A 57671-nucleotide genomic window follows, 5' to 3' on the forward strand; every position below is an offset into this window, starting at 1 on the left:
TTATCTATTCGATTCTCTTTCAATTACCCGATGGTTTACAAATTTCGGCAAATGGTATTCTTCGTGGTATGAAAGATACTAAAGTGCCGATGTATTTAGGAATTGCCTCCTATTGGCTCATCGCATTCCCACTCTGTTACTATTTAGGTGTTGTTAAACAACTCGAAGCCCCCGGAGTTTGGATGGGGTTGATTGTTGGTTTAACCTTTGCGGCGATTTTCCTGAATATTCGCTTAGCAATCCTATCAAAACGTCTTCCTAAGTCAGAAGTCAAAACGGCATAATGAAACAGTTGTTCGATATGTAAATGATATTTGGAATTAAAGAGGGTCATTACGATGAGTCGTTGGATTAAAATCTTATCTTCAGAAACAGAAACAGCCAGTTTTGCTGCTGAAATAGCAAAGTGGTTACAAGCGGATAAGGCATTAGCGGATTTTAAGATTTTTTTAAAAGGAAATTTAGGTGCGGGGAAAACTGCTTTTTCTCGTTTCTTTATCCAAGCCTTTGGTATCACGGGGTCTATTAAAAGTCCTACGTATACATTAATAGAGCAGTATGAGTTTGCAGGTGGAGTCATTTTGCATACAGACCTCTATCGATTAGCCTCGCCAATGGAGATTTATGATTTAGGATTGTTGGAAGAAGCAGGTGTTTGGTTAGTTGAGTGGCCAGAGAAAGGCGTAAATGTATTGCCTGAGCCTGATCTTGCACTTGAACTTGAGCGTCAGGGGGAGACATTGACAATGACATTAGAGGCAAAGAGTGGAAATGGCCAGCGCTTGCTTCAAGCGTTGAATGAAGAGTCTTAAGCATTTCACGAATCTAATGTGAATTAGGGCGAATATTTTAAGAGTTTTATGATCATCGGTTAATTTATTGTCTCGGCAATGCTAGAATAGATCGATGTTATCGATTCCAAAGAGGAGACAAGAATGACAATGACAAAAGAGATGGTTGAAGCAGTTATACGTCAATATCAAGACCATTATTTAGAAACAGATCTCATGACGGCAAACTGCGTTAAGTCGATCGAAATTGATCAAAATAGTACGCCACAAGTGAAAGTGGAGATTATTCTTGGATTCTATGGTAAAGCACATATTGAAGAGATAAAAAAAACTTTAGAGTCGATGATTGAGACAGAAACGGGAAGTTCTGTGGTAGTTAATATCTCTACTAAAATTGTTGCGCATAAAGTGCAAGGGCAATTACATGCTTTACCGAATGTGAAAAATATTATTGCTGTCGCATCAGGTAAAGGAGGCGTTGGTAAATCGACAACGGCGGTGAATCTAGCGTTATCGCTCCGTAATGAAGGTGCAAAAGTTGGTATTTTGGATGCGGATATTTATGGTCCTAGTCTTCCGACAATGCTCAATAGCCATGAAAAGCCTGTGTCGGTTGATGGTAAGTCGATGGAACCTGTCGAAACGCAAGGCTTACAAACAAACTCTATTGGTTATCTTATTGCGGATCCTCAAGCGGCAATTTGGCGTGCCCCTATGGCGGTTTCGGCGTTGGCACAAATGCTCAAAGAAACTAATTGGAAAGATCTCGACTATCTGATTGTGGATATGCCACCAGGGACTGGAGATATCCAATTAACACTTGCACAACAAGTCCCCGTATCAGGGAGTGTGATTATTACAACACCTCAGGATATTGCGTTACTCGATGCTCGTAAGGGGATTAATATGTTTGCAACCGTAGGAATTCCAATTCTCGGTATTATTGAGAATATGAGTTACCATATCTGCTCAAACTGTGGTCATGAAGAGGCTATTTTTGGCTCAGATGGTGGTAAGAATCTCGCTGAAGCAGAGGGTGTAAAACTTTTAGGGCGTATGCCACTTGATATTAAAATCCGTGAAGAGGCTGATCGCGGGAAGCCAACGGCAACAACATCTGATGATTTAGCTGCTCGTTATCGTGAAATTGCTATTAAAATGATGGCGGAATTGTCACTTCGTGATCGTGATAAAATGGCCGGTTTTCCTAAAGTAGTTGTACAACAATCTCAAGGCAAAGAACTTAAATAGAGTTTGTGAATAGCACTTTGAAGGGGCACTTAGAAGAATCACTAAGTGCGACCCGACCTTTAGAAGGTAAGATTTTGATTCTAACAAAATTGGTTTTACAGAGAATAATGCATTATTTCAGATCAAACAGAAGGAAGATCTATGTCGATTAAAGCAGATCATTGGATACGGGAACAAGCTGAAAAATATGGAATGATTGAGCCGTTTGAGCCAGGGCAAGTGAGAGAAAATGAGAAAGGGCGAATTATCAGTTATGGTACGTCGAGTTATGGCTACGATGTTCGTTGTAGTAATGAATTTAAAATTTTCACTAATATTAATTCCAGTGTCGTAGATCCTAAAAATTTCGATAAAAATAGTTTTGTCGATGTTGTTTCTGATGTTTGCATTATTCCACCTAACTCATTTGCTCTGGCTAGAACCGTGGAGTATTTCCGTATCCCACGTTCGGTATTGACCATCTGTTTAGGGAAATCAACATATGCGCGTTGTGGTATTATCGTCAATGTAACACCGTTAGAACCAGAGTGGGAAGGGCATGTAACTTTAGAGTTTTCAAATACAACACCGCTTCCCGCAAAAATTTATGCGGGCGAGGGTGTTGCACAGATGCTCTTTTTAGAATCTGATAAGGCCTGTGAAACGTCTTATAAAGATCGTGGCGGTAAGTATCAAGGGCAAACAGGGGTCACACTTCCTCGTACGTAATTGAATCGCAATAATAAATGTGAGCTCCTAATGGAGCTTTCATTTTATGATGAACTTGAAAATTTTCGATACAAAATCCGGTATAATAGTTTTAAAAATATATTATCAATCAGTGGCAATATGCTGTAACAAAGTAAATTGTCGTTAGAAAGAAGGGAATTATATGTCTCAAATTTATATCAAAGATCAACAACAGATCGATGGTATTCGTAAAGCAAATCAAGCCGTCGCAAATCTTTTAAAGCGCATTAAGCCGTATGTAAAAGCAGGAGTGACTACAAAATCGTTAGATGAGTTAATTTATAGTTGGATGCTAGAAGATGGGTTAACATCCGGTAGTTTAAATTACGGTCATCCCCCATTTCCCGGTGCAACGTGTATCTCTTTAAATCATGTTGTTTGTCATGGTATTCCGGGGGAACGGGTATTAAAAGATGGCGATATATTGAATATTGATATTTGTCTTTCAAAAGATGGATATTTTGGTGATAGTAGCCAAATGTTCTGTGTTGGTGAACCTTCAATTTTGGCAAAGCGTCTTGTGGATGTGACATATGAATGCATGATGCTTGGGATCGAAGAAGTAAAACCGGGGGCGCCATTTCGTAATATTGGTCGTGTAATACAGAAACACGCACATGCGCATAATTACTCAGTTGTTCAAGATTTTTGTGGGCATGGCGTTGGATTAGCACTTCATGAAGCTCCGCAAGTATTACATTATGATTCACCGCTTGTTACAGAAATTATGGAGCCTGGAATGATCTTTACCATTGAACCGATGATTAATGTTGGAAAATCAGCGGTAAAAGTACTCAATGATGGTTGGACTGCGGTAACACGTGATCGTTCCTTAACTGCACAATGGGAGCATGCAATCTTGGTAACGAATGAGGGGTATGAAATCCTTAGTCTACCGACGGAATAAGAAAATCTGATTGATTTGGAAGTGTTCTTTATGGGGGCTTCTCTAAGACTATTGAGTGGATAAACTGCATGAAACTTGTGGTGTATCAATATATTCCTGTTGAAGCTCGCATAGAATAGATTCTATGCATTTTGAAAGGTGATAAAAGCATGGCGATAAGAGAGAAACAGATTTTAATTTCCGGTGCAGGGCCTATTGGGCTCTCATTTGCATTAGGATTAAAAGATTCTTCACTGTCGGTTGTTGTTGTGGATCAACATCAGCGGCCGGATCATGTTTTATTGGAAAAAGATACGCGGATGATTGCTTTGTCTCATCGTTCGGTAAAATTTTTAGAGTCTGTTGATGTTTGGCAAGCCATTGAGCCTTTCTCTACGCCGATTCAATCAGTACAAGTTTCTGAAAAAGGTTATGCAACAAAAGTTGAAATGTTCGCTTCTGAACATAATTTGTACGATTTTGGGGCGCTTGTTCCCTTGGGGCGACTTGTTCTTGAAATGCTCAATGAATTAGAAAAATATGCACAGATCACTTATCTTGATGAGACTCGCTTGGTGAATTATACGCTTGAGCCGGAAGTAAGCGCAGGAATTACACGTACAGTTGCTAAAGCAACGTTGGTTTCTAAAGGCGAAAAAGAGGATGTAATTTATGATTGGATTCTTGCCGCTGAGGGAATGAACTCTCATCTTCGAACAATATCCGGTATTGAGACTTATTATCGCGATTACGATCAAATTGCAGTTATCGCACGTGCCCGTTTTGAAAGACCTCATCATAATATGGCCTATGAACGCTTTACCAGTGATGGTCCAATAGCGTTATTGCCCGTTGGTAGTCATGAAATGGCGATTGTGATGATTGCAAAACGTGATGAGCATGATCGTTGGGAAAAGGCATTGGATGAAGTCTTTGCAAATGAAGTGATCTACCGAGTAGGATTAGATCTTGGTGATATTGAATCTGTGACCGATCGCCATATTTGGGGCTTAAGTTTGATGGTTCCTAAAACGGTCTGTAAGCCCTGCTTAACATTGGTAGGGAATAGTGCTCACTCTCTACATCCTATTGCAGGCCAAGGATTAAATTTAGGTTTTAGAGATTGCGAGTTGTTGCTGCCATATTTTAAAAATGGAGCTATCCCAACGATTGAAGATCTTGAGCGTTATCAACGGGAACGGCATTCTGATGTTATAAAGGTTGTTGGTTCGACGGATTTTCTCGTTCGAAGTTTTGGTCTTGATTTACCGGGAGCATCCCATCTTCGTAATATTGCTTTGCGAACAATTAATGCTATTAAGCCGCTTAAAGATCGAATTGCTCGATTTGGAATGGGATATTAAGGGAATCTGTTTTAAACGTGCTGATGAGTTAAGCACATACACGAATCGTTAATCGCTAGATGGAACGAAGAGGAAAAGCGTATGAGTAATCGTTTTGATGTCATTATTAATGGGGCCGGGTTGGTCGGTTCAAGTATTGCGATTGGACTTGCAAAAGCGGGCTTTAAAGTATTAGTGATTGAATTTCATCCTTTAGCTCAACTCTACCCCAAAGATGATTATGGTCTTCGTGTGTCGGCATTTACTCCTTCAAGTAAAAAATGGCTTGAATATGTGGATGCATGGGATGGGTTGTTGCATACTGGTCGAATTACCCCATTTTTACATATGCATGTTTGGGATTCTGGTGGACGCGGGGAGCTAACCTTTGATGCTGAAGGTACTGGTTCAGATGCACTTGGTTGGATTATGGATAATGAGGCGACACAAGGTGTATTGCTTGATAGAGCGCAGCAGCTCGATCTCATTACAATTTTTGATCAAACGAAGCTAGAGTCATTCGAACGTCTCGGTAATGGTGATGTAAAAGTGAAGCTCAATAATGGTGAAGAATATGTATCAGAGCTCATTATTGGTGCAGATGGAGGACGATCATTAGTGCGTGATTGGGCCAATATACCGACGACAGGTTGGAGTTATGGTCAAAAAACTATTGTGGGTCAGGTTCGTCCTGAAAAAAGCCATGAAAATAGTTGTTGGCAACGTTTTTTAGATAATGGTCCTTTAGCATTATTACCGCTGAATGATGGACGTTGTTCATTAGCGTGGCATACAACATATGAAGAAGCGGATGAGCTCTTAGCGCTTTCACCGGACGCGTTTTCAAATCGCCTTTCTGAAGGATTTGAATGGAAGTTTGGTCGTATTGAGATTGCTGGTGAGTTAGGCGCATATCCACTTCGACTGAATCATGCACAAACGTATGTTCGTGAGAATTTTGCGCTTGCAGGAGATGCGGCACATTCTATCCATCCTCTTGCAGGATTAGGAGTGAATATTGGATATTTAGACTCGGCAACATTAGTTGAAGAGTTGATTAATGCGAAAAAAGCAGGTATCCAATTAGGCGACCTAACGATGCTTAAGCGCTATGAAAAGCGTCGTAAGGCTCATAATATGTTAATTATGGGATCGATGGATCTATTTAAACGTAGTTCTACAAGCTCTTCAACGATTATTAAAGGCGTTCGAAATCTTGGACTATCGGCGGCGGATAAATTACCATTTGTAAAAAAACGCCTAGCAAGAATGGCAATGGGTTATTATGGTGATATTCCAGAATTTGTTAAACCGTAACCATAGAGGTTAAAACTGTGTCAGAAACATTAAATACTGCTTTTGAGACGCTTGAACGTAAGATTATTGCGTTAGGAGAAGAGAAAAACCGTTTAGCGACAGCATTGCAAGAGTCGAAAGAACGCTTTGTGTCGTTAGAAGGTGAGTTTAGTGTATATCGTCAGACAAGTGAGCAAGAAAATGCTCGTCTTGCAGCAGATAATGCGCTTTTGTCAGAAAAGTTAAATAAATTGCTCTCACGTGTTGAGTCAATGAAACAGAATATGTAGGAGTAAAAGATGTCAGAAACGGTTGTAGTTCCTGTCCGTATTGCAAATGAAGAATATCCTATCAGTACGCCGGAGTCAGAAGTTGAGGTATTAAAGCAATCGGCTGAGCGTCTTGATAAAGAGATTGCGAAATTACGCGAAAAGGGTCGTTTATCACTGGAAAAAGCTGCGATTATGGCAGGGTTAATTCTTGCAAGTGAACTTGTCCGAGCGGAGAAAGGGATTGAGCTTTCCGAGTATAAGTTGCGTGAAAAACTGATGATTTTAAGCCGTAAGGTCGATGAGTTTTAGATTGTACGCATAAGTTCATCGAATGCGGAATTATTACTGACTGATAATTGTGAGGGTAGAATGAAATTAAATGAAGAGTTGGCGAAAAATAGTCGTTTAGTGACGGATTTACCACTTTGCCAAGTGCGTATTCAGAACGAGGCACGTTTTCCCTGGATCATTTTAGTACCTAAGCGAGAGAATATTGAAGAGATCGTTGATCTTTCAATTGAAGATCAGGAGCAATTATTGAGAGAAGTTCGCATGGCATCATTTGTCATGCAAGAGGCATTTGATGCAGATAAACTCAATATTGGAGCGCTAGGAAATATTGTTCGTCAATTACATATTCATGTGATTGCACGCTATGAAACAGATCTTGCATGGCCGAATCCTGTTTGGGGATATTTTGAGCTCAGTACTCAATATGGAGCGGATGCGCTTGAGCGAAGAATAACGCTGATTAAAGATGCTTTTGAAAAACTTGTATAATTCGTCGATAGATCAGTCACGTGGCTGAGTCCTATAAAAGAAGCCTATGATAAAATCAACAATTATAAAACTAGATCAATGGCTCTGGTCTGAGACCGGAGCATTTCTTTACCTTCGTAAGATAATGCAGTTGCTCTATCGAATTATTCTACAGTATAACGAAGCAAACTTTAAGGAGCGGGCGCAAGCGTTAACTTATACGACGATGCTCTCGATTGTACCATTGCTGGCGATTACATTTTCGATATTAGCAGGTTTTGGTGTGCACAATGAACTTGAGCCATTAATGTTAAAGGGACTTGCTTTTCTAGGTGATAAAAACGCAAATGACTTTGTCGCTATACTCGTTAGCTTTGTAGAGAATACGCGTGGCGTAATTCTTGGGGGTGCGGGTCTTTTAGTGCTCCTTTATACGGCGATTAATCTTATGACCACGATTGAATCTGCCTTTAATCGAATTTGGCGAGTGGCAAGAGGACGTTCACTTCGTGAGCGTCTACTGAACTATGTTGTGGTTGTTTTAATTGGGCCTGTATTAGCGTTTATTGCCTTCTCTTTCTTCTCAAGCTCTATTGTCCTGCGAGTTAGTGGGTTTGTGACTAATCCAGTGATTAATTTTTTATTAGGGCAAGCTTTTACGATTGGTGTTGTCACATTAGCCATTTGGCTTGCTTATATTTTTATTACCTATCGTAAAGTCAATTTATTACCTGCATTGATTGGTGCTTTTATTGCATCGAATGCGTGGTATTTTACTGGAAAATTATTCACGCAATTTGTTGTGATGTCAGGGAAACAATCACAAATATATTCAGGTTTTGCTGGAGTTGTTCTTTTTATTATGTGGATGTATCTCTCTTGGCTGATTATCCTTGTGGGAAGTCAAATCGCTTTTTATTTGCAGTTTAGAGATAAAATTACGCATGATGATGATCTTTCTGAAAAACCAAGTCGTGTAGAAGTCTCGCTTTGTTTAGAGGCAAAAGATATGGATCGTCAAGAGTGGTATGTTAAAGCGTTAGCAAGTCGTGCTGGTTGTACAATTTTAGAAGATCAAAAGGAAGATTCGGAGTCTGTCATTACAGTGACGAAAGCACCGGATGGTAAGGTTTTTGTAGAGAATGAGCTAAAAGTAGCTCCTGAAAATTTGGTAAAGAATTAAAAAGAGGTTAGAGCGTGCGAGATCAGTTTTGGGAGCTTCCATTAACAGCGCTCAACTTGTCTGAGTGGGAAGCATTGTGCGATGGATGTGGCACTTGTTGTTTTAATAAATTGGAAGATGATGAAGGTGAGATTTATCATACCGAAGTTGCATGTGACCTTCTTAATTTAGAAACAGGTAGTTGTAGTTGTTATCCAACGCGTCAAAATTATGTGCCGCTCTGTATTGATTTAACTGTCGATGATATTCCACAGCTTCGTTGGCTTCCAGCTACTTGCGCTTATCGTTTACGCTATGAAAATCAACCTTTGCCACAGTGGCATTATCTTATTTCTGGTGATCGATCGTTAGTTCGTTTGGTCTACCCGCTTGACCAATCATCCTATATTCATGAATCAGAGATGGAAGAAGGGATGACGCTCGAAGATTACATTATTGAAGATTAAGGGAGATTTATGTATGGGAAAGAGTCAATTAACCCATTTGAATGATGCCGGCGAGGCGCATATGGTGGATGTGAGTGATAAATCTGTAACTAAAAGAACAGCGGTTACATCTGGTTTGATTTCAATGAATGAAGCAGCTTTTACTGCATTGCGAGAAGAGAAAGTTTCAAAAGGAAATGTTCTAGGAGTTGCTCGTATTGCGGCGATTCAAGCGGCGAAGAAAACATCAGATCTTATTCCGCTTTGTCATCCACTGCCTTTAACAAAAGTGAATGTTGAATTTGAGCTATTACCTGATCAAAATAGCGTACAGGCCGAGGTTGAAGTCTCTACAAATGGAGTGACTGGTGTTGAGATGGAAGCTTTAACCGCAGTTTCAGTTGCCTTACTGACGATTTATGATATGTTAAAGGCGATTGATAAACGAATGATGATCTCTGATATTGCCCTTTTGAGTAAAAAAGGGGGCAAAAGCGGTGATTTTGTTCGTTAGTACGAACTGATTTATTGCAAAAAATTGTGCGATAGATTAATATGTCCCTCTTTTATTAGAATTGATGGTGTTCTTTGAATTACTCTACATTATCTATATGGCAAGCCATAGACCAAAAGTTTGAGATAGAGAATGATCGTTTACCGAGCAAGCTCTTTCCTCGACTAGAAGCAGCAGTTGAGCAGGTTAATGGTGATATAATTCTGTCATTTACAGCAGGTGTGGATGACAAACAACAAAAGAGCATTATCGGGCGTGCGTCCGTCAATGTTGATGTTGAATGTCAGCGGTGTCTTGAGCCATTTGCGATGGATGTGGAAGCGAACTTTCGTTGGGTTCCTGTTAAAAGCGAATATGAGGCAGAGCTAATTGGGGATGATGCAGATGTCATTGTGGTTGAGGAGGTTGATCCGGTTGATTTCCTCTATCATGTGGAAGATGAACTTCTGATGGCTTTACCAATTATTCCTTATCATGCAGATGATGTGCCGTGTGAAGGACGTGAGTTTTTAAAGAATCAAGAAGTGCCGGAAGAAGGGAAAAAGAAAAATCCTTTTTCAGTTCTGACAGATCTATTGGACTAGGTAGTAGTAACTATCTGCTTAAGAGAATTAGTGTAATTTAGGAGTTGTTAAAATGGCTGTACAAAAATCGAAGGTAACTCGTTCAAAAAGAGGAATGCGTCGTGCGCATGATTTCTTGACTGCGCGTCCTGTAAGTGTTGATAAAACATCAGGTGAGACACATTTACGTCATCACATTACTGCAGACGGTTATTACCGTGGCCGTAAAGTGATCACTAAAAATGAACAAATTGTCGATCAAGAGTAATCCTTAATTATTTTTATTAGGATCGATAGACGTTTATCGAAAAACCTACGCCAAATCTTGATTGAAGATAGCGTAGGTTTTTTATTATTTTTGTCGTAAAAAGATATTAGTTAGGAATTACCAAAGTGATTGAAAGTAATCAGGTATCTGTGAAACTCGCGGTTGATATGATGAGCGGTGATAATGGTGCTCAAGAGTTTTTACCTGCGGTTATTAATGCCTTAAAAATGCACAATAATCTTTCCGTATTGGCCGTTGGTAGAGAAGAAGTATTAGAGCCGCTGTTAAAAAATGAGCCGTTCTATCAAACAGGACGCATTGAATTAGTTCCCGCGTCAGAGGTTGTGGAGATGGACGATGCCCCGCAAAGTGCGTTACGAAATAAAAAAGATTCTTCGATGCGTGTTGCGATTGATTGCGTAAAATCAGGAAAAGCAGATGCGGCGATGTCAGCAGGCAATACCGGGGCGCTTTTAGCAACGGCTAAATTTGTACTTAAAACGCTACCAGGAATTATGCGCCCTGCAATTTGTACTTCGATACCTTCTCTTCGTGAGCGTGGATACGTACATCTTTTAGATCTTGGCGCAAATGTAGATGTTTCTCCTGAGCATCTTTACCAGTTTGCTGTAATGGGATCTTTATTATCATCGGTTGTCAGTAATGACCCGACGCCGAAGGTCTCTTTGATGAATATTGGAACGGAAGCGATGAAAGGGAATGAGTTGATTCGTGGAACCGTTCCATTAATGGAAGCTTCTAATTTGAATTATATTGGTTTTACGGAGCCTGATGGAATTTTCTTTGATGATGTTGATGTCATTGTTTCAGATGGGTTTACTGGCAATATTGCCCTAAAAACATTGGAAGGAACAGTGAAGATGATCGTCAGTCAGCTCTCTTCGTCTTTCCGAAAAAATCTAATGACGAAATGCGCAGCTGTTATCTCAATGCCGGTGATTAATGATCTTAAAAGCAAGCTTGACCCTCGTAAGCATAATGGCGCAAGCCTATTAGGGTTGAGAGGTATTGTTGTAAAATCTCACGGTAACGCAGATAGAATCTCTTTTCAAAATGCTATTGAAATTTCTGTTAAGCTAGTAGAACAGAAAATCATTGAGAAAATGCGTAAACAGTTTGAAACTGCTGAAAATGAGCAGAGCGAAAAATAGGATTGGTAGGATGAATTCAAGAATAATCGGAACAGGGCAATATTTGCCGTCAAATATTGTTACTAATGAAATGTTGTCCAATACGGTTGAAACAAGCCATGAATGGATTGTTGAACGTACTGGGATTTGCCAGCGGCATATTGCAGATGAAGGTGCAACAACCGCAGGGTTAGCTTTTGAAGCGGTGAAGGCTGCTCTGCTTGATGCGAAAGTTGATGCCGATGAAATTGATCTTATCGTTCTTGCAACAACGACACCTGATCAAACATATCCTTCAACAGCGACACTTTTGCAAGATATGCTCGGTAATCATCATGCGGCATCCTTTGATATTAGTGCTGCATGTTCCGGTTTTATTTACGCATTAGCGATCGCAGATAATTTTATTAAAGCAGGATCGGCTAAAAAAGCTATTGTGGTAGGTTCTGAAATTTATTCTCGAATTCTTGATTGGGAAGATCGTACAACGTGTGTATTGTTTGGTGATGGTGCAGCGGCTGTTGTGCTTGAATCGACTGAAGAAGAAGGAATTATCTCGACTCATATTCATGCTGATGGTAGCTATAAAGATCTTCTTTCAGTCAAGAAAAGCGTGATCTCTTCACCGGATGTTTATCCGTATGTACAGATGAAGGGGAATGAGGTTTTTCGTCACGCAGTGACTAAACTCCATGAAATTGTCGAGGAGACGCTTGTAGCAGCAGATTTAACAGGCGAAGATATCGATTGGCTTATACCCCATCAAGCTAATCTCCGCATCATGACGGCGACAGCTAAAAAAGCAGGTATGCCGATAGAGAAGATGATTGTAACGGTTGATAAGCATGCAAACACCTCGGCGGCAAGTATCCCGTTAGCACTTGATGTCGCCCGTAAAGATGGGCGAGTAAAGAAGGGGGATCTTATTTTGATGGAAGCTTTTGGCGGTGGATTTACTTGGGGATCGGCATTGGTCCGTATGTAAATTAGAGATGATTTTGGGTGATTATTCACTAAAAGTGAAGAGATATCAGGCTATTTATAGATAAAAGAGAGTTTTAGTAATGAGTGAAATGAATCGTACATTAGCATTTGTTTTCCCTGGTCAAGGTTCACAGAGTATCGGAATGATCACAGATCTATTAGATCATCCGATTGTTATAGATACATTGCAAGAAGCAGATGATGCTTTAGGTTTTTCACTGTCAGATATTATTCGTGAAGGCGATATTGAACTCCTTGGGAAAACAGAAATTACGCAACCTGCGATCTTGACGGTTAGTGTTGCGCTCTGGCGTGTTTGGTGTTCCGAAAATGGAGCACAGCCAGCATTTTTAGCAGGTCATAGTTTAGGAGAGTACTCAGCGCTTGTTGCCGCGGGTGTCTTTGCATTTAAAGATGCCGTGAAACTCGTTCACCTTCGGGGACAATATATGCAAGAAGCTGTTCCTGCGGGAGTAGGTGCGATGGCGGCAATTTTGGGATTAGATGATGATGTTGTGATTGAAGTTTGTAAAGAGTCAGAATCGGCCGGTATTGTTGCGGCAGTGAATTTTAATTCTCAGGGACAAGTTGTTATTGCGGGTGAAAAAGCTGCGGTTGAAGCTGCATGTGTATTAGCAAAAGAGAAAGGGGCAAAACGCGCGTTATTGTTACCAGTCTCTGTTCCGTCGCATTGTATTTTGATGAAACCCGCAGCAGATCATTTAGCACAGGTGCTTGAAAATTTACTGCTCTCAACCCCAAATCATATTGTAATTCATAATGTTGATGTGAAAGCACATACAGATGTTGAATCAATTAAAGAAGCCTTAGTGAGTCAATTGTACGAACCTGTACGTTGGACTGAAACAATTGAGTTTTTAGCACGCGAAGGCGTGGCAACCGTTGTTGAATGCGGTCCTGGAAAAGTATTAACAGGCTTAATTCGTCGAATTGACAAAAATCTTACCACTTATAATGTGTATGATGGAGCCTCACTTGACACAGTTATCAAAGAAATATAAGCAAATTCCACAAGTTTTATTAGGGATCAGTTCTCTTTTATTCTTAGGCACTTACCTCTTTTTAGGAAGAGATCTAGTTTTAGCAACTAAAGCGTTGGTGATTAGTTCGGCAATTTCATTAGTGATATTGCTGATATTTTATCGTGATACGACTAAACGTAAAGATTGGTTGATTTTAGTTGCAACAGTACTTTTTGGTACACTCACAATTTATTTTAATAATGATGACTTTATTAAATGGCGAACGACGATTGTGAATGTCATTATCGCGCTTGGTTTAATAGGAATGTTTTACCTGAAGAAATCTCCCGTAAAAATGATCTTTGCGAAAGTTTTAGAGCTTGAATTGCCCGAGAGTGAATGGTTACGGACAAATTTATGGTGGGCAGCATATATGCTTGTGATGGCTCTTTTGAATACCATTATTGTCTTATTAGAGCTTCCTAATGATGTTTGGATGACCTTTAAGATGATCGTTAATCCGGCAATTACATTTATTTTATCAATCGTATTGATGGTTTATTTAGTGCGTAAAGATCGTCAGTTAAAAGCGAAAGCTGCTAAGAGAGAGGATGAGTAGTTATTTGTTATAAAAAGTTCATCAGAAATAGGGGGGTATTGAAGCTAAATTGGTTTTCAATAAATATAAATAATATTTAGTTAATATTATTTTACCCATTAAAATAACTACATTAAAAAAGATGAATAAAGAAATTAGATTAGATAAAATTAGAGAGTTGTTAGAGTTATCATTAACACCAACTTATTTAGAAGTTATTGATGATAGCCATCTTCATGTTGGTCATGCTGGCGCAAAAGGCGGTGCGGGACATTTTACAGTGAAGATCGCCTCTCCAAAATTTGCGGGATTAACATTACTTAAGCAACATCGCTTGATTTATCAAGCATTAGATACCATGATGCACAATGATATTCATGCACTGAGTATTCAGATCAAAACTCAATAACCAATGAGGAAAGAGTAAAATGAAAAAATTATTTAAAACAACACTGTTAACTACGGCTTTAATGGGCGCTATGGCACCAATGGCAATGGCGCAAGAAACGCCTGAGGCTGTTGAGGTTGCAGAAACTGCTTATGTTTTCCAAGATCCAGTAGCGAAAGTGGATGGTCGAGAAGTTTCAAAAAGCGAGTTTGAAAACTTTTTGCTCCTTTCTCAAGGTGTTGAAGTAGAGTCAGTTGAAAATGCAGATCTTGCTAAACAATTAGTACTGCTCTTAGGAACACAAGAAGCATTAGCGAAAGAAGCTAAAAAACGTGATCTTGATAAAAATGAAGATTACCAAATGAAAGTTAAATTAATTGGTGATCTATTCCTTTCAGATATGCTTTTCCAAGATATGTTGGCAAAAGGCGAGATATCTGAAAAAGAGATCAAAGAACAATATGAGCAAGCAGTAAGTCAATTGGAGAAACAAGAGTACGAAGCATCACATATTCTTGTTGAGTCAGCAGAAGAAGCGCAAGCGATCATTGATGAGATTAATAAAGCCGATACCGATGATGCAAAAAGAGCTATATTTGCAAAAGCAGCAAAAGAGAAATCGTTAGACACAGCAACGGCTCAACGTGATGGTAGCATCGGTGGTTGGTTCAGACTTTCAATGATGGATCCAAGTTTCGGTGAAGCGTTGAAAGGTATGAAAAAAGGTGAAATGTCACAAAAACCTGTTGAATCAAATTTTGGTTATCATGTAATTATACTCGATGATGTTCGTGATATTGCGATTAAACCATTTGAAGAACTTGATGAAGCAACTAAATTGCAATTAGCTCAGCCTCTTTTCCAAGAGTATGTTAGTAAAGTTCAAGAAAATGTTAAAGTTGACCTTCCTGCTGCTAAGTAATTATCAGTTGCGAAGTTAAAATAGAGAGAGTCTAAAAGCATTTACATCGTTTTTTAGGCTCTATCCTTACGACCTGATTCTCTCTTTAAAAGAATCAGGTTTTTTATCTTTAGGTAAAATTCATCAATGATTTATATTATCGATTTTATTCTTTTCCTCGCTAAAACAGCGACGATTTTAGTTGTATTTATTGCAGCTATTCTTTTCTTAGCATCTTTTCGTTCTAATAATTCTCAAACAGGCGGTAAAATTGAGTTTAAAGATATTGGTGATCGTTTTGAACAGATCAAAGATGGTTTTCGTGAATTTAAAAACAGTGATGAAGATGATTCAGAAACTGATTCTGCAAAGAAAGATGGTGCTACCCATCAATCTACCGATGCGGTGATGCGTCAGGATGATTTACAAAAAACACCTACCGATGATGAACAGATAAATTCTGAGGTTGCCACAGCGAATACTTGCAATGAGATGACGCAAGCAAATAACACAAAAGTTGAAAGTAAAAAATTCTGGCAGTTCTGGAAGAAGAAACCTGAGAAAAAAGAACTTACAAAAGATAAAACGTTATATGTCATCTCATTCGATGGTGATGTCCATGCGGAAGAGGTGAAAAATCTTCGTGAAGAAGTATCGGCACTTATTCAGATTGCTGAACCGAATGACGAAGTATTAGTGCGTATTACCAGTCCTGGTGGTGCTGTAAATAGCTATGGTTTAGCTGCATCACAGTTAGTTCGTATTCGTGACAAAGGACTTAACTTGACAGTGGCAGTAGATGAAGTTGCGGCAAGTGGTGGCTATCTCATGGCATGTGTTGCAAACCGTATTATTGCGGCACCTTTTGCTATTGTAGGTTCGATTGGTGTTGTCGCTGAACTTCCTAATTTTCATAAAGTACTTGAGAAATATAATATTGATTACGAGCAGTTCACCGCCGGAGAATATAAGCGAACCGTTACAATGTTTGGCGAAAATACGGATGATGCAAAGAAAAAATTTACCGAAGAGCTTAATGAAGTTCATTTAATCTTCAAGGACTTTGTGAAGCAATATCGGCCTGATATTGATATTGAAAAAATTGCGACAGGCGAATATTGGTTAGCAGTCAAAGCGATTGAATTTGGTTTAGTAGATGCACTTCAAACAAGTGATGCCTATATTCAAGAAGCGATTGTAGATAAGAATGTTTATGGTATTAAATATGTTGAAAAAACGACAGTCCGTCAAGGCTTATCCCGTTTCTTAACACGTATTATGAAACGGTTACCTTTTTAATAGATTGACGTTCATTTTTTAAAAACCGAATAAAAGCTCAAGTGAGATCTTTGTTCGGTTTTTTATTGCTGAAACTTTTATTGCTGAAACTTTTATTGTTAAAAATTACAATAGAAAATAGGCACGCATATTTTTTAGAAAGAGATGAATATTTTCAAGGAGTAGATACGTATGGCAGAGAAAATGAATGACATCATCATTGAAGTCGCTTTGCCATGTCCATTACATCAAACGTTTGAATATATTGCCGATGATTATCCAGAGATTCAATCTGGTTCGCGTGTACGCGTGACTTTTGGACGGCGAGAAATGATCGGTATTGTCGTTAAGCGCAAAGCTAGTAGTGATTATCCTAAAGCGAAACTGAAAGGGATTATGGCTCTTTTAGATACAGCCCCCATTTTAACGGTTTCATTAATTCGGCTCGCGATTTGGATGGCAAATTATTATCACGCACCTATTGGAGAAGTCATTCAACTCTTTTTGCCGACGGGTTTGCGACAAGGGCGGGAGCTTTTTAGTACAGAATTATTTTATGCTATTACTGAAGCTGGCGAAGTATGGCGTGACGCATCGGAAAATCAACCTGCCAAAGCTAAAGTTGAGATTCTCTACTATTTTGACAGTGGTGAATATTACGCGAAGAGTGCCATTGAGTCGCATTTCAAAAATTTTAAGAATCATCGAAAAGCCTTAGTGGATCTTGGATTGTTGGTTGAAGTTGAAAAGCGTGATCAAGCAATATCACCAGCTCAAATGCCAACTAAAGAAAAACCGCTGATTTTAAGTAGTGCACAACAGAGTGTTGTTGATGGTGTATTAACCGATATTACAGATCAACCATCCTCACCCGTTATCTTTATTGAAGGGGTTACCGGCTCTGGAAAAACCGCTGTATATACCGAGATAGCACGCACAATCCTTGCCGAAGGTAAGCAAGTTTTAATGCTCGTACCAGAGATTGGTTTAACGCCGCAGTTTGTGTCTCGAATTGAAGCAGCTCTAAAGGTACGCGTCGGGATGATTCATTCACAAGTGACAGATGCGGAGCGTCTTAAAACATGGCGCGATGCGATGCTAGGGCGCGTGGATTTAGTGATTGGCACACGCTCTTCGCTCTTTACCCCTTTTGCTAGGCCCGGACTTTTGATTATTGATGAAGCACATGATGGTTCTTATATTCAACGTGATGGTGTCCGTTATTCCGCTGTGAATAGCGCTGTAAAACGAGCCCAATTAGAGAATATCCCCTTAATTTTAGGTAGTGCAACGCCAACATATGAGACTATTCGAAATATAGAAGCGGGACTCTTTAAGTATTATCAATTACCTTATCGGGTTTCAGGAGCGATGCCTACGTGGCAAGTAGTAAATTGTCATATAGAAAAAGTTTATGATGGAATTTCGACAACTGTTTTAGAAGCGATTGAAGCAACTATTGAACGAAAAGAACAGGTTTTACTTTTTCTGAATCGACGAGGATTCTCTCCGGTAATTACCTGTTTAGATTGTGGGACAATGCTTGAATGTGATCATTGCAGTAGTTATCTTAATTTTCACCGTACAACAGGAATGTTACACTGTCATCATTGTGCAACACGTTATCCATATCCTACGGAATGTTCTTCTTGTGGTGGAAATAGCTTTAAAGCGCTAGGGGCTGGTACACAGAAGATTGAAAAAGTATTGGCTGATGCCTTTCCTAATGCTAAAGTTCTTCGTTTTGATCGGGATAATGTGAAAAATAGTCGTGATCTGCATGAGCATTTAACGACAATCAGTGATAATGAAGCGGATATCATTGTCGGCACCCAGATGTTAGCAAAAGGACACGATTTTCCTAATATTACTTTAGTCGTTCTGCTTAATAGTGATGGTCTGTTTTTTGCCAATGATTTTCGAGCAGATGAAAAATTAGCACAGCTCTTAGTGCAAGTTTCAGGACGAGCAGGACGAGGTGAAAAGAAGGGGACGGTGATGGTACAGACGATGTTTCCAGAGCATGCACTTTTTCATGAGTTGCCGGAGATGGGTTACCATCAATATGCTAAAAAAGGCTTGAAGTTACGTGAGTTATTAGAATTACCACCATTTAGCCATCAGATTTTAGTCCAAGTAGAGGCGCGTGATGAGAATGAGGCGACACACTATCTTGAAGGGATTTTAGCACTTTTACCAACAATCCCAGAGGTAGAGATAACACCGGTGATTCCTAACAATCTCAAACGTCGGCAAGATTTTTATCGTGTGCATGTGATTATGCAATCGAAATCTCGTAAGCATCTACATCAGGCTGCATTTCAATTGCAGCGGATATATGAAGCGAATATTCGTCATGGTATTCGTCTTCTCTTGGAAGTGGACCCTGTCGATTTCTCTTAAAGAAAATTTATCCTTAATAAAGGAAAAAGGCTATCTGCTCTTTGGGTGCGGATAGCCTTTAGATTTTTTTTTTGATGTTATGGTTTTAAATTTATAGCGTGAATTATTTTGCTGGCATATGCGCTTTAATAAACGCGACAGCGCTTGCATTTTCAAGAACAATTGCCTCAGAATGTGATGCCCCCTCTACCAAAATAAGTTCAACAGATTTTGAATCAATTTTTTGTAGATGTTCGGCTAGCGCTGTTGTTACTATTGCGGGAACACTAGTATCTTTCTCGCCTTGAATGATTAATAGAGGTTTATCGAGTTTTTTTGTTCCAGGCTGGCTTTCCGTAAAGAACTCCATTAGTACAGGATGATTATGGAATGTCTTGGTATTTAATCCTGGATAGTCGAGTAGTTTTCGATCTGGGTTTGACGCAAGGAATGTTGCAATTGATGTTTTAAAGCCATTGCGAAGACCATCGAGACATTGCCCATCTTCACCGTTACTTCCTTCGGCGGCTTGTGCAAGTGGTTGTGCTGCGGGATAGAAAAGCTCAAGATAGTTAAAATCAGGATCTGATGCTTTAATCCCCACGCCAACTAACGCTGCATATGCTAGGAGCGTCGAGTATGCATGAATGGATTGTCGCTCGGCATATGGAATACTATTGTGATTATCAAGGGCATCGAGCTGTGATAATGCTTTGGGTGCAATATCACGAATAATTGTTTGTAAGTTTGAGGCAGGAGCACCGGCGACGGCTCCTTGAAAGAAGGGATCGTTATTGGCAAATTCAGCAGTTCCTAAAGCAGCTTGCCCACCTTGAGACTGACCAATCACCATCCAATTACCTTGGAAATCATTAGGAAGATGATTTTTTAATGCATTGACTGCATAGATTGCTGCATTTGCTTCACTTTCAAGATGTAAATAGGGGTGAATACCGGGCGTTCCGAGTCCTTCGTAATCCGGTGCGATGATGACATATCCTTCATTGAGTAGACTTTCGGCAAGTACTTTAAAGTTTTCGTTAATAGGATTAAGGCTTGGAGCACAGCGATCAGCAACACCCACAGTCCCGTGAGTCCATACCACAATTCGCCAACCATCTTTGGGTTTATCGCCGTGAGGCATAAAAATTAGTCCTGTCGCATCTGCCATTTTTCCTGAGAGGGAAGGCATTTTATAGCGAAACTGAGTAATATTTTGAGCGTTCTCAAGAGTGTCAAGCGTGTAGGGTGTAGAAGAAAACTCATGACTTACTGGCGTTGTTGGGTTTTTCATATTACTAGTAAATCCTATTAGCGGAGTAGCCATTACTAAACTAGCACTGAAGAGAACTTTGAGCAAAGTTCTATTGTTATCCGTAGTGATTTTTTTCATCGCAAGAATCCTTATTCTATCAGAGCGTGAGATCTTCCTTGTACTGAGCTATTTTGGAAGAAATATCGTTTTTATGAATACAAAATGATAAAAATAATATATGTTTGTGATATTTTAACTAATATTAATTTTTATTTTCAATAAAAATAAAAATAAATCAATTGAATATTATGATATCTATCTGTATTTTTTTAATTTTTTAGCGAAATCTTAGTAGAGTAGGCAATGAGTGAATTGATTACAGTCAGATTCACCACCTTTTTGATCAGAAATGGCGTTTAAACATTTTAGAAGAGAGTAGACTAAAGGGATATTTATCTTTACTATTAAGACGTTTTTAAAAAAGAAGGATTAAAACGATGAAGAAGCTTTCGATTGTTGTATTAGCGGCAGGCTTAGGGTCAAGAATGAAGTCCGTACTTCCAAAGCCGCTCCATAAAATTGGAGGAAAACCAATGTTAGAGCATGTGCTCACTGCAGCTCGAAAGTTAAACCCTGATCGATTAATTGTTGTCTATGGTCATCGTGGTGAAGAGTTGAAATCTGCTTTTATCCATCATGAAGATATCATATGGGCGAAGCAGGAGACTTTTGAAGGAACCGGTGATGCAATGAAATATGCATTACCCTATACGATTGAAGACTCTACTGTTTTAGTTCTTTATGGTGATACGCCGCTTATTCGAAGTAATACGCTTCAAAAGTTGGTTGATAATGCTGAGGAAACAAGGCTTAATTGGCTAATTTCAACAGTTCCGAATCCAACGGGATATGGGCGAATTATTCGTGATCATAATCATCATATGGTTGCGATTATTGAAGAAAAAGATGCCAATGAAACTGAGAAAGAGATTCAAGAAATTAATACAGGAATTTTTGCCATTTGCCAAAATTTTTTAGCCGAGGCACTGCCTCAATTAACTAATCAGAATCAACAGAAAGAGTATTATCTGACGGATGTAGCGAAGTTAGCGGTTGAACATAATATAACGATTCATACATTTAATGAAATGCCTGCTTATATCCAAGGTGTCAATGATCGAGTGCAATTGGCCACATTAGAACGATTTTATCAAAAAGAGATGGCAAAAAACTTGATGCTTAATGGTATCACTATTGATGATCCTGAATCCTTGATTGTTCGAGGTACTGTAAAAAATGATTTAGATTGTCATATTGAACCAAATGTGATTTTAGAAGGGAACATTGTTCTTGGTAAAAATGTGACGATTCGTACAGGCTCGGTGTTAAAAGATGTGGTGATCGGTGATGGCACTACAATTCACCCTTACTCAGTCATAGAAAAAGCCTCCATTGGACGAAATGCCGATGTTGGTCCTTTTGCACGTGTCCGTGAAAATAGTAAATTAGGTGATAATACTCGTATTGGTAATTTTGTTGAAACAAAAAATACTACGGTTGGTAACGGTTCAAAAGCAGGACATTTAACCTATTTAGGTGATACAACAGTCGGTATTGAGAGCAATATCGGGGCAGGTACGATTACCTGTAATTACGATGGAGCGAATAAACATCCAACAACCATCGGCGACTATGTTTTTATCGGTTCAAATAGTTCCCTAGTTGCCCCTGTAAATATTGGTAATCATTCAGCAACTGCCGCGGGTGCAATTGTCCCTAAGGATGTAGCTAAGAATACGTTAGTACGAAACAAACTTGAAGTGATTTTAAAAGAAGGTTGGGAAACGCCTAAGAAAGATAGCCATTAGTTTAAGCTGAGGTAAAAAAGTGTTGAATGAATAAATTGAAGGACGCATCATATCTTTTCAAATACTCATTCTATCTTTTAGTGTTATAATATAAACAAATAACAAATTATTATTGCTGTTTATTAAGAAATAAGGCGCCAAGAGCAGAAATGCGGTTTATCTTCAAGCAGCTAAGCGGTTTAAAAGTACTCATAAAGGAGTTTTATATGAAAAAAATACTATTAATTGCAGCATCATTTGCAGCATTAACAGTGCCCGCATTTGCACAAGTAGATCCAGATCTTGCAAGTGCATCAGGTTGTTTTGCTTGTCATCGTCAAGATCAAAAATTGATTGGTCCAAGTTATGATGATGTTTATGAAAAATATAAAGATGATGCAAACGCAGAGACATATCTTGTAGAGAAAGTAAAAACCGGGGGTTCAGGTGTTTGGGGGCCAATTCCAATGGCGCCAAATCTTCACGTGCCAGAAGAGACTATTCAGCTTTTAGTTGAACAAATTCTTCATAAAAAATAATGCATAAAAACATGATTAACTCAAAAACCAAGTAAAAACTTGGTTTTTTTATGGATATTTATTCAGCGATTAAAGAGGATGCCAGTTGCATAATGAGTTCTTTTTCGTTATCAACAAGAATAATACGATCGATATCTTTCGCTTCAATAAGCTTCCGTTCAAGAAGAATAGTTCTAAGCCATGTGATGAGTGGTGTCCAAAAGGCTTTATTCACAAGAATAACGGGTTTTGCGATCATCTTCTTGGTCTGAATTAGCGTAATCGCTTCAAAGAGTTCATCGAGCGTCCCAAATCCTCCAGGAAGACAGATAAACGCATCAGAATATGCCATGAAACTCGTTTTTCGTGTCAAAAAATGATCAAAGGCGAGTGATAGATCTTGATAGGGATTAGGAAATTGCTCTCGGGGTAATCGGATATTTAAACCAACAGAAAGACCTTTTTCACCTAATCTGCAACCACGATTTGCCGCTTCCATGATGCCAGGACCACCACCAGTAATCACAGAAACGCCATGTTCTGACAGTGTTTTAGCAATGGAAAGTGCTAATTGATAATCGGGATCATCCTCTTTAATGCGTGCAGAGCCAAATATACTCACCGCAACTTTAAGATTCGCTAATTGGGCAACAGCATTTTCAAGTTCAGCTTTGATTAATTCAATATCAAAAAGATGCTCACGAGATTTTAGGTTCGCAAGTGACTCCAGCGCATTGTTTTCATCATTATTCATTAAATCATGATCCTTTTTGCATCTTTTAAAGAAGTGACAGAATACCTGAAGCGCTATGGATACTCAACTTTAGGCTATTTGAGCTGTAAGATAAACATCATAACGAGTATTCGGAGACTCTATTGAATGGTTTGGTGATTGGTCTGCGATGTATTCGGCACCTTTAGGACGTTTTACAACGACTCTTTGAGCGCCGATTTGCAATGCTAATTGTAAAAGTTTTTCACTATCTAAATCATGGCCCACTAAATTACGGATAATTCGTAGTTCCTTTTTAACTAATGCGGATTTTTTCCGTTCTGGATACATCGGATCCATATAGATACAATCAACTATCGGTAAATTGTGTCTGTTTTGAATGAGGGATTGAATAAAAGAGAGGGAGTCTTGAGGAGATAATTGAAAGTCTTGAGAGTATTGATTCACAGGTAGCTTTGAAAGTGCGTAACCGAGCAAAATTTGTAAGATAGGATTTCGTTCAAACATTGTGACATGATTTCCCGCAAAAAAGAGTAACGATGCATCTCTGCCGATACCGGCGGTACAATCCCATATTCTTTGCGGTTGCTGATTTTTCCATCCTATTGCACGTAACAACGGTTCATGTGCTTTATTAATTCGCTGCATTCTATAAAGCGTTTTTTTAGAGAAAAAATCAATCTCTAAATTTCCCGCTTCAAGATCTTTCCAATAGAAGCTTTTTCCATCCCAAACAAATCGATTCTCTTCTTTCTTAAATTCAGGTGTAAGTTGAAGTTGAATGGATTTAGGCAATATTAATGGAGTTTCTTGATTCGATGTTATTTCAAAGGGATATTTCATGTTTCTCTTTTCCTAAATCGCACTCAGCAAGATGGTCGTTAATGATTCCTGCTGCTTGTAAAAAAGCGTAGGCGGTTGTTGAACCGAAAAATTTAAAACCAAACTTTTTAAATTCTTTTGCTATTTGGTCTGAGAGCTTTGATGTCGTGGGGCTAAATTCATCGGCTTTATAGGTATTAAGAATTGGCTGATAATTGACTTTTCCCCAGAAGTACTCGGCAAAAGAATCATTTTCAATTCGAAAATGTTGATAGGTTTTTGCATTATGAATAATTGCTTCAATTTTTAGGCGATTGCGTATGAGTCCTTCATTTTGAAGTAAGTGTTCAACATCTTTTTCACCCATTTTAGCGATTTTATCAACATTAAATTGATGAAATGCTCGCCGATAATTATCGCGTTTAGTTAATACAGTCCACCAACTTAATCCAGCATGCTGAGTCTCTAAAAAAAAGAGCTCTAGGAGCGCGTGCTCATCTTTGTGCGGTTTTCCCCATTCAAGATCATGATACTCTTGATAAAGCGGTTGTTTACCGCACCAACGGCATCGGTGAGAGACTTTCTGTTTTAGCATAGTAGATTACGTCACTATCAGATAGGAAAAATTAAAAGAAGATTTATCATACCTTTTTTAGCCTGTGTATAAAATAGAAGACACAATTTTTAAACTCATTGAGATGCCGATTGATAGCCTCGATCTAAGGTACGAAAAGCAAGACTTTCGGTAAGATGGCGACAATTAATTTGACTGCTACCTTCTAAGTCAGCAATCGTACGGGCAACTCGCAAAATACGATGATAACTTCTAGGAGAAAAGTTTAAGCGTTTTTGTGCAAGTTCTAATAGACGAGCCTCTGCATCGCCAAGTGAACAATCGATCTCTAATTCTCGAACTGAAAGTTGGGCATTTATTTTTTCTCGACGTGCCATCTGCTGTTGACGTGCTTTATCAACACGATTTTGAATCGTTTTTGAGTCTTCAATAGGCGCTTTGTTCTGTAATTCTTCTGTGGAGATTCTCGGCACTTCTACATGAAGATCAATACGATCGAGCATAGGGCCGGAAATGCGGCCACGATAACGGGCAATCGCATAATCGCTACAAGTGCATTCATGATCAGGATCGCCATAAAAACCACAAGGGCAGGGATTCATCGCTGCAATCAATTGGAATTTTGCAGGGAAATCGACTTGTTGCATTGCACGAGAAACATGAATAGTTCCTGATTCTAAGGGTTCGCGTAAAACTTCTAAAACAGTTCGGCTAAATTCAGGAAGTTCATCGAGAAAAAGAATACCATTGTGAGCTAAGGAAATTTCTCCAGGTTTTGGATAAGTACCGCCACCTACAAGGGCGACAGATGAAGAAGTATGATGAGGTGTTCGATAAGGGCGAATACCAAATTGTTCAGCGCTAAATCCTTGTCGGCTAATAGAGGCGATCATCGCACTTTCAATGGCTTCTTCTCTCGTCATAGATGGCATGATCGTTACAAATCGTGCCGCGAGCATTGTTTTGCCAGTACCCGGCGGACCAATGAGAATCACATTATGTCCTCCAGCTGCGGCGATTTCTAAGGCTCTTTTTGCAAAAAATTGTCCTTTTACTTCAGAAAAATCTTGAGGATTTTGTCTCATTTCAGTGGGGATTTCGATTGGTGTTTCAAGAGATTTTTTCTCATCAATAAACGCTACAACGTCTCGAAGATTTTTAGCGACAAAAAATTGAGGATATTGTAAAAAGCCAATTTCTTCAGAACCATTTTGGGGGACAACTAAAATCTCTTTATTTTTCATCACTTGAATGGCTGTTGGTAGTAGACCTGTAATTGGTCGAAGCTCCCCCGTTAACGCTAGCTCTCCGATAAACTGAAAAGGTTTAGGATCTTTTTCGATTTGACCTGAAGCTTCTAATACCGCTAAGGCAATCGGTAGGTCATAACGGCCGCCTTCTTTAGGGAGATCCGCAGGAGATAAATTGATTGTTATTTTGCGATTTGGAAATTCAAAGCCTGAATTTACAATAGCCGCAATCACTCTGTCTTTACTCTCTTTTACGGCAGTTTCGGGCATCCCGACAATTGTAAAGGCGGGTAGTCCATTACTGATATGTACTTCAACACGGACTTCAGGTGCCGAAAGAGCGTGTAATGCGCGAGTATGAATGACAGAGACCATAATGCATCCTTTCTTAATATCAACTATTTGAAATAATGAATAAATAGATATAAAACTAGTCGAATGGAGATTCTTGTGGGAGAAATAGAGCAACGACAAAAGTATAAAGCATGATAAAATAGACAATATTTTGTATCGATCTTTTAGTGTTGTATTAACAATAGAAGGTGATTACATCTCAATTTATCGGATGTTATTCTATGAATAACTTGCAGAAACAGAGGAATAAGTTATGGGATTTTTAAAAGGTAAACGTGCACTGATTGTAGGTTTAGCATCAAACCGTTCTATCGCTTGGGGAATTGCAAAAGCTATGCGTGAGCAAGGCGCAGAACTTGCATTTAGTTTTCATGGCGAACGTCTAGAAGAACGCGTTCGTACAATGGCGGCAGAGTTAGATTCAAATATCGTACTTCCTTGCGATGTCGCTAGCGATATGGAAATTACAACATTAATGTCCGAGCTAAATGTCGTTTGGCCAGAAGGTTTTGATATTGTTATTCATTCCGTGGGATTTGCGCCTAAAGAAGCATTAGAAGGTAACTATCTTGATGCAGTCACACGCGAAAACTTTAAAATTGCTCATGATATCTCTTCTTATAGTTTTGCGGCATTAGGTAAAGCGGCGCGTCCTTTTCTTCGTGAAGGCGCTTCACTTTTAACATTAACTTATCTTGCTAGTGAACGCACGGTACCTAACTACAATGTTATGGGACTTGCAAAAGCTTCATTAGAAGCAAATGTTCGTTATATGGCAGCGGCATTAGGAAGAGAAGGAATCCGTGTCAATGGTATTTCTGCAGGCCCTATTCGTACATTAGCAGCATCTGGTATCGCAAATTTCAAGAGCATGCTTTCAGCATTTGAAGAGACAGCGCCTATCGGTCGTTGTGTCACAATTGAAGAAGTTGGTAATGTTGCGGCATTTCTTTCATCGGATTTAGCTTCAGGCGTAACAGGCGAAATTACATTTGTTGATGGTGGATTTAATACGGTTGTTGGTGGCATGTAATTAAAATTACCTTGAAAAAGCTCCTTTATAAGCGGTATTTGAAAAGTTAGATATAATTTGGAGTGCCGTTTAAAAGGAGCTTTTTTAATACAATTTTTATTAGAGGAAAAGGTGAACGGGGAAAATGCCTAAAACCTTACCGAAGTAGATCGGCAAGGTTATGTGATCAATTAAGAAACAAGAGATTATGGCGATGGTGAACCCCAGTTGAGGCCATTTAATTGGAAGTATTGCTTTTTTATCCATCCAAGTATACAGATAGGGCATTTTTTCTTTTATTTTCATTCTCAACCAATAAACACGGAGTAATGGGAATAGAAAACTAAAGATGAGGATAGGGATTAGCATATGGTTAGCTAATTTCCCCATTGCTTCCCAGAGAGGAAGCGTGCCATCAGGGCGATATAGATCATCATAAAATCCAGGAATTGATGTTGCACTTCCTTGTGCCAGTTTGTCGATTTCATAAGGAAGCAAAGACAAAAGCACAGAAACATTACTATAAAGAATGATGATTGCGAATGTCACGAGTATCCACTTTAAAGATGACCAGTAGCTGATTGCTTTACTAATGCTATCTAGTGACTTATTTGCTATCTCTATATAATTAATTGAAACCGCGCGGTTAAGTTGATTACGCATTTTTTCAAAACTTTGATTATTATCAGCTAAATTAATTAAGTCTTGATTGATTTCTGACTCAGTAAACTTAAGGATAGTAGGTTGGCATCTAGAGAATATATTTGGTTTGAGAAGATGTGAAGTGGTAGCAGTTGCTTCAAGTTCATAGAGATCTTTCGTGAGTAATATTTCAATAACATTGCTAGATTCAAAAATAATGGGAGATTGCCCAAAAATGATCCAGAGAATCTCTCTATCTTGAATCAAGCTTTTAAAATGACCAAAAGGGCAGGTAGCATTGTAATTAAAGAGGAGTGTAGAGTTATCAGTTTGTTGATAATCTGTGTAGTTGACCGAGCCTACTTCATCTAATCGATGTAGACCATAATGATTAAATGCCTCATAGATAAAGTTGGGAGTATCATCTTGATCAAAGATAAGAGTATATTGAGGAATCGCAGTGATAATAACAGTTGTTGTATCGGTAATGTAGCCTTCTCCATCGCAACTTTCACATGTTTTTTTTTCCTGTCCCCAAACAACTCTCACAACGTCTATTTCTTTGCCCATTGCAATAGTGGCAAGTTACGTTGACTGATTCAGTTCTATAACCACGAAGTTCTTTAGGTCCATAGTTGACATCTAAGGTCTTGGTTTCTTGAATAAAGCCATTACCATTACAATAACGACAAGTACATTGCCCTATTCCCATGCAATCATTACACTTTTTTTCTCCGTCCCCATTGCATTTTTTACATTTATGATAATACGAAATTTTTTCGGAGCATATTTTAAGATCTGTGTCCGTATGCAAAATACCAAAAGGATGATCAATAATTTTATTTTTAATTAACGTGAGGTTAGCAGAATTTGTAGTCTCTTTCTCTATCAGTGTTTCCAGAGCTGCGTGATATGCCATTTGACTATTGTAAACAATATTATTGTGAGAACTTGAGAGTTTTCCTAGTCTACTAGTTGTTTCAGTACGAAAAGAGATTCTAATGTTAAGGGATATTTTATAGTTGAGTTCGAAAGTTTCGATGGTCTCAATATTAAATGTAAATTTTTCCAATCGTGTAGAGTTCTTTATAAAATTACCAATGGTATCTTTGCATTTCAGCTGATAGTCTTCAGTGTTAAAAGTCATTTTTATGATCATCCTGAATTTTTGTTTAAGTGGTTGTTATCAATGTATTATTTATGATAATTGAATTGGTGTGATTCTCCGAGTACTTTATGTTTTATGAATTGTATAATTTTTGTGAAAATTAATAAAAATATAACTTATTGATTCGACAATATTTCAAAGAAAATTTAATCAATATATACAATTGCTAAGATAAATTTTTCTATTAATTCGTTAATAAATGATTTTGTTCACATCAAGATGATTCTTGAAACATCCTTATAGGACAGAGATCAAGTTATTTGGATTTTGGATAAAATATTTAAGTTTTTAGAGCGATATATAGTTGACAATCTTATAGTGACAAACTATTATATTCGTGACGTTTGAGCAATCAAACGTTCTCCTCCATATCCTCCTTTGGTGGTTATTTTGCCGAGTCTTTAAAAGCTCGGCTTTTTTTTGTCTAAAGGAAGAGTGTGTTCATGCGTGTGAAAAACTAATCGTTTTTATTTTAAAATGTTGTAATTTGTCATAGAAAAGCGGGTATGAATTTTTCTACCCACATTTTTAACGGCGATATAAGGCCCATTTATGACAATGTTTCTAAGAGATTATTAATCGCATTTAGTCGCATTTCTGCATTTTCTAGTGGAAGAGTGTAGCGCAAGGATTCTTGACCTTGTAATTGATAAAAATGTGGTTTTTCTTGGATTAACTTTATAAGATTTTGAGGGTTAATTCGGGGTGTTTCACCAAAATTTATCCGTACGCCATTCTGATTAGCATCTATTTTCTTTAAATTGAAGGGTTTTGCTTTTAATTTAAGCTCTGCTAATTTAAAGAGTCGTTTGGTGGGATCGGGGAGTAGCCCATATTTATCGATCATCTCAATTTGAATCTGTTCAAGATCATTTATCGTTTTGCAACTTGCAATACGTTTATAGTAGGAGAGGCGAATCGAAACATCGAAGATATAGTCTTCCTGTATCAATGCTGGCGCCCCGATCGTAATCTCTAAACCTTTATTAAAAGGATCCGCAACATCAAGTTTTCCGCCATGCTTCACCATTGCCGCCGCTTCACTTAAAAGCTCCATATAGAGCGAGAAGCCAATAGAATTAATTTCCCCACTTTGCGCATCACCTAAAAGTTCTCCGGCACCACGGATCTCTAAATCATGATTAGCAAGCATAAACCCTGCACCTAAAGTATCGGTCGTGGCAATTGCTTCAATCCGTTTTTTAGCATCTGAGGTCATAGCTTTGGCTTCGGGGATGATAAGATAGCAAAATGCACGATGATGTGATCTGCCTACTCGTCCACGAATTTGATGAAGCTGTGCAAGTCCAAGATGATCTGCATGATTGATAATGACAGTATTCGCATTCGGTACGTCAATCCCCGATTCGATAATGGTGGTGCAGAGGAGAATATTGACGCGGTGATGATAAAAATCGAGCATCACTTTCTCAAGTTCCGTTTCATTCATCTGTCCATGTGCGATGCTGACAGAGATATCAGGCATTAATTCAAGAAGACGCGCTTGCACTGACTCAATAGTCTTGACTTCATTGTGAAGGAAGTAGACTTGCCCGCCCCGTTTAAATTCCCGCATACATGCTTCAACAATCAGCTCATCACTCCATTCATTTACGAATGTTTTAACCGCAATACGATTTTCTGGTGGTGTGGCAATGATCGAGAGTGCTTTGAGGCCTGTTAAACCCATATTAAGTGTTCGGGGAATCGGTGTTGCGGTCATTGCCATAAAATTCACTTCTGCACGAAGTTCTCTTAATCGTTCTTTCTGTTTAACACCAAATCGATGTTCTTCATCGATAATAACCAGGCCAAGTTGTTTAAACTCGGTATCTTTAGAGAGAAGCCGATGAGTCCCGATAACGATATCAATCTCACCTTCTGCAAGTTTTTCGAGAATTTCCCGAGTCTCTTTTGTTTTACGAAAACGTGAGAGTGCTGCAACTTTTAGTGGCCAATCGGCAAATCGATCTTGAAAGGCTGCGGCATGTTGTTCCGCTAGAAGTGTAGTTGGTGCAAGAATGGCAACTTGATAGCCATTCATTGCTGCCATAAAGGCCGCTCGCATTGCAACTTCTGTTTTTCCAAATCCCACATCACCGCAGACAATTCGATCCATTTTCCCTTGTTTAAGATCGGTAATAACATCGTCAATCGCACGTTGTTGATCAGGTGTTGTCTTGTAAGGGAAGCTTTCTGCAAAAAGTATATATTCTTCAGGAAGCGTCATTTGTTTACCACTTTGTGCCTCGCGTCTTGCGTAAATATCAAGCAATTCGGCTGCGGTATCATTGGCTTTTTCTGCAGCTTTCCGGCGTGCCTTATCCCATTGATCCGTTCCAAGTTTATGAAGTGGAGCACTATGTTTCTCGCTACCAGAATATTTTGATAAAAGATCGAGCGATGTAACGGGGACATAGAGTTTGGCATTGTCGCGATATTGAATTACAACTAACTCAGTGTCATCGATAATATCCATTCCTGCATAACGACCAACGCCATGATGAATATGAATAATTGGATCGCCAATCTCTAAGGTATCGAGGTTTGTCAACATCGATTCTATGTCGGCAATTTTACTTTTTGCACGGTATTCTCGGGGTTTAACGCCTAAAAATTCTGCTTCGGTAATGAGTCTAAAGTGCGGTTTTTGGTTGGAAAATCCTTGCGTTAAAGCGCCAGTGATAAGCATTAAACGATCGGGTGCTTGAAAAGCTTCTTGGATATTATCCACCACCTTTGGACGGATATTTTCCGCTGCTAATCTATTGAGTAGATTTTCACGTCGACCAGATGTTTCGGCACATAGAATATATGGTTCTTTACCTGTATTTGCATGTTCTTTGAGCTCACTAAGACTGATAGAGGACTGAAATTTTGTGGTGAACTGTAAAGTAATTTGTGGGAATTGTTCCATTAAACGCTCAACAGCACTGGGTGTAAGGTAGAGCCTAGATGGCGGTAAAAGAGGTTTTTCTTGATTATGCCGATACCGTTCAAAGCGGTGTTCGACTAATTCATGAAACTGTAATCCTTCTCTTTCAAGGTCAGGGTAGAGCAAGAGCGTTGTTTCTTTTGGTAAATAATCAAAAAAGGTTGCGGTCTCTTCAAAAAAGAGCGGAAGATACCCCTCAATACCTGAAGGCAGATTGCCTTTCAATGTTTCTTGATAGATGTATGATTTTTTTAACAGCGCAAGGTCTTGTGTAAAACTGTTCTGATATTTTTGCTTAAAGTTTGCTAAACCTTGTTCACTTGAATCAAATTCCCGAGTTGGAAGAAGTGATAAGGCGTTAAAGGTGGCAATTGTATCATTTGTTTCAGGATCAAAGGTCCGAATTGAATCAATCTCATTATCGAAAAAATCGATACGAATAGGTGTTTTTTCACCCATAGGGAAGAGATCGAACAGTGATCCTCTCGCTGAAAATTCACCTGGCGATAAAACATTATTAACGGCAAGATAGCCTGCTTTCTCTAGATTAGTGCGGAATAGCTCCCGATCAATCTCATCGCCTTTCTTAAAAAGGAGTACATTTGCATCAAAAAATGAGCGAGGCGCTAATCGCTGTAATAATGTTGGAATGGTCACAATCACAATGGATTGATTCCCCATTTTTAATTGGTATAAAACAGCTAAGCGCTGAGATATGATATCAATTTGAGGGGAGAAATTATCATATGGTAAAGTCTCAGTATCAGGGAAAATCGTTGCCGTCCCCCCAAAAAAAGCACAATTTTGAGCAAGATCTTCGGCCTTTCGCATATCGTTGACAATCACTACCAAAGTCCGATTACTGTTTTTGGCAGAGTGAACAAGTTGCATAGCAAAATTCGCAGCATTTTCAATGTCCCATTGTGTATCACGTTTTTGGGTAGGGATTGAAAGTGTTTGGAGAGCAATTTTTTTCATAGTAAAAATCTATTTACGGCTTTTCTTGTTTAGGGAGCTGGATAATTTCTGTGCCAGAAATTCGATCGTGCCAAGCAAGGCGGGTAGGAGATACGAATACCCATAAGAATCCTAATCCAAAAGGAATCCAGCTAATGATTGCAGCAAGTAGACGTATGATTGCTTGGATAGGAGTGATCGGTTTTTCATCTAATTGTTGTATTCGCAAGCGCCAAGCACGCATCCCTGTGGTATGCGCATCTCTCAACCAGAAGAAGAGAAAATAGACAAAAGGCACAAGTGCAAAGAAAGTCTGTTGTAATTTATAGAGAGAATGTTCGTTTGTAATTGCGCCACCACTATTAAAGAGTAAGAAAATGGCAGCGACCATCATCTCTAAAGCAACGATACAGAGAATATCGTAGAGAAGTGCGCCTAATCGGCGGTGTAACTGTGCTCGAGGATATGTTGTCATCCGTTGATCCTAAGAAAATGAGAGATTGCCAAGTATTTTAGCATGGTGCATTTTTTTAGGGGGACTCTTCTTTTGTAATAAGGATACTTGCAATGTATTGTTGATGTTGCAATAGCAATGTATTACGCGGAATTGGTTAAAATATAAATTATAAGTATTGTGTTGATATCGAAATAATTCAATTATTTGAGCTATCAATTCAGTACGATATATTTTATTATTTCGACAATTGGCAAAATAAATGAAATGTGTTTTGAAGGCACTGATTTATGCAATTTTTATGAAGATGTTGAATTAATAGATGGAAAAATAATATGACTGAGAAGAAAAATATGACTGAGAAGAAAAATATGGGTGAAAATATAGAATCTGTAGAAATTATTGAAACAACAGTGGTTAAAGATGATCAAGTAGTTGAAAAAGCAGCAGTAGAGAAAGTGACAACTGCGGATCAACAATCTAAAACAACAGTGATTAATAATTATGTCAGCCAAACACCTGCTTCTAATAATACGATCGGACTAGTAGGATTTATTCTCTCATTAATAGCGCTTTTTGGTAGCTGGATTCCATTTATCGGTGGACTTGCATGGTTAATCGGAACGATTTTATCGATTATTGGGCTCTTCAAAACTCCTAGAGGTTTTGCAATTGCTGGAACAATTATTAGCTTCATTGGACTCATTGTTTTGATTGCGATGGTAGGGCTCTTTGCTGTTGTCGCTGCCGGCAGTGGTTACTAATTTTAAGTAGCAAAATATTTTCTTATTAATAAAAACCTGAGGCATATAACCTCAGGTTTTTTATGGCGTTGAGAAACCTGTTTTATGAATGAATAATTGCGGTCTTGCTATAACCAATCTTGGTTTTAGTAACCTCAATACGTGCCGGCAATGCCTGCTTGAGCTCTTCTACATGGGAAATCACTCCAATCATACGTCCAGAGGCTTGTAGCTCGATGAGAACATCGATTGCCTGCAGAAGGGACTCCTCATCAAGTGCTCCAAATCCTTCATCAATAAAGAGGGTATCGATAGAGACGCCACCTTTATGGGATTGAATCACATCTGCCATCCCCAAAGAGAGACTGAGCGAAGCTTTAAATTTCTCTCCGCCGGATAGGGTCTTAACATCGCGATTTTCTCCGGTATAAGCATCATAAATATTGAGATCAAGCCCACTTTGAACATTGCGCGCAGCAATATCTTCGGAACGAATAAATTGAAATTGACCATGACTCATCTGATAGAGTCGGAGATTTGCCGCATGAATAATCATTTCAAAATATTCGATGAGAATAAAGCGTTCGAGCGAGATTCGGCTACTATTTTGTCCGCGGACAAGATCATAAACCTCAACGGTTTTTTCATGACGCGCACGTGCCGCTTCTAAAGCGCTACTGACCTCATTAATCCCTGCAATCGTCTGCTTTATCTGGGTGATAAGTTGCTGATTTTTATGGAGTCTGCTCTGTAATTTTGCAAGCTTCTCTTTATCGCTACCTACTTTTTGCTCAAGCTCGGAGAGCTCGATCGGTGCTTTTTCGGCAAGAGCAAGAGAGAGAGCATTGACCTTTTCATTGGCGATGAGATAGCGTCGTTCAAACTCGGCCACCTTTTCACGATTTTCAGCGAGATGAGGGATCTGCTGTTGCGCCGCAATAAATTGAGCTTCATCAGCCTCTTCAGTACCATCATTACTCTTTTTGATAAAAGAGGCTTGGATAAGTGCCTGAGTAAAATCCTCTTCTGCCTTTTTTGAGTCTTGAGAGCGCTTCTCTTTTTGTATCTGATGTTGCTCTAGCTTCTGAAAGAGAAGCGCTCGCTCTTTTTCGGCTTCTTGTAATTTTTTTTCTGCTAATTTGAGTTGCGCTTTGAGCGTTGTTAAAGCGCTTTTTTGCTGATCGAGATAAGTTCGATAGGCTTGAGGATCACGCAGCTCTTCAGGGATATTTTGGAGTATTGATTTGAGCGCGCTCTCCATCTCTGTAAGGTAGTTTCTCTTCTCTTGATAAGATTCCCTTACTTGGTCGAGTTCTCTTTGATGTTGCATTAAAGCGGTTTCAATCGCTTCAAGCTCGGGGCGTAACGTTCGTAATAGCTGTAATGATTTTTGGCTATTATCAAAGGCAGATTGTACTTTTTGCCGATTAGAGGCAAGGGATGAAACTATCATTTCGTAGGTCGAGATCTCAAGGGCTAGAGGCGCTATCTTATCACGCTCTTGTTGGCTGAAAATGGTCATTTTCTGCCACGACTCTTCAAGATCTTGGGAAACTTGTTGAACTCTCTCTTCTATCTCTTTCTCTCTATTGAGCAGTTGATCATATTGTCGCTGAGCATCGATCAGATTCTGATTGGCCATCTCAAACTGATATTGTGGGTTGATGGAATCTTCACCTGCCGTATGAGCATCTTCTCCATCGATTTTATTTGGATGCTGGAGGCTGCCACAAACAGGGCAAGGTTTGCCATCTTCAAGCGTATGGGCAAGCGTTAAAGCTTGTTGCTGATAAAATTTTGCAGCTGCCTCTTTCTGCGCTTTTTGCGCATTTTCAAGTGCAGTGGTTCTTCTTGTTTTCTCTTCTTCGAGTGATAAGCGCGTTGCTTGCTCGCGCTTCTGCTTCTCAAGTAATGTTGAGAAATATTCAAGGTCACGATGGAGTTGTTGATATTGTGCTATGGGATCACTATCGGTTTCAGCATTTTTTATTCTCTGCTGGCAATCACTCTTTTTCGTCTGCTCTTCGCGGATGATATCGCTTAAACGGTTGATCTCTTGTTGAATCTGAGTGATCTGCTCTCGGCTTTGGAAGATAGTGGCCTGATAGTGGGCTAGCGTCTCAATCTCTCTTTCTCGACTCTCAAGAAGGGTCACTTCTTCACTCAGCGCCGTGATAAGATCCTCTTTCTTCTGTGCAAGTTGATGTTGTTCTAGCGCATTTTGATGCTCTATTTCCGCCGCTTTGAAGTGCTCTTGGGCTACTGCTAACGCCTTTTGGGCTTCAGTGTACTCTCGACGTAACCGAAAGGCATCATTGGCAAATTTTTCCATCGACAGTGCCTTTTCCGCAAGAGCGACAGAATGTTTTAAGCTGTCAACCGCTAATTGTTGTGCGCTAAGGGCTTGAAGATTTTTTTCTGCATCCTCTAACTCTTGGAATTTTGCATTGAGTGATCGGCTCTCTATAAGTCGTTCCTGTTCTGCTTCGATGATGGTTTCTTGTTGCGTGATCTCTTTGCGAATTGTGCGCTCTTCCGCTTGATAAAATGCCGCTTCTACACCTAAACCTTCAAGCGCTTGAAAGCTATTGATCTGAATTTCACTCTCCTCTTGAAAATGCTCGAAGAAAGGGGATTCCCGCGGTGGTAGTTGTCGATAGATCGATTGGATCAGGGCGTTATAACCAGATTGAATCTCTCTGACCTTCTCTTTAGAGTGATCGGCGCTCATTTTGAGATTCTCTACAACGGTTTGATAACGTTCAGTATTGAAGACAGTGCGTAAAATCGCCTCTTTATCGGTGGTCTTGGAGGTTAGAAAACGCTGATACTCCCCTTGTGGAAGCATGACAAGCTGATTGAATTGATCTCGATTGAGTCCTAATAGCTCCTCAATTTTAGGGTTGACCATATTGGGAATCTGCCGTTCAACGAGTGGGATCTCTGCAAAGAGATCACTTTGAGGTCCATCATGGTTAAGCGCATATAACTCAGCCTTTCCTTGGGTAATCGTCTTGTTACCCGTTTTGTGGTAGGGAAGCTGACGAAAGATGCGATACTCTTTCCCCTTGAGCTCAAAAATAAGCTCAGCAGTCGTCGGCTCATCATCGATCGCAAAGTCACTTCGGAGTGAGAGTGTGGCATCTTGACGATCGAGACCGCTCGCTTCACCAAAGAGTGCATAGGAGATGCCATCAAAGATCGTTGTTTTGCCGGCGCCGGTCTTCCCGGAGATCACAAAGAGATTATGAGGAGCAAGTTTACGAAAATCGATCACTTCCGTTCCATGATAGGGGCCAAATGCGGTAAGGGTTAATTGAATGGGGCGCATGGGATTCTCCTCTACTCTCTCTCTGTCTGTTGGATGGCATCGGCAAAAATCTGTAATGTCTCAGCATCGGGTTCTCTATCGAGCAGGGTACGATAGAAGCCAGTAAAGAGCGAGAGATCATCCTCTCGCTCTTTTTGAGGTGTCTCAAAATGTTTCTTGTGAAACATCGGTGTCTCAGTCGGTAATCTCTGAACATGCATCGCATTGGGAAAAACGGTACGAATTTGCGCCATCGGTTGGAGTACCGGCGTCTCATCTAAAAGGGTGACAAAGCAGTAATCTTCACTTTGAGGCATCTGGAGAATCTCTTTGAGATATCCTTTCACTTCACGCAATTCCCGACGGGGAGTAAAAGCGACCTTCTCAATGGACAACTCTCCTTTAGCTCCAAGCTCAATCTCCAAGATCACTTTTTGATGATTGGCTTCTGATTGAGAATATTTTAAGAGGGAACCTGCGTATTGTATGCGTTCATCTTTAATGTAGTGCGCTTGATGGAGATGGCCGAGCGCCACATAATCAAAGATCTCAAAGTGCTCGGCAGAGACATATTCACTGCCACCAATGGCGAGCGGACGTTCTGAATCGGAGGTGAGTCTCTCTTTTGAAGAGGAGTGGATCACAAATGCATGAAGAATGAGAATATTACGAACCGTAGGATCATATTGCGCTTCGATTTTGGTGACGATCGCTTTTAAGGCGCTATCGTGATCGGTGATATGCTCATCTTGTAAAATATGGCGTACGAGAGAGGGTTCTAAGTAGGGAATCGGGTAGAAATGGACTTCTCCCCATTGGTCCGAGAGAATGATCGGTTGAAAGGTAGGATCGAGCTCTGTGACTAAAAAGCAGGATTGATTTTGGAGAAACTCATTACCAAATTGGAGGCGCTTAGGGCTATCATGATTGCCGGTAATGGCGATAATAGGAATGCCGGCTTTCAGGGCAATATCACGTAAAAATTGATCGAGCAGTTCGATAGCTTCAATTGGCGGGATGGCGCGATCGTAGAGATCGCCGGCAATGATGATCAGATCGGGGCGCTCTTGCTTAATATAGGTGGTTAACTGCGCTAAAATAGCACGCTGATCCTCGGTCATATAGATTCCATGGATCAGTTTGCCAAGATGCCAATCGGCGCTGTGTAAAATTTTCATCGCTTCTCCTCGTAACCGTTTTCAGTCAATAATGATAACAGTCCTTTGAAATATCACGGCATATGGATCAATAATGCATTTAATAATGTAGTATTATGTTAAAATATTAGTAAATTTATTACAGATAAAAGTGTAGGAATGTTATCAATTTTCAATTAAACATTTAAGGAGTCTATTATGGTTACGCAACCTAATCAGGTGTATCAAGAAAATCAGCGAGGTAGAATTATTCTGACTTTTTTCTACCTTTTCAATATTTTTATGCTTGTTACATATCTTGCAGGCTTTGGTTTGTTGCATTCTCTTGCCACAGATCATGTGCGCGAAGCAGTACAATTGAGTAAAATTATGCCGTTTTCACTCATTACTTTTATGGCAATTTTGCCGGTGGGATTACTCCTTGGTTTTTGGATGAGCTCTTTTTACAATAAACCTCTAGATGGGAAGTTTAGATCAACAGCAGCAGTGCGCGCATTTATCTTGTCATTTGTTTATTTACTGATCTTTATCGGTTTAGTTTTTATGATCGATGAACCCATTGCGAATATGCTCGGGCTTGAAGCATTTAATTACCAACTATTTATTATTGTGCCAGTTGGTGCAATTTTAGCCGCGATTTATGCATATATTTGTGCAATTATTGCAGGGAAGTTTTCAAATGTTGCACGTAAATATGATGAGAAAGATCACAAAACACGCATTGAAATGCCTAATTAATTTGATGAAAATAGTTTAGGTTTACTAAAAAGTGGCATTGAGCCAGAATAGGCTCTCCAAAGCAGATCTATTAATAAGTAGATCTGCTTTTTAAATGATCATAAATGAATAAAAGATGACATAAATGATGAAATGGCAAATAAAAAGTATTGAGAGTCAAGAAGAGATTATAGAAGCAGCAACGCTTTTAATGCAGAGTTTAATGGCTGTCAATCAGGAGATTGGAACTATTATTTATCCGATTGATCTTGAAGGTGAAGTCGATTTTTTAGCAGCGACAACAACATCTCTTGCCATTTATGAAAAGAACGCTTCTAAAATGCTAGGGATAATAGCTATTGAAGAAGATTCGATAGAACGCATTGCAATAGCGCCTAATTATTGGCGAAAAGGACTTGGACAGGCCCTATTTGAAAAGGCTACTTCCGAATTTAATGTGCGATATATTGATGTTTTTACGAAAAATCAACGGGCAGTAGCTTTTGTTGAAGCGATGGGAATGGCTATGTTTGATGAAACCGCTCCAGAGTCAGGCGATCTGCTGGCGCAAGTTTCCCATTCGGTAACGCATTTCATGCTTTAACCCTGATATTTTTAGAATCGTTTGTGATTTAAAAGGATTGAATACCCAATGCAAACAGAAAGAACTGTCATTCGTGGTGCGCTATTAACATTTCATAAAGACCCTTTTCTCTTTCCATTAGAGGAATGTTATCAATATGAGTCAGATGCTGTTGTAGTAATTAAAGATGGCTTGATTGAACAAGTAGGTCGAGCGACTGATTTAATGCCGCATTTAGAGAATGTTGAGGTAAAAGATTTTCGAGATCATCTAATTTTGCCGGGCTTTATTGACAGTCATGTGCATTATCCTCAGACTGAGATTATCGGAGCTTATGGTGAGCAGTTGCTAGATTGGTTGAATAATTATACGTTTATCGCTGAGCAAAAATTTAAGGATCGAGATTATGCCGATGAGGTTGCCAAAATATTTTTGCAGGAACAGCGGCGTAATGGCGTTACTTCAGCAACGGTTTTTTGTACAGTTTTCTCTGAATCTGTAGAGGCGATTTTTACGGAAGCTGAAAAGTATAATATGCGAATTATGGCGGGGAAGGTCTGTATGGATCGTAATGCGCCGGAAGCGCTATTAGATACGCCACAAAAAGCCTATGATGAATCAAAGATGTTGATTGAAAAATGGCATAAACGTGGCAGAGCAGAGTATGTCATTACACCTCGATTTGTACCAACCTCAACGCATGAACAGTTGGAGATGGTTGGAACCCTAGCGACAGAATTCCCCGATACTTTAATTCAGTCTCACGTTTCAGAAAATCGGGATGAAATTGCCTGGGTGCAGTCTCTATTTCCAGATGCAATTGATTATACCGATGTGTATGATCGTTATAATCTACTGCGAGAACGAGCAATCTACGGGCATGGTGTACATCTAACAGAGCGTGAGTTTCATCGTTTAAGTGAAAGTGGTGCGGCGGTTGCGCATTGCCCAACATCCAATTTCTTTTTAGGTTCTGGCGCGTTTGATGTCAGTTTGGCAAAGCAGAAAAGTCGTCCGATAAAAGTGGGTTTAGCAACCGATCTTGGTGCGGGAACAAGTTTTTCGATTCTGCAAACAATGAACGAAGCGTATAAAGCTGCGCAGTTAAACGGTTCTCCTTATTCATCACTTCACAGCTTCTATTTAGCCTCTCGTGGAACAGCAGAAGCGCTTTCTTTGCAAGATAAGATAGGGTCAATTGCTCCCGGGATGGAAGCCGACATTATCGTGTTGGATTTACATTCCACGCCAATTATTGATTATCGAATGAAGCATGTAGATTCGCTTGAAGAGACTCTCTTTGTGCAGATGACATTAGGTGATGATCGAGCGATCGCTGCGACCTATATCGCTGGAAATGAGGTTTATAAACGTTAAAATATATATAAATTTATAAAATAAATTTTATGTGCTGTATCGCTTCATTTTATCGATATTGTGAGCTATTTTAGAGAAGTGGCTCTTTGTTTTATCCGGTGAATTTAACGGCAGATCATTGCTTTTAAATTGTGGGTGCGATATAGCTATTTCTCAAGCGTTTAAGTTTATGTTTCTAATTTTTTGGACTTAACGTGATTATTTTTTGGCAGTTAAACGATATGAATCTGCCTTAACCAATAAAATTTAGGAGTTCTTTAATGACAACCTCTAATTGGAGTTTCGATACTCTACAAGTTCATGCCGGCCAAGTAGTTGATGAAACAAAATCTCGTGCCGTTCCAATTTATCAAACCTCAAGCTATGTATTTGATGACTCTCAGCATGCGGCGGATCTTTTTGGTCTTGCAAAACTAGGGAATATCTATACACGCCTGATGAATCCGACAACGGATGTTCTCGAAAAGCGAGTCGCAGCACTTGAGAAGGGTGTTGGGGGATTAGCGACAAGCTCAGGGATGGCGGCAATTTTATATTCCGTTCTGAATGTTGCAACACCAGGCGATGAGATTATCACCTTAAGTACAATTTATGGTGGCACTTATACGCTTTTCAATAACCGGTTACAATCACAATTTGGTATTAAAGTACACTTTATCGAGCCAGAAGATTTTGCGGGATTAGAAGCTGCAATTAATGATAAGACTAAAGCGATTTTCTTCGAAAGCATTGGTAACCCGGATATTAATATTCCAGATATTGAGCGAATTGTTGCAATTGCTCAAAAATATCAGATTGTAACAATTGTGGATAATACTTTTGGAACGCCTTATCTTATTAATTTAAAAGATTATGGCGTAAATATTGTGGTGCACTCACTCACTAAATATATTGGTGGGCATGGTACATCAATTGGGGGCGCAATTATCGATAATGGAAACTTTATTTATAAAAATAACCCCCGTTATCCAAGATTTAATACTGCCGACGCTGCTTATCATGGTTTAAAGTATGCGGATCTCGGTGAGCAAGCGTATATCTTAAAGGCGCGCGTAGAGTTGATGCGGGATACCGGTGCATGTATTAGTCCTTTTAATGCATTTTTGATTTTATTAGGTCTTGAAACGCTGAGTTTACGTGTTGAGCGTATGACAGAGTCGGCGTTAAAAATTGCTCAGCATTTAGAAAATCATCCTCATGTTGCATGGGTAAAACATCCCGGTCTTACTTCAAGTGAATATTTCGCGCGTGGGCAGAAATATTTTCCGAAGGGAGCAGGTGCCATTTTTACTTTTGGTGTGAAAGGTGGTAAAGAAGCAAGCATTAAATTTATTGATAATTTAGAAATTTTTTCTTTATTGGCAAATGTTGCAGATGCAAAAAGTCTAGTCATTCATCCAGCAGGAACAACTCATTCACAATTAGATGAAGAGGGGTTGAAAAAGGCAGGTGTTCTTCCTGAGCTTATTCGTCTGTCAATTGGCTTAGAAGATGTGAATGACCTGATTGCGGATATTGAGCAAGCATTAGAAAAATCCCAACAATAAATTGTTTTAAGGCGGAAAGAGAGTCTTGTGAAAAATGACTCTCTTTTTTGCTTTCTTGTTGTGATGTTAGTGAATAATTTCAATAAAGGAATATGAAAATGCCCGTTAAAATTTCTAATCAACTACCAGCTTATCAGGTTTTAAAAAACGAAAATATCTTTGTAATGGATGAAGATCGCGCGATTTCGCAAGATATTCGCCCGATGAAAATTGCCATTTTAAATTTAATGCCGCTGAAAGAAGTCACTGAAACACAGTTGTTGCGTGTTTTAGGAAATACAGCATTACAAGTAGAGCCCGTTTTTATTGCGACAGAAACATATCAGCCCAAAAATACAGATAGAGCCTATCTTGATGAGTTCTATCGAACCTTTGATGAAATTAAAGAAGAGGCGTTTGATGGTTTAATTATTACAGGCGCTCCGGTAGAAACATTGCCTTTCGAGGATGTGCAATATTGGCAAGAACTTACGAATATTATGGCTTGGGCAGATAAAAATGTTTTTTCAACGCTCTATATCTGCTGGGGGGCTCAAGCGGGGCTTTATTATCGATATGGAATTAATAAATATCCTTTAAAAGAGAAATGTTTTGGGGTGTTTTCACATTCTATTTTTGAGCCGACAGTAAAACTTGTCCAAGGATTTGATGAGTTCTTTTTCGCACCTCATAGTCGGCATACAGAGGTTCGCCGCAAAGATATTGAAGAGCATGATGATCTTATTATATTGGCAGAATCTGAAGAAGCGGGGATCTATCTAGTAGCCAATCGAGATTTACGACATGTCTATATCATGGGGCATTGTGAATATGATAGTGATACGTTAGATCGAGAGTACCGTCGAGATATTGAACGCGGTGAGATGATAGACCCGCCTAAAAATTACTACCGCGATAATAATCCTGCTGAGTTACCCGTTGTCACATGGCGGTCTCATGGTAGTTTGTTGTTTGCAAATTGGTTGAACTACTGCGTTTACCAAGAGACGCCTTATGATCTTCATACATTAAAGCGCTCATTGTAATTTTTCTGTATAATATCAGATCGTTATTGGGAGATTAACCTGGAGCTCCTTACAAAAAAATGCGCTATATAGAGACTAAATCATGACAAAAAAACTGATTGCTGCGACTTTAACATCGGCTTGTATTTTAATAGCTTCTATTGGTAGGGCTGCTGCGCAAGAAACGGTTGAATTGAAAATTACGGGAAATAATGTAGATGATTTAGCTAAAATTTTCGCAGGTGAGGATGTCGCGGATATCAATGAACATAATAAAAATCAGGAACAGAGTCCATTAGAAATAAGATTTCCCTCAGAAGCGTCGCGGAATGAGCTACTTGAAAGTGGGGATGTATCGAATAAAATGCCTGCTATTGAGTTGATTTCCGTAGAAAATGATGTGGTTTCAGTTGAATCTATTCCGAGACAGGCTGAGGAAAGATCTGTTAAGAGTGTGTCAAAAGTTACTCAAGTGCCGCATGTACCAAAAAGTTCTCAGGTAAATAATATTGCAGAAAGTCGTGAGGATGATCCGCTTGAGAATTATCAATCATTTGCGATTATTACCACCCCTATCGATTATGCTATGCGTGCCAAATATTGGGCAGATAAAGCGCCGAAGGCGGGCGAGAAATATTCATTTAAAAGTCGTATCAGTTCAAATGATAAAAGTAACTTTGTTAGCCTAAAGCAGGCCTATGTAGATTCGCATTCAGGGAATGATCTAAGTTTGGTGGGTGCAAATGGCTTAACGGCTAAGGGAAGTCAGCTTTACGCCTTGCTTCTAAAAAGTGAAGAAGAGGGGTTGTTGCCTTCAATGTACCATGTCGGACGCATTCAAAATTTATTGAATAGTGGTGATTTTTCTAATAATGGAGAAGAGATTGCTATTTTGTTAGAAGATGGTGGTATTTCGTATTTAAGGGATATTGTTTTAGGGCGACCTGAAATTAAGAAGCAGGATGTGGATTGGCTTTTGGAGGGACGCTCATTAAATGTGCCTCAAGCCTTTTTAGATCTACTAATCAGTAATGACATAGCTTCTACCTTTAATCAATATATTCCGCAATACAACGAATACAAAGGTCTTAAGAGAGCATTGCGAGCATTCAGAGAAAAAACAGGTGATGAGCCTGCGAAAATTTCAGATGGAGCGACGATCAAACCAGGCATGAGTGGTGAGCGAGTAATGCAAATGCGCGATCGACTAAATTATATGGGATACGATGCCGGTGACTCGTCTGTCTATGATGCTAAAATGATCAATGCAGTTAAAGAGTTTCAAAAAACGCATCTGCTAGAACCTGATGGTGCTCCAGGTAAAAAGACTATTGTGGAGATGAATCGTTCTAATGAAGATCGAATAAAACAGATAGAGATAAATCTTGAACGTTGGCGCTGGATGCCGGTAACAATGGGGGATCACTTTGTGATGGTGGATATCCCCGGATTTCGATATGAAGTCGTTAAAAATGGTGAGGTAGAGTTAAGTGCACGAACTGTTGTTGGGAGAGAAGGTCGTAAAACGCCCGTGTTTATGTCACCGATGAGTTATATTGTTTTTAGTCCTTACTGGCATGTTCCACGTTCAATGGCGGTGAAAGACTTCTTGCCACGGCTAAAACAGAATCCTTATGCCTTGACGGGTTCCAAAATTAGAATTTTCCATGGTGGTCAGGAGATAGATCCGGGAACAGTCGATTGGTCACAATATAGCCGCAATAACTTTCCGTTCCAGTTGCGCCAAGATCCAGGTGACTATAACTCCTTAGGACGCGTGAAATTTATGTTCCCGAATGAACATGCGATTTACTTGCACGATACGCCATCAAAAGGCCTGTTTAAGAGAACATCGCGGGATTTTAGTTCCGGATGTGTGAGAATTGAGAATCCAACGGAGCTTGCTGAATACTTTTTAGGAGAAGCGGGCTGGAGTGAAGAAAAAATTAAATCGGCATTTCGTCAACCAAAAGAGTCACATGTGGGTTTAGCGAAGGATAAAAAAATTCCTGTCTACACTTTATACATGACGATCAGAGTGAATGATGATAAGATCTCATTCCGTGCTGACATCTACAATAAAGATAAGGCACTCATGAACGCGCTTAGTAAGCTTGAAAATGATTAAAAAGAGATGAAATGTTTGGCAAAAAAATGCGCATAAATCTCATTGACAGATCGAAAGCAGCGTGTATAATGACAGCTTCTTTGGTGGAGTTCCCGAGCGGTCAAAGGGACTAGACTGTAAATCTGGCGGCTATGCCTTCGAAGGTTCGAATCCTTCCTCCACCACCAATTTTAAAAATGAGTTCTGCGGGTGTAGTTCAATGGTAGAATCTCAGCCTTCCAAGCTGATTGTGTGGGTTCGATTCCCATCACCCGCTCCATTTCTTGCTCATATAGCTCAGTCGGTAGAGCGCGTCCTTGGTAAGGACGAGGTCACCAGTTCAATTCCGGTTATGAGCACCATTCCCCTTCCGTGTAATTAATCTAATCTAGAAAGAGTGATATTATGTCAAAGGAAACTTTTAGTCGTAATAAACCGCACGTAAATGTCGGTACAATCGGACACGTTGACCATGGTAAAACTACGTTGACGGCAGCTTTAACAAAAGTTGGTAATGAATCAAGTGGTGCAAACGTTCGTGCATACGATCAGATTGATAACGCACCGGAAGAGAGAGAGCGTGGTATTACTATCTCTACTTCACACGTTGAATATGAGTCGCCAACTCGCCACTATGCGCACGTTGATTGCCCAGGACATGCTGACTATGTTAAAAACATGATCACAGGTGCTGCGCAAATGGATGGAGCAATCTTAGTTTGTTCTGCAGCAGATGGTCCTATGCCGCAAACTCGTGAACACATCCTGCTTTCACGCCAAGTAGGTGTTCCATATATCCTTGTTTTCTTAAACAAGGCAGATATGGTTGATGATGCAGAGTTAATCGAATTAGTTGAAATGGAAGTTCGTGAACTTCTAGATGCTTATGACTTCCCAGGAGATGATACTCCAGTAATCGTTGGTTCGGCTCTTAAAGCGATCGAAGGTGATGAGTCTGAGATTGGTGTTCCTGCGATTAAAAAGCTTCTTGAAGCGCTTGATAGCTGGATTCCATTACCAGAGCGTGATATTGATAAGCCATTCTTGATGCCTATTGAAGATGTATTCTCAATCTCAGGTCGCGGTACTGTTGTAACAGGTCGTGTTGAGTCGGGAATCGTTAAAACTGGTGAAGAATTAGAAATCGTTGGTATCCGTCCAACTCAAAAAACGACTTGTACTGGTGTTGAGATGTTCCGTAAACTTCTCGATCAAGGTCAAGCTGGTGATAACGTTGGTGTTCTTCTTCGTGGTACAAAACGTGAAGATGTTGAACGTGGTCAAGTATTAGCAAAACCAGGTTCAATCAAGCCACATACAAAATTCGAAGCAGAAGTATACGTACTTTCAAAAGAAGAGGGTGGTCGTCATACGCCATTCTTTAAAGGCTATCGTCCACAGTTCTATTTCCGTACTACAGACGTAACAGGTGCTTGTGAGCTTCCTGAGGGTGTAGAAATGGTTATGCCTGGTGATAACGTGAAAATGGTTGTTGAGTTAATCAACCCAATCGCGATGGATGAAGGTTTGCGCTTTGCTATCCGTGAGGGTGGCCGTACAGTTGGTGCGGGCGTTGTAGCGAAAGTTATTGCATAATTACTGCTAACAGTATTTGGGTCAATAGCTCAATTGGCAGAGCGACGGTCTCCAAAACCGTAGGTTGAGGGTTCGATTCCTTCTTGGCCCGCCAAAAAATAAAAGCAGTCAGTCTCTGGCTGCTTTTTATTTTATGTAATGAAAATAATCTAGTATAATGCGTTGTTTATAAATCCATTTATGAGAAGTAGATAAGATGAGTGTAAAGAAAAAATCTGTTGAAGCAACTAAGCCTGTTCAAGCAGAAAACAAAAAAAGTGCTTCGATTTCACAAAATGAAGCCAAGAAAAGTAAAGCGATGGTGTGGTTAGCCGCGCTAATTATTTTTGCAGGTGTTTTCGTATATTACTACTTTGAAGGGGTAAATACGCTCTATTCATTTGGGGCATTGTTGGCGGGTTTAATCATTGGGGGAGGGATCTTTTTTGTTTCTCCAACGGGGAAAAATCTTATCACCTTCTTCAAAGAAGCGAGAATGGAGTTGCGCAGAGTTGTTTGGCCAACAATGGATGAGACTCGCAAGATGACATTGCTAGTAATTATTGTGATGGTAGTTACATTATTATTTTTAATGTTGGTTGATTTTATTATTAAAAATATCATTTCGTTTATTTTGTCATTTTCGTAGGAGAAAAACATGCATTGGTATGTGATACAGGCTTATTCCGGATACGAAGGGCAAGTTGTAAGAGCTTTGCGTGAATATATAGCGCGTGAGGGATTTGAGTCTAAGTTTGGTGAGATCTTAGTCCCAACTGAAGAGATCGTTGAAGTAAAAGATGGGAAACGTCGTAAAAGTGAACGGAAATTCTTTCCGGGCTATGTCCTGATGCAAGCGGATATGAGCGAGGAAGTTTGGCACTTGGTTAACAGTGTTCCTCGTGTTATTGGGTTTGTGGGTGGTAAAAGTGATCGTCCAAGCCCAATTAGTGATAAAGAAGCAAAAGCAATCTTAAATAGAATTGCTCAAGCAGAAGAGGGGCCACGGTTAAAAGTTCTTTATGAGATCGGTGAAGAAGTCCGTGTCATTGATGGGCCATTTAATGAGTTTAATGGAACTGTCACGGAAGTTGATTCTGATAAGGGTCGCATTAAAGTTTCTGTAATGATCTTTGGGCGTGCAACACCTGTTGATCTTGAGTTTAGTCAGGTGGAAAAAATTTAAGGGCTTTGAGATGCAGGAATTGTATCTCAAAAGTTTTACTGATATAATCATCAGTCTTTGAAATCGGGGAGCAGAAATGCGTTTACCCAAGTTATAGGAGTATGCCAAATGGCAAAAAAAGTAATGTCATATATCAACTTGCAGGTTGCTGCAGGTAAAGCAAATCCATCACCACCAATTGGGCCAGCACTAGGTCAACATGGTGTAAATATTATGGAGTTCTGTAAAGCATTTAACGCGGCAACGCAACAGTTAGAGCCAGGGATGCCTATTCCGGTTGTAATTACTGTATATAATGATCGTTCATTTACATTTATTACAAAAACTCCACCGGCTGCATATTTATTGAAAAAAGCTGCGGGTATCAAGTCTGGTAGCCCAAGACCTAATACTCAAAAAGTTGGTAAAGTAACTCGCGCGCAATTAGAAGAAATTGCGAAGACAAAAGAGCCAGATCTTTCGGCAGCAGATCTTGATGCCGCGGTAAGAATTATCGCAGGAAGTGCACGCTCAATGGGTATCGAAGTGGAGGGTGTGTAACATGGCTAAATTAACGAAAAAGCAAAAAGCAATTCTTGAGCTGATTGATTCAAACAAAGTTTATACTTTAGATGAAGCTGTTGAAGTATTGAAAAAAGTTCCTGCGGCTAAATTTGAGGAATCTTTTGATGTGTCACTTAATTTAGGTGTTGATCCACGTAAATCAGACCAAGTAGTTCGTGGTGCAACAGTTATGCCAAATGGTACTGGTAAAGATGTTCGTGTTGCAGTTTTTGCGCAAGGCGCAAATGCTGATGCAGCTAAGGCGGCAGGTGCTGATGTTGTTGGTTTTGAAGATCTCGCTGAAAGCATGAAAGGCGGCGATTTAAATTACGATGTGGTGATCGCAACCCCCGATGCAATGCGTGTTGTTGGTCAATTAGGTCAAGTATTAGGTCCAAGAGGCTTAATGCCAAATCCACGCGTAGGGACAGTGACTCCAGATGTTGCGACAGCGGTGACAAACGCAAAATCTGGTCAAGTACGTTTCCGTACAGATAAAGCGGGAATCATTCATTGTTCGATCGGAAAAATGAATTTTGATACTGAAAAGCTTCGTGGTAACTTAAAAGCGTTAATTGCAGAAATTACTCGCTTAAAGCCTGCTTCGGCGAAAGGTATTTATATTAAGAAATTAACAGTAGCTTCAACAATGGGTCCAGGTATTGTTGTTGATTTGGCTTCAGTATAAAAAAATAACTTATCTTTTAATTTTTAATTAAAGGTGAGTCTAAGACCGTAGATGCATATTAATGCTTAATTGCGCAAGCTGTCTACGTAGACGGTAGTTCTAAGTTAGAGATACCGTAGGGCCAAGCAAAGTATTGCTTGGGTTTATAAGGGGTAAGAAATTACCAATAATGTAAAGGTGAAAAATGAGTTCTTTGCAAAGTAAACAAGAAGTGGTTCAAGAGATCAATGGGTTAGCTAATGGTGCTCACTCACTCGTTCTTTCTGAATACCACGGGCTTACGGTAGCTCAGATTACATCTCTTCGTAATGCGGCTCGTGCAGCTAATGTTGATGTCCGCGTTGTGAAAAATACATTAGCAAGACTCGCGTTAAAAGAGACGCAATTTGAGGAAGCGATTCCTAGTCTTGTTGGGCCAATTATCATGGCTTTTTCTATGAATGAAGAAGATCCAGTAGCTGGTGCACGTGTTATTCACAATTTCCTTAAGGAAAAAGCGAACGAGAAGTTAGTTGTTAAAGCAATTGCACATGATGGTGAAGTTCATGACGGTTCTGCATTGAAAGCAATCGCTTCTCTCCCAACGAAAGAAGAAGCAATTTCAATGTTCTTGGCTGTATTGAAAGCGCCAGTACAAAAACTTGCAGCAACATTAGCATCTGTAAGAGACAAAAAAAGCGCAGAAGCAGCTTAATTTTAAATCTTATAGAAAGTATAGAATTATTAATTAATCGAAATTTAAAGATAATTTAGGAGTTAACTATTATGGCAATCTCACATGAAGATATCCTTAATGCAATTGAAGAGATGAAAACAGCAGAAGTTATGGAATTAATCTCTGCAATTGAAGAAAAATTTGGCGTAACTGCAGCAGTAGCTGTAGCTGCTGGTCCAGCAGGTGATGCTGGTGCTGCGGCTGAAGCTCAAAGCGAGTTTGATGTTGTTATGACAGCAGCGGGCGACAAGAAAATTAATGTTATCAAAGTTGTTCGTGGAATCACTGGTCTTGGCCTTGGTGATGCTAAAGCACTTGTTGAAGGTGCTCCAGCAACAATTAAAGAACAAGTATCTAAAGAAGAAGCTGACAAAATCAAAGCTGAGCTTGAAGAAGCTGGTGCAACTGTTGAGCTTAAATAATCATCTTTTGATTGAAGGAGTGACTTTTGCATGACCTAATGCGTTTAGGCTTCTTTGATTGAAAAATGACTGTAAAAGGCTAGGGGGACTCCCTAGCCTTTACTAGCTTATATGAAAATATTTCGAGCGTATAAATTAGGCCTTTTAGGTCAAAGGATTAATTTATATGTTTACAATCCCCATCATTATGAGGAAATACTGCATGGCATACTCGTTCACTGAAAAAAAACGTATTCGTAAAGATTTTGGTCAACAGATCGAAGTACAAGAAGTTCCCTTTTTACTCGCAACTCAGATAGACTCCTATCGTTCCTTCCTTCAAGATAATATTCCTCGTAAAGACCGTAAAGATCAGGGTCTTAATGCAGCTTTTAAATCTATTTTCCCAATTGAAGCAATCAAAGCAAAAACAGCAACTTCTAATGGATTTAGACTTTCATTAGAATATGTGGACTACCATATTGGTGAACCAGAGTTTGATGTGCGTGAATGCCAAATGCGCGGAACAACTTATGCGGCATCTCTTCGTATTGGAATGCGCTTAAAAATTTCGGATCTAGAAACGGGTGAAATTAAAGAGATCCGTGAAGCGGATATTGATCAGTTTGGTCGAGGTGGTGTTTATCTAGGTGAAATTCCTTTAATGACCGAAAATGGTACGTTTGTAATTAACGGAACCGAGCGTGTAATTGTATCTCAGCTTCATCGATCTCCTGGCGTATTCTTTGATCATGATAAAGGAAAGGGGCATTCATCAGGAAAGCTTCTTTTCTCCGCACGTATCATTCCATACCGTGGTTCATGGATGGATTTTGAGTTTGATGCGAAAGATTTAGTTTACGCACGTATCGACCGTCGTCGTAAATTGCATGCATCAATTATTTTAAAAGCGCTCGGTCTTTCAGATACTGAAATTTTAGCGGAATTTTTTGAAACAAATACTTTCAAAATTAAGAAAGACAAATTGTTCTTAGTATTAGTTCCTGCTCGTTTGCGTGGCGAGATGGCCGCTTTTGATATTAAACTCGATGGTGAAGTTCTCGTAGAGAAAGGCCGTAGAGTAACTGCACGTCACGTTAAAAAGTTGGAAGAAGCAAATGTAAGTGAGCTTGAGGTTCCATTTGACTATTTGGTTGGACGTGTTCTTTCTCAGGATATTCTTGATGAATCTACTGGTGAACTTATTGCGCTTGCAAACGATATTGTTACTGCCGATATGCTTGAAAAATTTGTCGCATATGGTATCGATACCGTCCCTGTTCTATTTACGAATGATGTTGATCGAGGTTCATATATTTCAGATACCTTGCGTGCAGATACAACTAAAAGTCAATTAGAAGCTCAAATTGAAATTTACCGCATGATGCGTCCTGGCGAGCCGCCTACAAAAGAAGCAGCAGAGAGTCTATTTTCAAGCCTTTTCTTCTCACCGGATCGTTATGATCTCTCAGCAGTTGGGCGCATGAAGTTTAACCGCCGTTTAGGTCGTGACTCTGATACTGGGGAAGGCACCCTTTCGAATAAAGATATTCTTGATGTATTGAAAGAGCTTATATCGATTCGTAATGGTCATGGACAAGTAGATGACGTTGACCATTTAGGTAATCGCCGTATTCGTTCAGTCGGAGAGATGGTAGAAAATGTTTATCGTATTGGTCTAGTTCGTATTGAGCGTGCGGTAAAAGATCGTCTTCTTATCGCTGAAGCTGAAGGCTTAACGCCGCATGAACTGATTAATGCAAAACCGGTTGCTGCGGCTATCAAAGAATTTTTTGGTTCATCACAATTGTCACAATTTATGGACCAAAATAACCCGCTATCAGAGGTTACACATAAACGTCGTATCTCTGCATTAGGGCCTGGTGGTTTAACGCGTGAACGAGCAGGCTTTGAGGTTCGTGACGTCCATGTCACTCACTATGGTCGTGTATGTCCGATCGAAACTCCTGAAGGTCCGAATATCGGCTTGATTAACTCATTATCAAGTTATGCTCGCACAAATAGTTATGGTTTCTTGGAAACGCCATATCGTAAAGTAGTCAATGGTCGCGTTACAGACCAAGTGGATTATCTGTCAGCATATGAGGAAGCGAGTTTTGGTATTGCGCAGGCGAATGCGAAACTTGATGAAAATGGTGAGTTTACCGAAGATTTAATTTCATCTCGTGTCGAAGGTGAGTTTACAGTTTTAACAAAAGATCAAATTAGTTATATGGATATTTCGCCTAAACAGATTGTATCTGTTGCGGCAGCTCTTATCCCATTTCTTGAACACGACGATGCGAACCGTGCCCTCATGGGGTCGAACATGCAACGACAAGCAGTTCCTACATTGAATGCTGATAAACCATTAGTAGGTACCGGTATGGAGCGCATCGTTGCACGTGATTCAGGTGTCTGTGTAGTGGCAAAACGCGGTGGGGTTGTTGATTATGTCGATGCAACTCGTATCATTATCCGTGTTAACGATGAAGAAACGATTGTTGGTCAATCAGGTGTTGATATTTATAATCTTACTAAATATCAGCGCTCAAATGCGAATACCTGTATCAATCAGAAAGTCCTCGTAAAAGAGGGAGATATCGTCTCAAGACAAGATATTCTCGCGGACGGCCCATCAACAGATTTAGGTGAGCTAGCGTTAGGTCAAAATATGTTGGTCGCGTTCATGCCATGGAACGGGTACAACTATGAAGATTCTATCTTGATCTCTGAACGTGTTGTAAAAGAAGAACGTTTTACAACGATTCATATTGAAGAGTTAACATGTGTTGCGCGTGATACAAAATTAGGGCCTGAAGAGATTACTTCAGATATTCCAAATGTATCCGAATCTGCGCTCTCTAAATTAGATGAAGCGGGAATTGCATATATTGGTGCGGAAGTTAAATCAGGCGATATTTTGGTGGGTAAAGTTTCTCCAAAAGGTGAGACAACACTAACACCAGAAGAAAAATTACTTCGTGCAATATTTGGTGAGAAAGCGTCTGATGTAAAAGATAACTCGCTCCGTGTTCCTTCAGGAATGGATGGAACTGTCATTGATGTTCGCGTCTTTACTCGTGATGGTATCGAAAAAGATAGCCGTGCTAAAGAGATCGAAGAGCGTGAATTACGTGGTGTACGTAAAGATCTTAATGATCAATTGCGTATTCTTGAAGATGACCTTTTTGCACGTGTTGGTAAAAATCTTGTTGGTGCGGAAGTTGTTGCTGGAAATAAAGGTATTAAAGCCGGTGATAAAATTACTGATGAATTTTTACAAGGCATTGAGCGTGAAAAATGGCTTGATCTAAAACTGAAATCAGAAGAACAAGCAGAAGAGTTAGTGAAGCTCAAGAAATTACTTGAACAACAACGTAAAGATTCAAACAAGAAATTTGAAGAATTGCGTGAGAAGTTGACTCAAGGTGATGAGTTGGCGCCTGGTGTTCTTAAAATGGTTAAAGTTTACCTTGCAGTTAAACGTCGTATTCAGCCAGGAGATAAAATGGCGGGGCGTCATGGTAACAAAGGTGTTATTTCAATGATTGTTCCAGAGGAAGATATGCCATATATGGAAGATGGTACGCCTGTTGATATTTGTTTGAATCCACTTGGGGTTCCATCACGTATGAACATCGGCCAGATTCTCGAAACTCATTTAGGTTGGGCTGCACATGGTCTCGGCTTGAAAATTGATAAAATGATTAAATCTCATGCAAAAGCGAAAGAACTCCGTAGTTTCTTAGATGAGATCTATAACAAAGATGAAAGTGCACAAACGATTGATTTCAAAAAATTCAGTGATGACGAGATTATTGAATTATGTGGCAATCTCCGCAAAGGTGTTCCGATGGCGAGCCCTGTATTTGATGGGGCTTCTGAAGAGGAAATGCGTCGTATGTTGCGCCTTGCAGATCTTCCAGAGTCAGGTCAAATTACCCTTTATGATGGTCGTACGGGCGATGCTTTTGACCGCCCTGTAACAGTTGGCTTTATGTATATGTTGAAATTGAACCACTTAGTTGACGATAAAATGCACGCACGTTCAACCGGTCCATATTCACTTGTGACACAGCAACCATTAGGTGGTAAAGCACAATTTGGTGGCCAGCGTTTCGGAGAGATGGAGGTGTGGGCACTTGAAGCTTATGGTGCTGCCTATACACTTCAAGAGATGCTAACAGTGAAATCGGATGATGTTGCTGGACGTACAGCAGTGTACAAAAACATTGTGAATGGTGAACATAATATTGAAGTGGGAATGCCGGAATCCTTTAATGTACTGATTAAAGAGATCCGTTCTCTGGGTATCGATATCGATACGGTTAGCGATGGAGATGATGAGTAAACATCTCTCCCTTGAATTAACTGTGTCGAAAGAGACATTTCTTTGAATATAGATTGGAAGATAACGAATGAACTTATTAAATTTATTTAAGAATGAAGATAAAGGCGGTTTTGATGCGATCAAAATTGGTCTAGCATCCCCTGAGAAAATTCTTAGCTGGTCTTATGGTGAAGTTAAGAAACCAGAAACAATTAACTACCGTACATTTAAGCCTGAACGCGATGGCCTTTTCTGCGCCAAAATTTTCGGACCTGTGAAGGATTATGAGTGTTTATGTGGTAAATATAAACGCTTAAAACATCGTGGTGTTGTGTGTGAAAAGTGTGGCGTGGAAGTTACGCTCTCAAATGTTCGTCGTGAGCGTATGGGACATATTAGTCTTGCTTCACCGGTTGCGCATATTTGGTATCTGAAATCATTACCAAGCCGTATTGGTTTACTGCTTGATATGACCCTTCGTGATATTGAAAAAATTCTATATTTTGAATCATTTGTGGTAATTGAGCCAGGATTGACACCGTTTGAGCATGGTCAAGTATTGACAGATGAAGAGTTCCTTGATGCGATCGAGGAGTATGGTGATGAGTTTGATGCTCGGATGGGTGCAGAAGCTGTATTAGAGCTGTTAAAAGCGATCGATTTAGAAGAAGAAGCATCTAGACTTCGTGAAGAATTACAAGAGACTCGTTCAGAAACGAAATTTAAGCGTCTTTCAAACCGTTTGAAACTAGTTGAATCATTTATTGCGTCAGGTAACAAGCCTGAATGGATGATTTTAACTAACTTGCCGGTATTACCACCCGATTTACGTCCATTAGTTCCACTCGATGGTGGACGCTTCGCGACTTCAGACCTCAATGATCTTTATCGTCGTGTGATTAACCGTAATAATCGTTTACAACGTTTACTAGAGTTAGAAGCGCCCGATATTATCGTACGTAACGAAAAGCGTATGCTCCAAGAATCTGTCGACTCTCTTCTTGATAATGGTCGTCGTGGCCGTGCAATTTCAGGGGCTAATAAGCGCCCATTGAAATCACTTGCCGATATGATTAAAGGGAAACAAGGTCGTTTCCGTCAAAATCTTCTTGGTAAGCGTGTAGACTATTCAGGACGTTCTGTAATTGTGGTTGGACCAACACTTCGTCTCCATCAGTGTGGTTTGCCGAAACAGATGGCACTTGAGCTTTTCAAACCTTTTATCTTCTCTCAACTGATTCAACGTGGTATCGCAACAACAATTAAAGCTGCAAAACGTATGGTGGAGCGTGAAGTGCCGGAAGTTTGGGATATTTTAGAGCATGTTATCACAGAGCATCCAATTTTATTAAACCGTGCACCAACTCTACATAGACTAGGTATTCAAGCGTTTGAGCCAGTGCTTATCGAAGGTAAAGCAATCCAGTTACATCCATTAGTATGTACAGCATTTAACGCTGACTTCGATGGTGACCAGATGGCGGTACATGTTCCATTGTCAATTGAATCACAGCTAGAAGCGCGTGCATTGATGATGTCATCAAATAATATCTTATCACCGGCAAATGGTGAGCCGATCATTGTTCCATCTCAGGACGTTGTATTAGGGCTTTACTATATGACGCGTGAGCGTTTGAATGTGAAAGGTGAAGGCCGAATTTTTGCAAATAGTGCAGAGGTACATCGTGCTTATGTATTAAAAGAAGTAGATGTTCATGCGAAAATTTCTGTTCGTTTACCTATCCATATGTTTGAAGATGCGCAAGAAGGCGAGATGTACCGCCGTGTTGAATCAACAGTTGGACGCATTCTTTTAACGGATATTCTACCTAAAGGCTTACCATTTTCAGAAATCGATAAGGTTTTAACGAAACGTGAAATTTCAAATCTGATTAACAGCTGTTATCGTCGTTTAGGTCTTAAAGATACGGTTATATTTGCTGATAATTTGATGTACACAGGTTTCTATTATGCGATGCGTTCGGGTTCATCGATCGGTTACGAAGATATGGTGATTCCGCCGCAAAAACAAGCAATCATTGAAAAGGCAGAAGCTGAAGTAAAAGAGGTGCAATCACAATATTCGCAAGGTCTTGTGACGAATGGTGAGCGTTATAACAAGGTGATCGATATCTGGTCTCGTACGAATGAAGAAGTTGCGAAGACGATGATGAGTAATCTTGGTAAAGATGAAGTTGTCGATGAAAAAACGGGTGAAA

At 39.6% G+C, this 57671-nt stretch carries 53 protein-coding genes and 4 tRNA genes (2 of these 57 only partly in view); 46 read left to right on the forward strand and 11 right to left on the reverse strand.

The window, feature by feature from the left end; genetic code table 11:
• The 23 genes from ACPF7B_RS09225 to priA all read left to right on the forward strand — a co-directional run.
• Positions 1–284 carry the 3' end of an MATE family efflux transporter gene (locus ACPF7B_RS09225; protein WP_490505514.1) on the forward strand. Its footprint begins 1093 nt before the window's first position, so 284 of the gene's 1377 nt are visible here — the last part of the coding sequence; its start codon lies beyond the left edge, outside the window; it ends in the stop codon at positions 282–284.
• Positions 285–338: 54 nt separating this feature from the next.
• On the forward strand, positions 339–812 hold the full coding sequence (gene tsaE / locus ACPF7B_RS09230; protein ID WP_490505515.1) for a tRNA (adenosine(37)-N6)-threonylcarbamoyltransferase complex ATPase subunit type 1 TsaE: 474 nt from the start codon (positions 339–341) through the stop codon (positions 810–812).
• Positions 813–935: 123 nt separating this feature from the next.
• Positions 936–2042 (forward strand): iron-sulfur cluster carrier protein ApbC, encoded by a 1107-nt coding sequence (apbC, locus tag ACPF7B_RS09235; protein ID WP_490505516.1) that lies wholly within the window; start codon positions 936–938, stop codon positions 2040–2042.
• A gap of 141 nt (positions 2043–2183) precedes the next feature.
• Positions 2184–2750 (forward strand): dCTP deaminase, encoded by a 567-nt coding sequence (gene dcd / locus ACPF7B_RS09240; RefSeq protein WP_490505517.1) that lies wholly within the window; start codon positions 2184–2186, stop codon positions 2748–2750.
• Between the two features lie 163 nt (positions 2751–2913).
• Positions 2914–3678: a type I methionyl aminopeptidase gene (gene map / locus ACPF7B_RS09245; RefSeq protein ID WP_490505518.1), complete on the forward strand. Its 765-nt coding sequence runs from the start codon at positions 2914–2916 to the stop codon at positions 3676–3678.
• Positions 3679–3827: 149 nt separating this feature from the next.
• Positions 3828–5021: an FAD-dependent monooxygenase gene (locus ACPF7B_RS09250; protein ID WP_490505519.1), complete on the forward strand. Its 1194-nt coding sequence runs from the start codon at positions 3828–3830 to the stop codon at positions 5019–5021.
• A gap of 81 nt (positions 5022–5102) precedes the next feature.
• Complete coding sequence (locus ACPF7B_RS09255; protein WP_490505520.1) at positions 5103–6317, forward strand: UbiH/UbiF/VisC/COQ6 family ubiquinone biosynthesis hydroxylase; 1215 nt, start codon at positions 5103–5105, stop codon at positions 6315–6317.
• 17 nt (positions 6318–6334) lie between these two features.
• Positions 6335–6586 carry a hypothetical protein gene (locus ACPF7B_RS09260; RefSeq protein ID WP_490505521.1) on the forward strand — a complete coding sequence of 84 codons (252 nt, stop codon included), beginning with the start codon at positions 6335–6337 and terminating at the stop codon, positions 6584–6586.
• A gap of 9 nt (positions 6587–6595) precedes the next feature.
• Positions 6596–6877 (forward strand): cell division protein ZapA, encoded by a 282-nt coding sequence (locus tag ACPF7B_RS09265; protein ID WP_490505522.1) that lies wholly within the window; start codon positions 6596–6598, stop codon positions 6875–6877.
• A 60-nt stretch (positions 6878–6937) separates the two neighbouring features.
• The gene (locus ACPF7B_RS09270; protein ID WP_490505523.1) at positions 6938–7348 is read left to right on the forward strand and encodes an HIT domain-containing protein; all 411 of its coding nucleotides are present in this window, start codon (positions 6938–6940) and stop codon (positions 7346–7348) included.
• Positions 7349–7394: 46 nt separating this feature from the next.
• On the forward strand, positions 7395–8510 hold the full coding sequence (locus tag ACPF7B_RS09275; protein ID WP_490505524.1) for a YihY/virulence factor BrkB family protein: 1116 nt from the start codon (positions 7395–7397) through the stop codon (positions 8508–8510).
• A 14-nt stretch (positions 8511–8524) separates the two neighbouring features.
• Complete coding sequence (locus ACPF7B_RS09280; RefSeq protein ID WP_490505525.1) at positions 8525–8956, forward strand: YcgN family cysteine cluster protein; 432 nt, start codon at positions 8525–8527, stop codon at positions 8954–8956.
• Positions 8957–8969: 13 nt separating this feature from the next.
• Entirely contained in the window at positions 8970–9449 is a 480-nt protein-coding gene (gene moaC / locus ACPF7B_RS09285) for a cyclic pyranopterin monophosphate synthase MoaC (protein WP_490505526.1), read from the forward strand.
• Between the two features lie 74 nt (positions 9450–9523).
• Positions 9524–10033 carry a YceD family protein gene (locus tag ACPF7B_RS09290; protein ID WP_490505527.1) on the forward strand — a complete coding sequence of 170 codons (510 nt, stop codon included), beginning with the start codon at positions 9524–9526 and terminating at the stop codon, positions 10031–10033.
• Between the two features lie 52 nt (positions 10034–10085).
• A complete protein-coding gene (rpmF, locus tag ACPF7B_RS09295; protein ID WP_490505528.1) occupies positions 10086–10280 on the forward strand; it encodes a 50S ribosomal protein L32 in 195 nt (64 codons plus the stop codon).
• Between the two features lie 128 nt (positions 10281–10408).
• The gene (gene plsX, locus ACPF7B_RS09300; protein ID WP_490506527.1) at positions 10409–11452 is read left to right on the forward strand and encodes a phosphate acyltransferase PlsX; all 1044 of its coding nucleotides are present in this window, start codon (positions 10409–10411) and stop codon (positions 11450–11452) included.
• A 10-nt stretch (positions 11453–11462) separates the two neighbouring features.
• Positions 11463–12416, forward strand: a complete 954-nt coding sequence (locus ACPF7B_RS09305; RefSeq protein WP_490505529.1) for a beta-ketoacyl-ACP synthase III — start codon at positions 11463–11465, stop codon at positions 12414–12416.
• Between the two features lie 79 nt (positions 12417–12495).
• Entirely contained in the window at positions 12496–13437 is a 942-nt protein-coding gene (fabD, locus tag ACPF7B_RS09310) for an ACP S-malonyltransferase (protein ID WP_490505530.1), read from the forward strand.
• A complete protein-coding gene (locus ACPF7B_RS09315; RefSeq protein ID WP_490505531.1) occupies positions 13412–14017 on the forward strand; it encodes an inner membrane-spanning protein YciB in 606 nt (201 codons plus the stop codon). The genes fabD and ACPF7B_RS09315 overlap by 26 nt, the downstream gene beginning before the upstream one ends.
• Before the next feature lie 121 nt (positions 14018–14138).
• Positions 14139–14405 (forward strand): BolA family protein, encoded by a 267-nt coding sequence (locus tag ACPF7B_RS09320; RefSeq protein WP_490505532.1) that lies wholly within the window; start codon positions 14139–14141, stop codon positions 14403–14405.
• Between the two features lie 19 nt (positions 14406–14424).
• The gene (locus ACPF7B_RS09325) at positions 14425–15306 is read left to right on the forward strand and encodes a peptidylprolyl isomerase (RefSeq protein WP_490505533.1); all 882 of its coding nucleotides are present in this window, start codon (positions 14425–14427) and stop codon (positions 15304–15306) included.
• A 126-nt stretch (positions 15307–15432) separates the two neighbouring features.
• Positions 15433–16584 carry a protease SohB gene (sohB, locus tag ACPF7B_RS09330; RefSeq protein ID WP_490505534.1) on the forward strand — a complete coding sequence of 384 codons (1152 nt, stop codon included), beginning with the start codon at positions 15433–15435 and terminating at the stop codon, positions 16582–16584.
• Positions 16585–16755: 171 nt separating this feature from the next.
• The gene (gene priA / locus ACPF7B_RS09335) at positions 16756–18966 is read left to right on the forward strand and encodes a replication restart helicase PriA (RefSeq protein WP_490505535.1); all 2211 of its coding nucleotides are present in this window, start codon (positions 16756–16758) and stop codon (positions 18964–18966) included.
• A 103-nt stretch (positions 18967–19069) separates the two neighbouring features.
• Here priA and ACPF7B_RS09340 read toward each other — a convergent pair whose 3' ends face one another.
• Positions 19070–20338 carry an alpha/beta hydrolase family protein gene (locus tag ACPF7B_RS09340; RefSeq protein ID WP_490505536.1) on the reverse strand — a complete coding sequence of 423 codons (1269 nt, stop codon included), beginning with the start codon at positions 20336–20338 and terminating at the stop codon, positions 19070–19072.
• A 359-nt stretch (positions 20339–20697) separates the two neighbouring features.
• Here ACPF7B_RS09340 and glmU point away from each other — a divergent pair, with 359 nt between their 5' ends.
• Positions 20698–22068, forward strand: coding sequence for a bifunctional UDP-N-acetylglucosamine diphosphorylase/glucosamine-1-phosphate N-acetyltransferase GlmU (gene glmU / locus ACPF7B_RS09345; RefSeq protein ID WP_490505537.1), 1371 nt, complete (start codon positions 20698–20700; stop codon positions 22066–22068).
• 206 nt (positions 22069–22274) lie between these two features.
• Positions 22275–22586 (forward strand): c-type cytochrome, encoded by a 312-nt coding sequence (locus ACPF7B_RS09350; protein WP_490505538.1) that lies wholly within the window; start codon positions 22275–22277, stop codon positions 22584–22586.
• A 58-nt stretch (positions 22587–22644) separates the two neighbouring features.
• Here the strand turns inward: ACPF7B_RS09350 and ACPF7B_RS09355 are convergent, their stop codons facing one another.
• The 4 genes from ACPF7B_RS09355 to ACPF7B_RS09370 all read right to left on the reverse strand — a co-directional run bounded on the left by ACPF7B_RS09355 (position 22645) and on the right by ACPF7B_RS09370 (position 26319).
• Positions 22645–23319 (reverse strand): LOG family protein, encoded by a 675-nt coding sequence (locus ACPF7B_RS09355; protein WP_490505539.1) that lies wholly within the window; start codon positions 23317–23319, stop codon positions 22645–22647.
• 69 nt (positions 23320–23388) lie between these two features.
• Positions 23389–24141: a class I SAM-dependent methyltransferase gene (locus ACPF7B_RS09360; protein ID WP_490505540.1), complete on the reverse strand. Its 753-nt coding sequence runs from the start codon at positions 24139–24141 to the stop codon at positions 23389–23391.
• A complete protein-coding gene (locus ACPF7B_RS09365) occupies positions 24125–24715 on the reverse strand; it encodes a DNA-3-methyladenine glycosylase I (protein ID WP_490505541.1) in 591 nt (196 codons plus the stop codon). Before ACPF7B_RS09365 ends, ACPF7B_RS09360 begins: the two co-directional genes overlap by 17 nt.
• Before the next feature lie 95 nt (positions 24716–24810).
• Positions 24811–26319: a YifB family Mg chelatase-like AAA ATPase gene (locus ACPF7B_RS09370; protein WP_490505542.1), complete on the reverse strand. Its 1509-nt coding sequence runs from the start codon at positions 26317–26319 to the stop codon at positions 24811–24813.
• Between the two features lie 232 nt (positions 26320–26551).
• Between ACPF7B_RS09370 and ACPF7B_RS09375 the strand changes: the two genes are divergently transcribed.
• Positions 26552–27331, forward strand: coding sequence for an enoyl-ACP reductase FabI (locus ACPF7B_RS09375; protein ID WP_490505543.1), 780 nt, complete (start codon positions 26552–26554; stop codon positions 27329–27331).
• A gap of 99 nt (positions 27332–27430) precedes the next feature.
• Here the strand turns inward: ACPF7B_RS09375 and ACPF7B_RS09380 are convergent, their stop codons facing one another.
• The 4 genes from ACPF7B_RS09380 to ACPF7B_RS09395 all read right to left on the reverse strand — a co-directional run bounded on the left by ACPF7B_RS09380 (position 27431) and on the right by ACPF7B_RS09395 (position 33487).
• Positions 27431–28501, reverse strand: coding sequence for a hypothetical protein (locus ACPF7B_RS09380; RefSeq protein ID WP_490505544.1), 1071 nt, complete (start codon positions 28499–28501; stop codon positions 27431–27433).
• Complete coding sequence (locus ACPF7B_RS09385; RefSeq protein ID WP_490505545.1) at positions 28464–29099, reverse strand: hypothetical protein; 636 nt, start codon at positions 29097–29099, stop codon at positions 28464–28466. The genes ACPF7B_RS09380 and ACPF7B_RS09385 overlap by 38 nt, the downstream gene beginning before the upstream one ends.
• A gap of 571 nt (positions 29100–29670) precedes the next feature.
• Positions 29671–33033 carry a transcription-repair coupling factor gene (gene mfd, locus ACPF7B_RS09390; RefSeq protein ID WP_490505546.1) on the reverse strand — a complete coding sequence of 1121 codons (3363 nt, stop codon included), beginning with the start codon at positions 33031–33033 and terminating at the stop codon, positions 29671–29673.
• Positions 33034–33046: 13 nt separating this feature from the next.
• Complete coding sequence (locus ACPF7B_RS09395; RefSeq protein ID WP_490505547.1) at positions 33047–33487, reverse strand: RDD family protein; 441 nt, start codon at positions 33485–33487, stop codon at positions 33047–33049.
• A 314-nt stretch (positions 33488–33801) separates the two neighbouring features.
• Between ACPF7B_RS09395 and ACPF7B_RS09400 the strand changes: the two genes are divergently transcribed.
• A complete protein-coding gene (locus ACPF7B_RS09400; RefSeq protein WP_490505548.1) occupies positions 33802–34230 on the forward strand; it encodes a hypothetical protein in 429 nt (142 codons plus the stop codon).
• Between the two features lie 82 nt (positions 34231–34312).
• Here ACPF7B_RS09400 and ACPF7B_RS09405 read toward each other — a convergent pair whose 3' ends face one another.
• Both ACPF7B_RS09405 and ACPF7B_RS09410 read right to left on the reverse strand, forming a co-directional pair.
• A complete protein-coding gene (locus ACPF7B_RS09405) occupies positions 34313–37540 on the reverse strand; it encodes an AAA family ATPase (protein ID WP_490505549.1) in 3228 nt (1075 codons plus the stop codon).
• 11 nt (positions 37541–37551) lie between these two features.
• Complete coding sequence (locus tag ACPF7B_RS09410; RefSeq protein ID WP_490505550.1) at positions 37552–38697, reverse strand: exonuclease SbcCD subunit D; 1146 nt, start codon at positions 38695–38697, stop codon at positions 37552–37554.
• Between the two features lie 177 nt (positions 38698–38874).
• Here ACPF7B_RS09410 and ACPF7B_RS09415 point away from each other — a divergent pair, with 177 nt between their 5' ends.
• The 19 genes from ACPF7B_RS09415 to rpoC all read left to right on the forward strand — a co-directional run.
• Positions 38875–39414, forward strand: coding sequence for a hypothetical protein (locus ACPF7B_RS09415; protein ID WP_490505551.1), 540 nt, complete (start codon positions 38875–38877; stop codon positions 39412–39414).
• A 124-nt stretch (positions 39415–39538) separates the two neighbouring features.
• Entirely contained in the window at positions 39539–39997 is a 459-nt protein-coding gene (locus ACPF7B_RS09420) for a GNAT family N-acetyltransferase (protein WP_490505552.1), read from the forward strand.
• A 48-nt stretch (positions 39998–40045) separates the two neighbouring features.
• Positions 40046–41353, forward strand: a complete 1308-nt coding sequence (gene guaD / locus ACPF7B_RS09425; RefSeq protein WP_490505553.1) for a guanine deaminase — start codon at positions 40046–40048, stop codon at positions 41351–41353.
• A gap of 260 nt (positions 41354–41613) precedes the next feature.
• Positions 41614–42900 (forward strand): O-acetylhomoserine aminocarboxypropyltransferase/cysteine synthase family protein, encoded by a 1287-nt coding sequence (locus ACPF7B_RS09430; protein WP_490505554.1) that lies wholly within the window; start codon positions 41614–41616, stop codon positions 42898–42900.
• A 98-nt stretch (positions 42901–42998) separates the two neighbouring features.
• Entirely contained in the window at positions 42999–43925 is a 927-nt protein-coding gene (gene metA, locus ACPF7B_RS09435) for a homoserine O-acetyltransferase MetA (protein ID WP_490505555.1), read from the forward strand.
• Positions 43926–44007: 82 nt separating this feature from the next.
• A complete protein-coding gene (locus tag ACPF7B_RS09440) occupies positions 44008–46032 on the forward strand; it encodes a L,D-transpeptidase family protein (protein WP_490505556.1) in 2025 nt (674 codons plus the stop codon).
• An 82-nt stretch (positions 46033–46114) separates the two neighbouring features.
• Positions 46115–46199 (forward strand) — tRNA-Tyr (locus ACPF7B_RS09445).
• An 18-nt stretch (positions 46200–46217) separates the two neighbouring features.
• A tRNA-Gly gene (locus tag ACPF7B_RS09450) sits at positions 46218–46291 on the forward strand.
• Positions 46292–46297: 6 nt separating this feature from the next.
• Positions 46298–46373: transfer RNA gene (locus ACPF7B_RS09455), tRNA-Thr, on the forward strand.
• Between the two features lie 43 nt (positions 46374–46416).
• Positions 46417–47607 (forward strand): elongation factor Tu, encoded by a 1191-nt coding sequence (gene tuf / locus ACPF7B_RS09460; RefSeq protein WP_490504988.1) that lies wholly within the window; start codon positions 46417–46419, stop codon positions 47605–47607.
• 18 nt (positions 47608–47625) lie between these two features.
• Positions 47626–47701, forward strand: a tRNA-Trp gene (locus tag ACPF7B_RS09465).
• Positions 47702–47803: 102 nt separating this feature from the next.
• Positions 47804–48235: a preprotein translocase subunit SecE gene (secE, locus tag ACPF7B_RS09470; protein WP_490505557.1), complete on the forward strand. Its 432-nt coding sequence runs from the start codon at positions 47804–47806 to the stop codon at positions 48233–48235.
• Between the two features lie 9 nt (positions 48236–48244).
• The gene (gene nusG / locus ACPF7B_RS09475; protein WP_490505558.1) at positions 48245–48772 is read left to right on the forward strand and encodes a transcription termination/antitermination protein NusG; all 528 of its coding nucleotides are present in this window, start codon (positions 48245–48247) and stop codon (positions 48770–48772) included.
• A gap of 108 nt (positions 48773–48880) precedes the next feature.
• Positions 48881–49312 carry a 50S ribosomal protein L11 gene (gene rplK, locus ACPF7B_RS09480; RefSeq protein WP_490505559.1) on the forward strand — a complete coding sequence of 144 codons (432 nt, stop codon included), beginning with the start codon at positions 48881–48883 and terminating at the stop codon, positions 49310–49312.
• Between the two features lies 1 nt (position 49313).
• A complete protein-coding gene (rplA, locus tag ACPF7B_RS09485) occupies positions 49314–50003 on the forward strand; it encodes a 50S ribosomal protein L1 (RefSeq protein ID WP_490505560.1) in 690 nt (229 codons plus the stop codon).
• Between the two features lie 184 nt (positions 50004–50187).
• Positions 50188–50697: a 50S ribosomal protein L10 gene (gene rplJ / locus ACPF7B_RS09490; RefSeq protein WP_490505561.1), complete on the forward strand. Its 510-nt coding sequence runs from the start codon at positions 50188–50190 to the stop codon at positions 50695–50697.
• A 71-nt stretch (positions 50698–50768) separates the two neighbouring features.
• The gene (gene rplL, locus ACPF7B_RS09495) at positions 50769–51140 is read left to right on the forward strand and encodes a 50S ribosomal protein L7/L12 (protein ID WP_490505562.1); all 372 of its coding nucleotides are present in this window, start codon (positions 50769–50771) and stop codon (positions 51138–51140) included.
• 202 nt (positions 51141–51342) lie between these two features.
• Positions 51343–55473, forward strand: a complete 4131-nt coding sequence (gene rpoB / locus ACPF7B_RS09500) for a DNA-directed RNA polymerase subunit beta (protein ID WP_490505563.1) — start codon at positions 51343–51345, stop codon at positions 55471–55473.
• Positions 55474–55540: 67 nt separating this feature from the next.
• Positions 55541–57671: the 5' portion of a DNA-directed RNA polymerase subunit beta' gene (gene rpoC / locus ACPF7B_RS09505; protein WP_490505564.1), read on the forward strand. 1979 nt of this gene lie beyond the right edge of the window; 2131 of the gene's 4110 nt are visible here — the first part of the coding sequence; it begins with the start codon at positions 55541–55543; the stop codon falls past the right edge of the window.

The sequence above is a fragment of the Ignatzschineria sp. 22MB058224 genome (genome assembly GCF_058188435.1).

Excerpts from the sequence above, each read along its gene's own strand:
- tsaE (WP_490505515.1), top strand. The coding sequence starts at position 339 with ATGAGTCGTTGGATTAAAATCTTATCTTCAGAAACAGAAACAGCCAGT.
- apbC (WP_490505516.1), top strand. The coding sequence starts at position 936 with ATGACAATGACAAAAGAGATGGTTGAAGCAGTTATACGTCAATATCAA.
- dcd (WP_490505517.1), top strand. The coding sequence starts at position 2,184 with ATGTCGATTAAAGCAGATCATTGGATACGGGAACAAGCTGAAAAATAT.
- map (WP_490505518.1), top strand. The coding sequence starts at position 2,914 with ATGTCTCAAATTTATATCAAAGATCAACAACAGATCGATGGTATTCGT.
- ACPF7B_RS09250 (WP_490505519.1), top strand. The coding sequence starts at position 3,828 with ATGGCGATAAGAGAGAAACAGATTTTAATTTCCGGTGCAGGGCCTATT.
- ACPF7B_RS09255 (WP_490505520.1), top strand. The coding sequence starts at position 5,103 with ATGAGTAATCGTTTTGATGTCATTATTAATGGGGCCGGGTTGGTCGGT.
- ACPF7B_RS09265 (WP_490505522.1), top strand. The coding sequence starts at position 6,596 with ATGTCAGAAACGGTTGTAGTTCCTGTCCGTATTGCAAATGAAGAATAT.
- ACPF7B_RS09270 (WP_490505523.1), top strand. The coding sequence starts at position 6,938 with ATGAAATTAAATGAAGAGTTGGCGAAAAATAGTCGTTTAGTGACGGAT.
- ACPF7B_RS09275 (WP_490505524.1), top strand. The coding sequence starts at position 7,395 with ATGATAAAATCAACAATTATAAAACTAGATCAATGGCTCTGGTCTGAG.
- moaC (WP_490505526.1), top strand. The coding sequence starts at position 8,970 with ATGGGAAAGAGTCAATTAACCCATTTGAATGATGCCGGCGAGGCGCAT.
- rpmF (WP_490505528.1), top strand. The coding sequence starts at position 10,086 with ATGGCTGTACAAAAATCGAAGGTAACTCGTTCAAAAAGAGGAATGCGT.
- ACPF7B_RS09305 (WP_490505529.1), top strand. The coding sequence starts at position 11,463 with ATGAATTCAAGAATAATCGGAACAGGGCAATATTTGCCGTCAAATATT.
- fabD (WP_490505530.1), top strand. The coding sequence starts at position 12,496 with ATGAGTGAAATGAATCGTACATTAGCATTTGTTTTCCCTGGTCAAGGT.
- ACPF7B_RS09320 (WP_490505532.1), top strand. The coding sequence starts at position 14,139 with ATGAATAAAGAAATTAGATTAGATAAAATTAGAGAGTTGTTAGAGTTA.
- ACPF7B_RS09325 (WP_490505533.1), top strand. The coding sequence starts at position 14,425 with ATGAAAAAATTATTTAAAACAACACTGTTAACTACGGCTTTAATGGGC.
- sohB (WP_490505534.1), top strand. The coding sequence starts at position 15,433 with ATGATTTATATTATCGATTTTATTCTTTTCCTCGCTAAAACAGCGACG.
- priA (WP_490505535.1), top strand. The coding sequence starts at position 16,756 with ATGGCAGAGAAAATGAATGACATCATCATTGAAGTCGCTTTGCCATGT.
- ACPF7B_RS09340 (WP_490505536.1), bottom strand. The coding sequence starts at position 20,338 with ATGAAAAAAATCACTACGGATAACAATAGAACTTTGCTCAAAGTTCTC.
- glmU (WP_490505537.1), top strand. The coding sequence starts at position 20,698 with ATGAAGAAGCTTTCGATTGTTGTATTAGCGGCAGGCTTAGGGTCAAGA.
- ACPF7B_RS09350 (WP_490505538.1), top strand. The coding sequence starts at position 22,275 with ATGAAAAAAATACTATTAATTGCAGCATCATTTGCAGCATTAACAGTG.
- ACPF7B_RS09355 (WP_490505539.1), bottom strand. The coding sequence starts at position 23,319 with ATGAATAATGATGAAAACAATGCGCTGGAGTCACTTGCGAACCTAAAA.
- ACPF7B_RS09360 (WP_490505540.1), bottom strand. The coding sequence starts at position 24,141 with ATGAAATATCCCTTTGAAATAACATCGAATCAAGAAACTCCATTAATA.
- ACPF7B_RS09365 (WP_490505541.1), bottom strand. The coding sequence starts at position 24,715 with ATGCTAAAACAGAAAGTCTCTCACCGATGCCGTTGGTGCGGTAAACAA.
- ACPF7B_RS09370 (WP_490505542.1), bottom strand. The coding sequence starts at position 26,319 with ATGGTCTCTGTCATTCATACTCGCGCATTACACGCTCTTTCGGCACCT.
- ACPF7B_RS09375 (WP_490505543.1), top strand. The coding sequence starts at position 26,552 with ATGGGATTTTTAAAAGGTAAACGTGCACTGATTGTAGGTTTAGCATCA.
- ACPF7B_RS09385 (WP_490505545.1), bottom strand. The coding sequence starts at position 29,099 with ATGACTTTTAACACTGAAGACTATCAGCTGAAATGCAAAGATACCATT.
- mfd (WP_490505546.1), bottom strand. The coding sequence starts at position 33,033 with ATGAAAAAAATTGCTCTCCAAACACTTTCAATCCCTACCCAAAAACGT.
- ACPF7B_RS09395 (WP_490505547.1), bottom strand. The coding sequence starts at position 33,487 with ATGACAACATATCCTCGAGCACAGTTACACCGCCGATTAGGCGCACTT.
- ACPF7B_RS09400 (WP_490505548.1), top strand. The coding sequence starts at position 33,802 with ATGACTGAGAAGAAAAATATGACTGAGAAGAAAAATATGGGTGAAAAT.
- ACPF7B_RS09405 (WP_490505549.1), bottom strand. The coding sequence starts at position 37,540 with ATGCGCCCCATTCAATTAACCCTTACCGCATTTGGCCCCTATCATGGA.
- ACPF7B_RS09410 (WP_490505550.1), bottom strand. The coding sequence starts at position 38,697 with ATGAAAATTTTACACAGCGCCGATTGGCATCTTGGCAAACTGATCCAT.
- ACPF7B_RS09415 (WP_490505551.1), top strand. The coding sequence starts at position 38,875 with ATGGTTACGCAACCTAATCAGGTGTATCAAGAAAATCAGCGAGGTAGA.
- ACPF7B_RS09420 (WP_490505552.1), top strand. The coding sequence starts at position 39,539 with ATGATGAAATGGCAAATAAAAAGTATTGAGAGTCAAGAAGAGATTATA.
- guaD (WP_490505553.1), top strand. The coding sequence starts at position 40,046 with ATGCAAACAGAAAGAACTGTCATTCGTGGTGCGCTATTAACATTTCAT.
- ACPF7B_RS09430 (WP_490505554.1), top strand. The coding sequence starts at position 41,614 with ATGACAACCTCTAATTGGAGTTTCGATACTCTACAAGTTCATGCCGGC.
- metA (WP_490505555.1), top strand. The coding sequence starts at position 42,999 with ATGCCCGTTAAAATTTCTAATCAACTACCAGCTTATCAGGTTTTAAAA.
- ACPF7B_RS09440 (WP_490505556.1), top strand. The coding sequence starts at position 44,008 with ATGACAAAAAAACTGATTGCTGCGACTTTAACATCGGCTTGTATTTTA.
- tuf (WP_490504988.1), top strand. The coding sequence starts at position 46,417 with ATGTCAAAGGAAACTTTTAGTCGTAATAAACCGCACGTAAATGTCGGT.
- secE (WP_490505557.1), top strand. The coding sequence starts at position 47,804 with ATGAGTGTAAAGAAAAAATCTGTTGAAGCAACTAAGCCTGTTCAAGCA.
- nusG (WP_490505558.1), top strand. The coding sequence starts at position 48,245 with ATGCATTGGTATGTGATACAGGCTTATTCCGGATACGAAGGGCAAGTT.
- rplK (WP_490505559.1), top strand. The coding sequence starts at position 48,881 with ATGGCAAAAAAAGTAATGTCATATATCAACTTGCAGGTTGCTGCAGGT.
- rplA (WP_490505560.1), top strand. The coding sequence starts at position 49,314 with ATGGCTAAATTAACGAAAAAGCAAAAAGCAATTCTTGAGCTGATTGAT.
- rplJ (WP_490505561.1), top strand. The coding sequence starts at position 50,188 with ATGAGTTCTTTGCAAAGTAAACAAGAAGTGGTTCAAGAGATCAATGGG.
- rplL (WP_490505562.1), top strand. The coding sequence starts at position 50,769 with ATGGCAATCTCACATGAAGATATCCTTAATGCAATTGAAGAGATGAAA.
- rpoB (WP_490505563.1), top strand. The coding sequence starts at position 51,343 with ATGGCATACTCGTTCACTGAAAAAAAACGTATTCGTAAAGATTTTGGT.